Here is a 57,303-nt window from a genome sequence, read left to right as displayed (position 1 = left end):
CCACGATGATCGGGTAGAAGAGCTTCGAGACCCAGACGAGCGGCGTCGCGAGCAGCAGCACCGCCCGGTCCGGCAGCGAGAAGGCGAGGTTCTTCGGCACCATCTCGCCGAAGACGACGTGCAGGTAGGAGACGACGATCAGCGCGATCGCGAAGGCCACGCCGCCGATCACCGCCTCGCTCCAGCCGGTGAGGCCGAGCGGCCCCTCCAGCAGGTGGTGGATCGCCGGTTCGGACACGTTCAGGATCAGCAGCGAGCAGATCGTGATGCCGAGCTGGCAGGTCGCGAGCATGAGCGTCGCATGCTCCATGGCGTAGAGCGCCGTCTTCGCGGTGGCGGAGCCGCGTTCGGCGAGCGGCTCGATCTGCGAGCGGCGTGCGGAGATGACGGCGAACTCGGCGCCGACGAAGAACGCGTTGAAGGCGAGCAGCACCACGAGCCACGCGATTCCGGCCCAGTCGTTCATCGGGACTCACCTCCCTCGCGGGCAGTGCCCGGATCGGTCTCTGCTCCCGCCGGCAGCGGGCGCGGCGTGAACCTGACGCGGTCGACGCGCCGTCCGTCCATCCGCTGCACCTCGAGCGTGCCGTCTTCCACCTCGACGCGGTCTCCCACGACGGGGATCCGCTCGAGGGTGGACATGAGGAACCCGCCGACGGTGTCGTAGACGTCGCCCTCGGGCACGCGGATGCCGGTGCGGTCGAGCACCTCGTCGGGGCGGAGGTCCCCGGGGAAGACGACGGCGTCCGCGAGGCGGACGACGCCCGCGCGCGACCGGTCGTGCTCGTCGAGCACCTCGCCGACGATCTCCTCGACGAGGTCCTCGAGGGTGACGACGCCGGCCGTGCCGCCGTACTCGTCGACGACGACGGCCATCTGATAGCCCTTGGCGCGCAGCTCGGCCATCACGGCATCCAGGTGGACTGCCTCGGGGACCCGCAGGGGCTCCTCGGCGATCGCCGCGGCCGGCACCTCGGCGCGGCGATCGCGCGGGACGCTGACGGCCTGCTTGAGGTGCGCGATGCCGATGATGTCGTCCATCGAGTCGTCGTACACGGGGAAGCGGCTGTGGCCGGTGCGCCGAGCGAGCTGGATGACGTCCTCGACGCTGTCGCCCGCGGCGACCGCGTGGATCGACGGGCGCGGGGTCATCACGTCGGCGGTCGTCAGCCGAGCGAAGGTGAGGGTGCGGTCGAGGAGCGACGCGGTGTCCTGCTCGAGAACGCCCGCGCTCGCGGAGCGGCGGACGAGACTCGAGAGCTCCTCCGCGGTCCGGGCTCCGGAGAGCTCCTCCTTGGGCTCGATGCCCATGCCGCGCAGGATGCCGTTGGCGCTGCCGTTGAGGACGACGATCGCCGGGCGGAACACGGTCGTGAACGCGACCTGGAACGGCATGACGAGCTTCGCGGTCTGACGCGGGATCGCGAGGGCGAAGTTCTTCGGGACGAGCTCGCCGAGGATCATCGAGAACGTCGTCGCGATCGCGATCGCGACGACGGTCGAGACGGCGCGGGCCGCGGCATCCGGCACCCCCCACGCATGGAAGAGCGGACTCAGCAGATTCGTGAGCGCGGGCTCCATCGTGTAACCGGTGAGGAGGGTCGTCAGAGTGATGCCCAGCTGCGCGCTGGAGAGATGCGTGGAGGTGATCCGGAGGGCGCTGATCGTCAGCGACAGCCGCGACTCGCCGGCGTTCTGACGGGCCTCGAGATCGGCGCGGTCGAGGTTGACGAGCGCGAACTCGCTCGCGACGAACAATCCCGTCCCGATGGTGAGCAGGAGCCCCACGCCCAACATGACGTAATCCATCACGCGTCACCCCCGATCGTGCTCGGGGAGGGTCGGTGGGGCGATCGTCTGCAACTAGGAGGGTCGTCCATTATGGCGACGAGTTTACGGCACGCCGCACGTGCGCCGCGCGGGGGGAGCAGGGCCGCGGGGCGTTCGGAAAGCAGGCCGAACCGACCCGCACGGGGCCCCACGCCCGCCGAAGACTCGATCCGCCCTGCTTTCGCGATGCAGACCGGCCGGGACCGGACCGGACCGGGGCCGGCCCGGGCGCTCACCAGCTGACGGGGAGCGCTTTGCCCTCTTCGTAGCCGGCGGCGGACTGGAGGCCCACCGTCGCGCGGTCGTGGAACTGCGCGACCGAGGATGCCCCGGCGTACGTGAACGAGGACCGCACGCCCGCCGTGATCATGTCGACGAGGTCCTCGACGGAGGGCCGCAGCGGATCGAGGTAGATCTTCGAGGACGAGATGCCCTCCGCGAAGAGCTCCTTGCGGGCGCGCTCGTAGGGGTCGAGCCGGCCGAACCGGCCGTGCACGGCCTTGGTCGAGGCCATGCCCCACGACTCCTTGTACACGCGGCCGGCCTCATCGACCTGCAGCTGTCCGGGCGCCTCGATCGTGCCCGCGAACCACGAGCCGATCATGACGGACGCCGCGCCGGCGGCGAGCGCGAGCGCCACGTCGCGCGGGTAGCGCACCCCGCCGTCGGCCCAGACGTGCGCGCCGAGCTCGGCCGCGGCCTGCGCCGTCTCCAGCACGGCCGAGAACTGCGGGCGCCCGACGGCGGTCATCATCCGCGTCGTGCACATGGCGCCCGGCCCGACGCCGACTTTGAGGATCGATGCGCCTGCGGCGACGAGATCGCGCGCGCCCTCCCCCGTCACGATGTTGCCCGCGGCGATCGGGATGCCGAGGCCCAGGCCCGACACCGTGTGCAGCGCGCGGAGCATCCCCTCCTGGTGCCCGTGGGCGGTGTCGACGACGAGCACGTCCACCCCGGCGGCGGCGAGCGCGCGCGCCTTCGCCGCGACGTCGCCGTTGATGCCGACGGCGGCGGCGACGATGAGGCGCCCGTCCGCATCGACCGCCGGGCGGTAGATCGTCGAGCGCAGCGCGGTGCGCTGGGAGAGCGTGCCCACGAGGTAGCCGTGGTGCAGGACGCAGACGGTCTCGGCATCCGTCGCCACGATCAGGTCGAACGCGTGCCGCGCGTCGTCGACGTCGTCGGCATCGATCGACGGCGTGCGGCCGCGGGCGAGGTCGCCCAGGCGCGCATCTGGCAGAGCCGTGCCGAGGCGGGTCGCCGGGACGACGCCCAGGATGTCGTCGACGTGCACGCGCTCGCCGATCTCGGCGACGACGACGATCCCGTGCCCGGGCGTCGGCGGGACGAGGGCGGCGGCCTCGGCGACGGTCGCCGACGCCGGAAGGACGAGCGGCGTGTCCCACGGCACCGGCTGCTCCTTGACCCAGCGGATCGCGGCGTCGATGTCCTGCAGCGGCATGTCCTGCGGCAGGACGCCGAGGCCGCCGCGCCGCGCGAGGGCGGCTGCCAGGCGCGGGCCGGTGACGGAGTTCATGTTCGAGGCGACGAGCGGGATCGTCGCGGTCGAGCCGTCTCCGGGCGAGAGGTCCACATCCAGACGGCTCGTCACGTCCGAGCGACGCGGCACGAGGAAGACGTCCGAGTAGGTGAGATCGACGGTGGGCTGCGCGCCGGAGAAGTGCATGAGTACCACGGTACCGACTCCGGAGCATGGGATACCCTTGATGGATGTGTGCGTGAGGCTCATCCGCAGCCCGCACGAACTGATCTTCATCGACGAAAGCAGGCGCTAACCGTGTCCAGTCAAGTGACCGGCGTGGGAACTTCGAACGACGGCGATTTCGGTGCGAACGAGTGGCTCGTCGCCGAGATGTACGACCAATTCGTGAAGGATCGGGGCTCCGTCGACCAGTCGTGGTGGCCGGTCCTCGAGGCCTACGAGAAGACGCAGAAGGATGCCGCGGCCCCCGCAGCTCCCGCCGATGCCGTCGCCGCGCCCGCGGCTGCCGCCCCCGCCGCGCCGGAGACCCCGGCGGCTGCGACCTCGACGACGTCCGCCCCGGCCGGGTCCCCCGCGGCATCCGCCGAGCCCCGCCCGGTCACCGCGCCGGTGCCGGTCGTCGGCGGGCAGCCGATCGCCCGCACGACCACGCGGCCCGCGGCACCCCAGCCCGTTCCCGCGGAGGCCCCCAAGGCGAACCCCGGTGCCGTCGCCCAGGCCCGCGAGGACGTCGTCACGCCGCTGCGCGGCATGCCGAAGACCCTCGCGGCGAACATGGACGAGTCGCTCACGGTGCCGACCGCGACGAGCGTGCGCACCGTCCCGGCGAAGCTCATGATCGACAACCGCATCGTGGTCAACAACCACATGTCGCGCACGCGCGGCGGCAAGATCAGCTTCACCCACCTCATCGGCTGGGCGCTGATCCAGGCGCTCAAGGCCTTCCCGAGCCAGAACGTGTCCTACGCCGAGGTCGACGGCAAGCCGTCCGTCGTGGCGCCCGCGCACGTGAACCTCGGCATCGCGATCGACCTCCCGAAGCCCGACGGCACGCGCGCCCTCATGGTCCCCTCGATCAAGCAGGCCGAGTCCCTCACCTTCACGGAGTACCTCGCCTCCTACGAGGACCTCGTCAAGCGCGCCCGTGCGAACAAGCTCACGGCTGCGGATTTCCAGGGCACGACCGTGTCCCTCACGAACCCCGGCGGCATCGGCACCGTGCACTCGGTGCCGCGCCTCATGAAGGGCCAGGGCTGCATCGTCGGCGCCGGCGCGCTCGAATACCCCGCCGAGTTCCAGGGGTCGAGCGAGAAGACCCTCGTCGAGCTCGGCATCGGCAAGACGATCACCCTGACGAGCACCTACGACCACCGCGTCATCCAGGGTGCCGGCTCGGGCGAGTTCCTCAAGATCGTGCACGAGCTGCTCATCGGCCAGCGCGGCTTCTACGAGGGCATCTTCGCGGCGCTGCGCATCCCGTACGCCCCGATCCACTGGGCGGGCGACATCAACGTCGACCTCGCCGAGCGCGTCGACAAGCAGGCGCGCGTGCAGGAGCTCATCAACTCCTACCGCGTCCGCGGGCACCTCATGGCCGACATCGACCCGCTCGAGTACGTGCAGCGCACGCACCCGGACCTCGAGATCGAGAGCCACGGCCTCACCTTCTGGGATCTCGACCGCGAGTTCGTCACGGGCGGCTTCGGCGGCCGGCGCCTGATGAAGCTGCGCGACATCCTCGGCGTCCTGCGCGACTCGTACTGCCGCACCATCGGCGTAGAGTACATGCACATCCAGGACCCGGCCCAGCGCAAGTGGTTCCAGGAGAAGGTCGAGGTCAAGTACCAGAAGCCGAGCCACGACGAGCAGCTGCGCATCCTCGACAAGCTGAACCAGGCCGAGGCGTTCGAGACCTTCCTGCAGACCAAGTACGTCGGCCAGAAGCGCTTCTCCCTCGAGGGCGGCGAATCCCTGATCCCGCTCCTCGACGAGATCCTGCAGGGCGCTGCGGGCGCCTCCCTGGACGGCGCCGCGATCGGAATGGCGCACCGGGGTCGGCTGAACGTCCTCACGAACATCGCCGGCAAGACCTACAGCCAGATCTTCCGCGAGTTCGAAGGGTCCGTCGCGATCGGATCCAAGTCCGGCTCGGGCGACGTGAAGTACCACCTCGGCACCGAGGGCACCTTCGTGTCGGATGCCGGGGAGGACATCCCCGTCTACCTCGCCGCCAACCCCTCCCACCTGGAGACCGTCGACGGCGTGCTCGAGGGCATCGTGCGCGCCAAGCAGGACCGCCAGCCGATCGGCTCGTTCTCCTGGCTGCCGATCCTCGTCCACGGCGACGCCGCGTTCGCCGGCCAGGGCGTCGTGGTCGAGACGCTGCAGATGTCGCAGCTGCGCGGCTACCGCACCGGCGGGACCGTGCACGTCGTCGTCAACAACCAGGTCGGGTTCACGACCCTCCCCCAGGACGGGCGCACCTCGATCTACGCGACCGACGTCGCCAAGACGATCCAGGCGCCGATCCTGCATGTGAACGGCGATGACCCGGAGGCCGTCGTGCGCGTCGCCGAGCTGGCGGTGGCCTACCGTCAGCAGTTCCGTCGCGACGTCGTGATCGACCTCGTCTGCTACCGCCGCCGCGGTCACAACGAGGGCGACGACCCCTCGATGACGCAGCCCCTCATGACGAACCTCATCGAGGCGAAGCGCTCGGTGCGGCGTCTGTACACCGAGTCCCTCGTCGGGCGCGGCGACATCACCGAGGAGGAGTACGAGAAGGCCAAGCAGGACTTCCAGAACCGCCTCGAGATCGCCTTCGCCGAGACCCACGAGGCCGAGACGGGGACCACCAGCGTCGTTCCCGTCTCGACGGGAACGGTCGCGCCGGCGGTCGGCGAGCCGGAGACCACCGGAGTGGGCACCGAGGTCGTCGCGCAGATCGGCGACGCCTTCGTCAACAAGCCCGAGGGCTTCACGGTGCACGCGAAGCTCCAGCAGCTGCTGGAGAAGCGCCTCGACATGAGCCGCAACGGCAGCGTCGACTGGGCGTTCGGCGAGCTGCTGGCCTTCGGGTCGCTTCTCATGGAGGGCACGAATGTGCGTCTCGCCGGGCAGGACGCGCGTCGCGGCACCTTCGTGCAGCGCCACGCCGTCTTCCACGACCGGGCGAACGGCCAGGAGTGGCTGCCGCTGGCGAACCTCGGTGAGAACCAGGGCCGCTTCTACGTCTACGACTCGCTCCTGAGCGAGTACGCCGCGATGGCGTTCGAGTACGGGTACTCGGTCGAGCGTCCGGACACCCTCACCCTGTGGGAGGCCCAGTTCGGCGACTTCGCCAACGGCGCGCAGTCGGTGATCGACGAGTACATCTCGGCGGCCGACCAGAAGTGGGGCCAGCAGTCCTCCGTCGTGCTGCTCCTGCCGCACGGCTACGAGGGCCAGGGTCCCGATCACTCCTCCGCGCGCATCGAGCGCTACCTGCAGATGTGCGCGCAGGACAACATGATCGTCGCGCGCCCGTCGACCCCGGCCTCGCACTTCCACCTGCTGCGCCGCCAGGCCTACGCGCGCCCGCGGCGCCCGCTGATCGTCTTCACCCCGAAGGCGATGCTGCGACTGCGCGGAGCCACGAGCCCCGTCGCGGACTTCGCGAACGGGCGCTTCGAGCCCGTGCTCGACGACGATCGCGCGATCGACAAGAGCGCCGTCAAGCGGGTGCTGCTGCACTCGGGCAAGATCCACTGGGATCTCGTCAGCGAGCTCGAGAAGAAGCCGAACCCGGAGGTCGCCCTCGTGCGGCTGGAGCAGCTGTACCCGGCGCCGATCGACGAGCTCAACCGCGTGATCGACAGCTACCCGAACGCGCAGCTGGTGTGGGTGCAGGACGAGCCCGAGAACCAGGGCGCCTGGCCGTTCATCGCGCTCGAAGTGGTCAAGCACCTGCACGGACGCACGATCCGTCGTGTCTCGCGCGCGGCGGCGGCCTCGACGGCGACCGGTTCGCCGAAGGTTCACGCCCGCGAGCAGGCCGCGATCCTGGAGAAGGCGCTCACGCTCTGATCCCCCGCCCGCTCACGCGCCGAGCGGGCGGACTCCGGCGCGTGCGAACGCGGCGGAGGCGGCGGTGACGGATGCCTCGGCATCCGCCGCCACGAGGCCGAGCCGGGTGCGGCGGTCGAGGAGATCGGCGACGCTGAGCGCGCCCTCCACCCGCACGCCCCACTCGAGTTCCGCCGCGGTGACGCTCCGCGCCGCGGTAAGGCCGTCGCCGAGGGATGCCACGTAGGGTGCTTCGGCGCCGTACCGACGCACGAGGCGCAGTGGCGCGGCGATCTCGCCCCGCCGTTCCCGCGGCCAGGCCCCGACGAGGGGCAGGTCGGCGGTCGGGGATTGCCGCGCAGTCGGCAGACCGCGGCGTCGGACGGCGGCGTCCACGGCATCCTGCGCCATGCGCCGATAGGTGGTCAGCTTGCCGCCCACGACGCTGAGGAGGCCTTCGTCGTCCTCGATCACGGCGTGGCGACGGGAGAGATCGGCGGTCTCCCCCGCCGGGTCGTCGGCCGCGCGCAGCAGTGGGCGCAGACCCGAGAAGGCGCCGCGCACGTCGTCTCGGGTGAGCGGATCGGCGAGGACGGTGTTGATCGTGTCGAGCAGGAAGTCGATCTCGCTCTCGTCCGGGCGGGGCACGTCGTCCAGGCCCTCCGCCGCGACGTCGGTGAGCCCGATGTACGTGCGCCCGTGGAGGGCGGGCACGGTGAAGACGAATCGGCTCCGCGACCCGGGCACGAGCGCCGTCAGCGACACGTCCGCGCCGCGCAGGCGCGCCGTGTCCACGACGAGGTGGGTGCCGCGGCTCGGTTCGAGGGCCACGGCATCCGTCACGGTCGCCGCCCACACCCCCGTCGCGTTCACGACGGCGCGCGCGCCGACGCGCACCTCCTGCCCGGTGACGCGGTCTCGCAGCAGCGCGCCGTCGCCGGAGACCGAGGTCGCGGACACACGCGTCAGGATGCGTGCGCCGAACCCGGCCGCGGTCCGAGCGACGGCCACGACGAGGCGGGCATCGTCGACGAGCTGCCCGTCCCACCCGCGGATGCCGCCGCGGAGGTCCTCACCGCGGACGCCCGGTGCGAGCGCACGCGTCGCCGCCGCCCCCAGGAGCGCGGGCGCGGGGAGCAGCGCGGTGGGGGTGCCGACGGCGCGGCGGAGCGCGTCGCCGAGCGCATACCCGGTGCCGATCAACGCCCCCCGCGCACGCGCGTCGGCGCCGTGCAGAGGAAGGATCTGCGCGAGCGGACGGGTGAGGTGCGGCGCGATCCGGGTGAGGAGCAGGTGCCGCTCCGCGGCGCTCTCGTGCGCGATCCCGATCTGGCCGGAGGCGAGGTAGCGGAGCCCGCCGTGCACGAGCTTGGACGACCAGCGGCTCGTTCCCGCGGCGAGGTCGTCGCGCTCGACCAGGACGGTCCGCAGCCCCCGCGCGGCGGCGTCGAGGGCGACGCCCGCGCCCGTGATCCCGCCGCCGATCACGAGGAGGTCGATCTCGGCGCCGCCGGCGACCTCGTCGAGCTCGCGCGCGCGGCGCCGGGCGTTCAGCGCGGTCGGCCCGGGCGTGCGCCCCCGCACCGACGTCACGGGCTTCCCGCATCCGAGCGCTGCAGCATTCCCCGCACCGCACCGGACAGCTCACGGCGCCACCCGTCCTCGTCGAGCCACTCCGCGACGAGCGGCGCGGACTGCACGGCGGACTGGAGGACCAGCAGGAGCATCGCCGCCCGCTGATCGGCGTCGCCTTCCCGCACGGTCCCCGCCGTCTGCCCGCGGCGCACGTGCGCGGCGAGAGCGGCGTGCACGTGGCGCTGGCTGGTCCCGAGCCGGCCGAGGATGTACCGGGCGAACAGTTCGGGGTCGGTCTCGCGGAGGCGGTCGACGATCTCGAGCCGACGCACCCGGTCCGCCGCATCGACGAGCACCGCGACGAGCCCGTCGAGGGAGGATGCGGGCCCAGGATCGGCCGCGTCCGCCGGGATCTGCGCGATCACCTCTCGCGTGACGAGACTCGCGAACACGGACTGCGCATCCGGCCAGTAGCGGTAGATCGTCTGGCGGGACACGCCGCTGCGGCGTGCGATGTCGGCGATGCTCGTGCGGCGGATGCCGTGCGCCAGGGTCTCCGCGAGGGCCGCGTCCAGGATCGCGTCGGCCGTGCCGGTCTGTCCCGCCCGGGCGGTGGCGGGCTCGGTGCGAGGCGCGGCGGCTTCCATGTGACAAAAGTACACAATCTGTCATACTGTCGCCATGCCTGGATCGCCGTCGACGCCGGATGCCTCCGCCGCCCGCTCTCCTGCCGAGCGGCTCTCCCTCCCCGAGCAGCCGACCCCGCGTCCCGGCATGGCCTGGGACCTGTGGGGGGACGGCTCACAGGGCGCGCACCTGCCGCGCGGTGCGCGCACCATCGCGAAGACCCTCCTGAAGGGCACCCCGCACCCGGTCCCCCGCCGCGACCCCCGCAGCGTCGCCGTGTCCCCGTCGCGGCTGAGCGCCGGCGACCTCGCCGCGCTGTCCGCGGTCGGCGACGTCGACCTCGACGTCGCCGACGACATCCGCCGCCTGCACCTCGGCGGAAAGAGCACACCCGACCTCCTCCGCCGCCGACTCGAGGACCGCGCCACCGCACCCGATGCGATCCTCTTCCCCGGGGGCCACGACGCAGTCCTCGCCATCCTGCGCACGTGTGCGGAGCGTGGCATCGCGGTCGTCCCGTTCGGCGGCGGGACGAGTGTCGTCGGCGGCGTGGAGCCGGAGGCCGGGGGCTTCGGCCGCGTCGTCGCCGTCGACCTCTCGCGCACCGCCGCACTGCTCGACCTCGACGAGGTCTCGCTGCTCGCGACCTTCGGGGCCGGAACGACGGGCCCCCAGGCCGAGGAGCTCCTCGGCCGTCGCGGCCTCACCCTGGGCCACTTCCCGCAGAGCTTCGAATACGCCTCGCTCGGCGGATTCGCCGCCACCCGGTCGAGCGGCCAGGCTTCGCGCGGATACGGCCGGTTCGACGATCTCGTGCACGCCCTCCGCGTCGCGACGCCCGCGGGTGAACTCGCGCTCGGAGTCGCCCCCGCGAGCGCCGCGGGTCCGGACCTCCGCGCGCTGATCCTCGGGTCGGAGGGCGCCTTCGGCATCATCACCGAGGTGACCGTGCGCGTCCGGCCGATCCCCGCGCACACGGCGTACGGCGCGTGGACGTTCCCCGACTTCGCCGCGGGCGAGGGCGCCCTCCGCGAGCTCACGCAGGCCGGCATCCGCCCCACCGTGCTCCGGCTGAGCGACGAGGCCGAGACGAAGGTCAACGCGGCTCTCGGCGGACACCTGCTGCGCCTGGGCGGCGCCCTCGCGGTCGCGACCTTCGAGGCGGACGGCGCGGGCGAGGCGGAGCGCGTGCGGGAGGAGACCGCCGCCGTCTTCGCCCGCCACGGGGCGCGCTCCCGCGGAGAGGACCCCGCCCGATCGTGGGAGCGCGGGCGGTTCGCCTCCCCCGCGCTGCGCGACAGCCTCCTCGACATCGGAGTCCTCGCCGAGACGCTCGAGACCGCGGCGACCTGGTCGCGGCTCGCGGCCCTGAAGAGCGCCGTCACGGAGGCGCTGACCACGACGCTCGCCGCTCACGGCACGGCCCCGGTGATCATGTGCCACATCTCGCACGTCTACCCCTCCGGCGCCTCCCTGTACTTCACCGTCGTCGCGGCGCTCACCGAGGATCCGCTGGCGCAGTGGGCGGATGCCAAGGCGGCCGCCTCACGCGCGATCACGGCCGCCGGCGGCACCGTGACCCACCACCACGCGGTCGGACGCGATCACCGCGACGCCCTCGAGCCGGAGATCGGCGGTCTCGGCGTGGAGGTGCTGCGCGCCGTGGCGCGCACCCTCGATCCACAGGGCATCATGAACCCGGGCGTCCTGCTGCCGCCCTCCGCCCCGGCATCCTGACCGCACCCCTCCCTCGAAAGGCGACATGGACGTCGCACTGCTGCTCAATCCCGCCGCCCGCGCGGGCGCGCACACCGGTGCGGCGACCCGGGCCGCCGAGAGGCTACGCGCGGCAGGCCACCGCGTCGCCATCATCTCGGGGGGAAGCGCCGCGGAGTCGTCGGCGCTTCTGCGCGCCGCCCTCGAGGTCGGCACCGACGCGGTCGTCGTCGCGGGAGGGGACGGGACGGTCTCCCTCGCCCTGCAGGAGCTGGCCGGCACCGGCGTCCCCCTCGGCATCGTGCCGTGCGGGACGGGCAACGACATGGCCGCCGCGCTGGGAGTGGCCGATCTCGACGCCGACGCCGCGGCCGACGCCGTGATCGCCGGCCGGGTGCGCACGATCGACCTCGCCCGGATCATCCGGCCCGACGGGACGAGCGTGCGGTACGGCACGGTGCTCGCGAGCGGATTCGACTCGAAGGTCAACGACCGCGCCAACCGGATGCGGTGGCCGCGGGGCCGGTCTCGCTACACCCTCGCCATCCTCGCCGAGTTCGTCACACTCGCCGGCGCTCCGTTCGTCCTCGAGCTCGACCTCGCCGATGGCTCGACGCGAACGGTCGAGGGCGACCTGGTCATGGCCACCGTGGGCAACGGCCGGACCTACGGCGGCGGCATCCCGATCTGTCCGGATGCCGCGCTCGATGACGGACTGCTCGACGTGACCATCGTGCGACCGGCGGGCAGGCTGCGCCTGCTGCGGCTGCTCCCCCGGGTCTACCGGGGGACGCACACCGGTCTGCCGGAGGTCTCGACCTTCCGCGCGCACCGGGTGCGTCTCGCGTCGCCGGGGGTCACGGCGTACGCCGACGGCGACCCGGTCGGCGCCCTCCCCCTCCAGGTCGAGGTCGAGCCGCGGGCGCTCCGGGTCTTCGCCGCATAACGACGTGCGCGAGCGTCCAGAACACGCGGTGTGCGACCCCCGCGGGTCGGCGTGTCGTGGACGCTCGGCCCGCGGAGCGCGAGACCGATCAGTGGTGGGCGGCCTGCTCCGTGCGCAGACGGGCCAGCACCTGGTCGCGCAGCTGCTCAGGAGCGGACTCCTTGCACGCGCGCGCCACCACCGCGGTCAGGGTCGTCGCGACGAGAGCCTCCTCGCGGCACGCATCGCAGTTCTCGAGGTGTTCACGGATGTCGGAGTGCTCCGTCTTGCACATCTCGTTCCGCAGGTACTCCTCGAGGTCCTTCCTCGCCTTGTCGCAGCCGCAGTCGCTCATTTCCTACTCCTCGTGGGGGTCGCGGCGGGCACCTCGATGCCGCGCTCGCGCGCATAGTCGGCCAACAGGTCGCGCAGCATGCGCCTGCCACGATGCAGGCGGCTCATGACCGTGCCGATGGGGGTTTTCATGATGTCCGCGATCTCCTGATACGCGAAGCCCTCGACGTCGGCGAGGTACACCGCGAGGCGGAAGTCCTCGGGGATCGACTGCAGAGCGTCCTTCACGACGGATGCCGGCATGTGGTCGATGGCCTCGGCCTCCGCCGACCGCGAGCTCGACGCCGTCGTCGATTCGGCGCCGCCGAGCTGCCAGTCCTCGAGATCGTCGATCGTGCCCTGATAGGGCTCGCGCTGCTTCTTCCGGTACGTGTTGATGTACGTGTTGGTGAGGATGCGGTACAGCCACGCCTTCAGGTTCGTGCCCTGCGTGAAGGAGGACCACGAGGCGAACGCCTTGACGAAGGTCTCCTGCACCAGGTCCGCGGCATCGGCCGGATTGCGCGTCATCCGCATGGCCGCCGCGTACAGCTGATCCATGAAGGGCAGCGCCTGATCCTCGAACTGGGCGCGCGGATCCTCATCCGTCGGGGTGTCGTGCGTCTGCGGGGTCTGCGGTGTGGTGGCCGCCTGCTCTTCCATCGCGGCCCAGTCTACGTCCGGCACCTCGTCGCGGACGGGGTCCTGTACGGGTGAGAGCAGCGCTGTCAACGGGGGTCCTCGGGTTCGGTGGTGTCGGAGGGGTTCGTTAGGGTAGAACGCGATGACCGTGACCGGGTATTCCCCCTCTCCCTCGGCCTCTTCCGGGCCTTCCTCCTCACCGTGGGCAGCTCCCCTCGGCGACAGCCCCGTGCTGGCCACCGTCGAGATGCCGGGCTCCAAGTCGCTGACGAACCGCAAACTCGTCCTCGCCGCCCTGGCCGACTCCCCGTCGACGCTCTCCGCGCCGTTGCATTCGGACGACTCCGACCGCATGATCGACGCCCTCCGCGGGCTGGGCACGGAGATCGAGGAGCTGCCCGGAACGGGCCGCTTCGGAACGGATCTGCGCATCACCCCGCCCGCCACGTTCCGCGGCGACGTCACGATCGACTGCGGTCAGGCCGGGACGGTCATGCGCTTCATCGCCCCGCTGGCGGGTCTTGCCGAGGGCGACGTGACCATCACAGCGCACGCGAGCGCGCTGCACCGACCCATGGGCGAGATGATCAAGGCGCTGCGGACGATCGGCGCCGACATCGACGACGGCGGCAACTGGTCGCTCCCCTTCACGGTGCGCGGCCGCGGGCACATCCGAGGCGGCGAGGTCACGATCGACGCCAGCAGCTCGAGCCAGTTCGTCTCCGGGCTGCTGCTCGCCGCCCCCCGCTTCGACGTGGGCCTGCACCTCATCCACTCCGGCGAACGCCTGCCCTCCATCCCGCACATCGACATGACCGTCGAGACGCTGGCACGCCGCGGCATCCAGGTCGAGCACCCCACCCCGAACGAGTGGGTCGTCCCGGCGGGCGTGCCGCGCGGGCGGGATGCCGCGATCGAGCCCGACCTCTCCAATGCGGCGCCGTTCCTGGGCGCCGCCCTCCTGACCGGCGGGTCCATCACGATCCCCGCCTGGCCCGCGACCTCGACCCAGCCCGGCGCCCTGCTCCCCGAGATCCTGTCGCTCCTGGGCGCCCGCACGAGCCGCCGCGGCGGCGCGCTCACCGTGGCCGGCACGGGCCGGATCGCCGGAGTCGACCTCGACCTGTCGGCCGCGAGCGAGCTCACCCCCACGCTGTTCGCCCTCGCCGCCTTCGCGGATGCCCCGACCACCCTGCATGGGATCGGCCACATCCGCGGTCACGAGACCAACCGCATCGACGCGCTCATCGGAAATCTCCGTGCCCTCGGCGGACAGGCCGATGAGCTGGCCGACGGCATCCGGATCACCCCCGCTCCCCTGCACGGTGGCCTCTGGCGCGCACACCACGATCACCGCATCGCGACCGCCGGCGCGCTCGTCGGTCTGCGGGTCCCGGGCGTCGAGATCGACGACATCGGGACGACGGCCAAGACGATGCCCGAGTTCCCGCAGCTGTGGCGCGAGATGCTCGAAGAGAACGGGTCCTCCGCCGCGTGAGCGGCGCCGGGATGCGGGCGCGGTGCCGGGATGACGCGGGCGTGACATGAGCTGGCTGGACGACACCGACGACGACGAACCGGAGTTCGACGAAGCCGACATCCGCATGCGGCCGAACCCGAAGGCCAACCGCCCCCGCACCAAGCGCCGCCCGGCGCACGCCGATGCCCGGATCGCGCGCGTCCTCGGCGTCGACCGCGGCCGGTACACCGTCCTGATCGATGAGGACGGCCCCGAGGAGCACACCGCTCTCGCGACACGCGCCCGGGAGCTGCGCAAGAAGCCGATCGTCACGGGCGACCGCGCCCGCGTCGTGGGCGACGCCTCCGGCGACGACGGCACGCTCGCGCGGATCGTCGGGATCGAGGACCGCACCTCCCTCCTGCGCCGGAGCGCCGACGACACCGACCAGGTCGAGCGGATCATCGTCGCCAACGCCGATCAGATGCTCATCGTCGTGGCGGCGGCCGACCCCGAGCCCCGCCCGCGCCTCGTCGACCGCTACCTCATCGCGGCACTGGACGCCGGCATCCGGCCCCTGCTCGTGGTCACCAAGACAGATCTCGCCGACCCCGCATCCTTCCTCCGGCATTTCGAGGGCGTCGACGATCTCGAGGTGTTCACGAGCGGTCACGGGCACATGCCGGTCGAGGAGATCGGCCGCCATCTCGTGGGCCACTCGACGGTGTTCGTCGGCCACTCCGGCGTGGGCAAGTCCACGCTCGTCAATGCGCTCGTCCCCACCGCGCTGCGCGCCACCGGCCACGTCAACGAGGTCACCGGCCGAGGCCGCCACACGTCGAGCTCGACGGTCTCGCTCCGCTATGTCGGCGAGACCGGCCGCGGCTGGGTGATCGACACACCCGGCGTCCGCTCCTTCGGGCTCGGCCACGTCGATCCCGCCAACATCCTCCGGGCGTTCAGCGACCTCGCCGAGGTCGCCGAGGAGTGCCCCCGCGGGTGCACCCACCTCCCCGATGCGCCGGACTGCGCGATGATCGAGGCGGTCGCCGAGGGCAGGCTCGGAGATCGCGGAGCGGCACGACTCGATTCCCTGCAGCGCCTCCTGCAGACCTTCGCCGCCTGAGAGTCGGCCGGTCGGGCATCACGCGCCCCGAGCCGCCGCCGACGTGACCGGGCGTCCCGTGGTCCGTAGGCTGGTTGCCATGACGCAGCTGCAGCCAGGAACCCCCGCACCCGATTTCACCTTGGTCGATCAGGACGGCGCCGACGTCGCGCTCCACGGCCTGCGCGGCCGAAAGGTCATCCTGTTCTTCTACCCGGCCGCGATGACGCCGGGCTGCACGACCGAGGCCTGCGACTTCCGAGACAGCCTGGCCCCGCTCGAGGCTGCGGGCTACACCGTTCTCGGCATCTCGCGCGACGAGCCCGCGAAGAACGCCGAGTTCCGCGCGCGCGACGGGCTGACCTATCCGCTGCTCAGCGACCCCGATCGCGCCGTCCACGAGGCGTACGGCGCGTGGGGCGAGAAGATGAACTACGGCAAGAAGGTCGAAGGAGTCATCCGCTCGACCTTCGTCATCGACGAAGACGGCACCCTCATCCACGCGCTCTACAACGTCAAGGCCACCGGTCACGTCGCGCGCCTCCGCGCGCAGCTCGGTCTCTGAGACGGACGATCCCCGGCTCCGCGCGGGGCGTGCCGTGCGATCAGCCGCGCGCGGCGCCCGCGCGGCGCACCGCCAGGAAGAGCAGCACGAGTCCGATCACCGCGGGCACGGCGAGGGCCACCGCGAAGCCGACTGCCGGATCCGGTCCCGTGATCGCGCCCACGGCGACGGCCAGGGTGAGAAGCTGCGTGACGATCCCTCCCGAGCGACCCCATGATCTGCCGCGCACCGTCGCGACGGCGAAGGCGCCGACCGCGATGGCGAAGACGACGGTGAGGACGATGAGCGCCACCGAACTCGTGGGATCGACCGTGTCCCCGCCGAGGAGCGCGACGACCTCCCAGCCGGCGACCGCCGCGAGCGCGGCCGCCTCCACGGCGAGCAGGACGGCCGCGCTGCGGTCGATGGGACTGGGGCGCACGGGGTCTCCTCGTCGGCGCGGAAAGCGGAGCCGAAGGAGCGTTCTGCAGCGGATGCTCAGCGATCCCCCGTGGGAATCATCAGTTCACCCTTGATTCATCCGTATGTGCATGGGACGATAGATCACGCAGTGTGCTCCCACAGCGACGTGGGGCGAGCGTTTTTGCTCGCACACCCACCAGGGTATCGGACACCCGAGTCCTGCCCGCACCCGCACGTATTTCCCGCATCAAGGAGCACCCCACTATGGATTGGCGCGACAAGTCCGCCTGCCTCACCGTCGACCCCGAACTGTTCTTCCCCGTGGGGAACACCGGTCCGGCCGTCGAGCAGATCGAGCGGGCCAAGGCCGTGTGCGCCCGGTGCACGGTCACCGAGATCTGCCTGCAGTACGCCCTCGAGACCGGCCAGGACTCGGGCGTGTGGGGCGGCCTCTCGGAGGACGAGCGCCGCGCCCTCAAGCGTCGCGCGGCCCGCGCCCGCCGCGCGTCCTGATCCCGATCAGGCCCGCTCGAGGTAACGCATCGGGATCTCGATCGTGACCTCGGTGCCCGACCCGACGAGCGTGTGCCAGTCGATCGAGCCGCTCAGCTCGCCCTGGATCAGCGTGCGCACGATCTGCGTGCCCAGACCACGTCCGACCTGACCTTCGGGCAGGCCGACCCCGGTGTCGCGCACCTTGACATCGAGGGTGTCCGGCGTCCGTTCGGCGATGATCTCCACCTCGCCCTCCCGGTCGGCGAGGCCGTGCTCGACCGCATTGGTGACGAGTTCGGTGAGCGCCAGAGCCAGCGGTGTCGCGTAGGCGCTCGGCAGCGTGCCGAACGTGCCGGTCTTGAGGGTACGCGCGCGGGTGTTCGGCGAGGCGGCCACCTCGACGACGAGCTTGAGCACACGGTCGAAGACATCGTCGAAGTCGACGTTCTGCGCGAGACCCTCCGAGAGCGTGTCGTGGACGACCGCGATCGCGGACACGCGACGCATCGCGTGGGTCAGGGCATCCCTCGCCTCGTCGGAGTGGGTGCGGCGCGCCTGGATGCGCAGGAGCGACGCCACGGTCTGCAGGTTGTTCTTCACGCGATGGTGGATCTCGCGGATCGTCGCATCCTTCGTGATGAGCTCCTGCTCCTGATGACGGATCTCCGTCACGTCGCGGCAGAGGACGATCGCGCCGATGCGGTGACCGCGGTCCTTCAGGGGGATCGTCCGCAGCGAGACGGTCACTCCGCGCCCTTCGATGTCGGCGCGCCACGGCGCACGGCCGGCCATGACGATGGGGAGGGACTCGTCGAAATCGCGTCCCTTGGGCAGGATGCCGGACGCGACCTCCAGGAGCGACTCCCCCTCCAGCTCATCGTCGAATCCGAGCCGGTTGAAGGCGGAGAGCGCGTTGGGGCTCGCGAAGGTCGTGATGCCGTCGACGTCCATCCGGATGAGCCCGTCGGACGCGCGCGGCGCCCCCCGACGCGGTGAGGTGGGGGCGGACAGGTCGGGGAAGTCGGCGTTGGCGATCATCCCGAAGAGGTCGTCGGCGCAGTCGTTGAAGGTGATCTGCTGGCGTGACGGTGTGCGGGCCTCACCGAGGTTCGTATGCCGCGTGAGGACCCCGATGATGGACGGCGACGCGTCGCCTCTGCCGCGCGCACGCACGATCGGCACCGCGCGCACCCGGGTCGGGGTCTCCTCGAACCAGTCCGGCGAGGCGGAATCGACGATCTCGACCCGCGTGAACGCGTCGCGGACCTGCGTGCGCCACTGCGGACGGACGAGGTCGCCGACGATATCGCGGTAGAAGAGCGTGGCCGCTCCCGACGGGCGCGTGTGCGCGACCGCGATGAACGAGTCGTCCGCCGTGGGCACCCAGATCACGATGTCGGCGAACGCCAGATCGGCGAGCAGCTGTCCGTCACCGGCGAGGCGATGGAGCCACTCCACGTCGGCTTCCGACGAACGGCCCTGGGCGTACACGAGATCGCTGAGCGTCGACACGGCACCCAGCCTATGCGGCCCCGCTCATGCCGTGCGCGGGTCGCGCCGGGCGCGCCTGGGGAGGAGCGTCGACGGCTCCGCCGAGCGCCGCGACCGGCGGACCAGGTCCGCCGGCGCCGGGGGTTCGATCGCCTCGCCCACGAAGCGCCGCACCGCGCCGGCGAGACCGGACCGACCCGCGACGTGCGCGACGGGACGCGCGGCCAGAGTCGCGGCATCGGCCGCCTTGGGATCCCAGGGCACGAACCAGATGTCCCGTGCCGAGGTGTACCGCTCGAGGGTGCGCCGTACCTGCCCCCGTGCGTCGATCCCCAGGGTCGCCGTCCGCGTCTTGTTCACGACGATCCGGACGGGCGTCGCCCCCACGACCGCGCGCAGCTCCGCGTGTGCGCGGACGAAGCGGGCGACACCGACGGGGTCTGCGCAGGCGACGGCGACCACGAGGTCCGCGGCGGCGAGGGCCGCGAGCGTCGCGGCGTTGCGACGAGGACCGTCGAGATCGCTGACGATCTCCTCATCCCGCTCCAGCGGAGCCGCGACATCGACGACGACATCGTCCACCCAGTCCCGGCACCGCTCCAGCGCGGCGCTCACCCGGTCGTGCGAGAGCTCGGGCCAGCGGGAGGGGCGGTTGATGCCCGTGAGCACGTCCACCTCGCCGAGCGGTGTCGCGATCCGGGAGAGCTCCGCCGTCGTGAGGGCGTCCCGTCCCGCCTGTCGACACGCGGCCGCGAACCCCGGCCCCTCGTCGGCAAGGCCTGTCGCCATGGCGATCGAGGGCGCGTGCGCATCGGCATCCACGAGACCGACGCGCCGACCGTCCCGCGACAGCTCGCAGGCCAGTTCGATCGCGAGCCGCGTCCGACCCGGGGCGCCGGCGGGGCCCCACACCGCGATGACCCGCCCCCGCTGTCGGGCCGCGGCCGGGAGCGTGGCGGGAGCCCCGGAGAGCAGCTCGCGCGCCGTGGCATCCGGGGCATGGGCGCCGACGCCGAACACCCCCGCGGCGCGGCGGGCGGCCGGACCGGCGCAGAGCGCGGCGATCCGCACCCCGAACCGGTCGCACATCGCGACCAGATCCGCCGTCAGCGCGTCGCGATCGCCATCGACCACCAACACGTCCGCTCGCGCGAGAGCTCCCAGGACCTCCGCCGCGTCTCGGCCGGACATCGCGTCCACGGCGGCCTGCGCCGGCGCCTCCGCCGAGACGACCGCCACGACGAGAGCGCCCTCCTCCCGCAGGAGGTCGGCGAGCTCCGAGCCGCGCGCGCCGTCGACGGCGACGACGGCGACGGGCGTCCGATCGGCTCCCACCGTGGCGGGCTGGTGCGCGCTCACCGCCCGGCCGCCCCGGTCGGGACGATCGAGATGCTCGCGCCGCCGGAGATCGCCGCGAGGGTGTCGGAGACATCCGCCCGCTCGATCACGAGTTCCACCGCGGAGCCCGCCGAGCCCATCACCGACTCGTCGTCCGACACCGAGACGACGGTGGCGGAGGGGACGAGGATGCGCGGCGCATCGAAGGTCCCGCGCTCGAGCTGCGGCGCCGCCCAGACCTCGACGCTCGACCCCGGACCGACGGCCGCGGGGATCTCCGTCGCGCTGTGGACCACGACGTGGGTCGTGCGCAGACGCTCCGCGTCGCCGACGGCATCCTGCGGGACGAGCTCCCCCGCGGAGATCGTCCGTGTGGCGACCGATCCGGGTTCGAGCGTCGCGGGGGACGCGTACGACTCCTCCAGCTGCCCGAGGGCCACCTCGACCACCCGGAGGTCGGACGAGCTCACGACATCTCCCGGCACGATCGTCCGCGCGGCGGCGAAGACCGGCACCGTCTGACGCGCCGCTGCGACGACCAGCCACACCCCCGCCACGCTGACGAGCACCAGGACGACCCCGAGCAGGAACCGGATGTCGGCCCAGAACGCCCGGGGGCGGGGACGCACGGCGGAGTGTTCGCTCATGACCCCATCGTGACCGCCCGACGCCGCGCGCGCCGGGGTTATCCACAGGCGGTCGGCGTGCACGGAATCGCGATCGACGCGGACCATAATTGCCTCATGCCCGAATCCCTCACACCCGAACCGGGGAGCACCGGCGACCGTCTTCTCACGCCCGCGGAAGTCGCGGAGATGCTCCAGCTCTCCGTCGACGAGGTGGTCGCGCTCGTCCTCGACGCGCGGCTGCGCGGCATGAAGGTCGGCTCTCCCGGTCGCTGGCGGATCGAATCCGCGAGCGTCGAGGGCTACCTGGACGACCAGGCCGAGGAGGCGCGTCGGATGGCGCTGTGGCGCGAATCGAACGCCGCGAGCTTCCCCGAGCTGTGGGGCCGAGGCGCCGGCGGCGGTCGCCCCGGGCCGTGAGCCGGCCGCGTCTCAGGCGAGGTCGGACGCGTCGGCGAGGCGGACGAGGATGAGGGCGCCGAAGGGGATCACGCGGTAGCCCGTGACGTTGCCCTGCCGCCGTGGCGCTCCCGGCTCGTGGAGGGCGAGATCCAGGTGATCGGCGCCGGCACGGTCGATCGTGCCGGACAGGGTCCGTCCGCCTGCAAGGTGCACGGTGACGGCGGACCGACGGCGGACGAGGTCGCGCAGGACGAACCCCAGGCCCATGCGCTGTCCGAGCGCCGACCCCGGATCGGCGTCGCGGACGCTGGAGAGGACGGCATCCGCCTCAGCCCCGATGCCCGCGAGAGCCGCCAGCGGGACGACGGATGCCTGACGCGACGGCCCGTCCGCCCCGCGCGCGCGTCGAGTCCCGCCCGTCCCGTTCGTCATCGCGGCCCCTGCGATGCCGCTTCTCGCATCGGAGAGCACCGCGCACCAGTCCGCGCCCACCCGGGCGACGTGGCCGACCAGCACGGTCCCGTCCACGAGATGCGCAGAGACCTCGTGGGGCGTGCGGCTCACTGCGACGAGCCGCTCGCGCAACGTCACCCGGGACAGGCGCAGGCGCTCGGCCTCCGTGTCCAGCGCGGCGCGCTCGGCCTCCCATTCGGAGTCGAGCTGGTCTTCCAGGTCCTCGAAGAAGCGATCCCACTGCACGGCGTGAGGCTATGACGGGAGCGAGCCCGTCGCGCGGACTATCCACAGGTGAGGACATTCTCATCCCACGCCCCGGGCGTGCGTGCTGTACTCGGTCCCGTCGGCGTCCCGCCGGCTCCGGCCCGGCCCGAACGAAGGAGGTCGCCATGGCTCCCCCACCCCCCGCCGCGGCGCGCCGCGGAACGCGCGCATCGTCGGCTCTGGAGGTCGCCGAGTACTTCGCGCCGCAGCGGACCCCCACCCTCGACCTCCCCGATCCCGAGCCGCTCCTGGCCAACCTGACGATCGGAGTGCTGGAGGTCCTCGCCGGAGTGCGGGAGGTCGACCAGCTCGCACGCTGGCTGGGCGAGGACGCCTACCGCGCCCTCCTCGCCCGCGCGAACCTCTCCGCCCGGGCACGCAGCGCGCGAGGGATGACGCCGGCCCGCCCGGCGTACCGCATCGTGTCGACCCGCAGCTCGTCCCCGGCGGACGGGATCGTCGAAGGGGTCGTGATCACCGCCGGCCCGATGCGCACGCGCGCGGTCGCGATCCGGCTCGAGGGCTGGGACGGTCGCTGGCGGGCCACCTCGCTCGCAGCTCTCTGATCGGAGCTTCGACCGCGGCGGCGGTCGCCGTCACTGACGGTAGGACGCCAGGAAGTTGCCGAGCCGCTCGATCGCCTCGCTGAGCACACGCGCTTCGGGGAGCGTGACGATCCGCAGGTGGTCGGGGGTCGGCCAGTTGAATCCGGTCCCCTGGACGAGCAGCACGTGCTCGGCCACGAGGAAGTCGTAGACGAGTTTGGCGTCGTCGTGGATGTCGTGGACCTCGGGGTCCAGACGGGGGAACGCGTAGAGGGCGCCCGCGGGCTTGTGGCACGAGACGCCGGGGATCGCCTCGAGCCCGCGCCACGCGGCATCCCGCTGCTCGTGCAGCCGACCGGAGGGACCGATCAGCGCGTCGATCGACTGCACTCCCGACAGCGCTGCCTGCACGGCGTGCTGGGCGGGGACATTCGGGCACAGCCGGGTCGAGGCCAGCAGCTGGATGCCCTGGAGGAAGCCCGCCGCGTGGGCCTTCGGGCCGGTGATCACCATCCAGCCGGAGCGGTAGCCCGCGACGCGGTAGGTCTTGGAGAGCCCGTTGAACGTGAGGCACAGGAGGTCGGGGGCGAGCGTCGCGAGCGGGATGTGCACCGCGTCGTCGAAGAGGATGCGGTCGTAGATCTCGTCCGAGAGGAGCAGCAGCTCGTGCTCGCGGGCGATCTCGACGATCCCCTGGAGCACTTCGCGCGAGTAGACGGCGCCCGTCGGATTGTTGGGGTTGATGACGACGATCGCCTTCGTGCGGTCGGTGATCTTCGCTCGGATGTCGTCCAGCTGCGGCTCCCACCCGCCCGTGTCGTCGCAGAGATAGTGGACGGGAGTGCCACCGGCCAGGCTCGTCATCGCCGTCCAGAGCGGGTAGTCCGGAGCCGGGATGAGGACCTCGTCGCCGGTGTCGAGCAGCGCCTGCATCGTCATCGTGATGAGCTCGGACACCCCGTTGCCGAGGTAGACGTCATCCGGGTCCACGTGCGGGAAGCCCGGCGTCTGCTCGTACCGGGACACCACGGCGCGGCGGGCGGACATGATCCCGCGGCTGTCGCTGTACCCGTGCGCGTGCGGCACGGCCTCGATCATGTCGCGGACGATCTGGTAGGGCGCCTCGAACCCGAAGATGGCGGGGTTGCCCGTGTTGAGCTTCAGGATGCGATGGCCGTCGGCCTCCAGCCGGTCGGCCTCGACCAGGGCGGCCCCACGGATCTCGTAGAGGACGTCCTTGAGCTTGGTCGACTGGTCGAGGATGCGCGGAGTCATCCGATCAGGATATCTCCGCGCCCTCCGAGCCAATCCCCACCAGGTGGCCCGGCCCCGGCGGGGGTGCGGGCTACTTCTTCTTGCCGGCGGCGCGGCGGTCGGCGCGGTTCTGCGGCGAGGATGCCTCGCCGTCCGTCCGCTGGCCGAACGCGCCTCGCGCCGGTGGGGCGGTGGGAGCGGAACCGGATGCCGCGGGCGCGCCCGCCCCGGCATCCGCCGCCTGGCGCAGCTTGTTCGTCGCCGCCTGCTGCACCTGGCCGCGGTCGTTGCGCACTTCGACGTCGCCGCCCTCGCCGGGCGCCGTGTACTGGAGCTTCTGCGTCTCCACCGGGGGCGCCTGCAGGCCCTTCGCGTCGACCTGACCGGCGACCTGGCCGTCGCCCTGCTGGCGCACCTCGACGTCGAGGTTGTAGAGGAAGCCGACCGACTCCTCCTTGATCTGCCCCATCATCGCCTGGAACATCTGGTAGCCCTCGCGCTGGTACTCGATCAGCGGATCACGCTGAGCCATGGCGCGCAGGCCGATGCCGTCCTTGAGGTAGTCCATCTCGTAGAGGTGGTCGCGCCAGCGACGGTCGAGCACCTGCAGCACGACGCGACGCTCGAGCTCGCGCATGGCCGGCGCCCCGAGCTTCTCCTCGCGCGCGGCATAGGCGATCTTCGCATCGGAGAGGATCTCGCGCTTGAGCACCGCGGGGGTGACACGCCCCTTGCTCCCGCTCTCTGCGACGACCTCGTCGATCGTGACGCTCACGGGGTAGAGGGTCTTCAGCTCGGTCCAGAGCGCATCGAAGTCCCAGCTCTCGGTGTGGCCGGAGCCGGTGTGGTCGTCGATGACAGCGCCGATGGCGTCCTCGATGAAGTGGTCGACCCGGCTGGAGAGGTCGTCGCCCTCGAGCATGTGCCGACGGTCGGCGTAGATCGCCTCGCGCTGGCGGTTCAGGACGTCGTCGTACTTGAGGACGTTCTTGCGGATCTCGGCGTTGCGCGACTCGACCTGGCTCTGCGCGCTCTTGATCGCACGCGAGACCATGGTCGACTCGATGGCGACGTCGTCGGGGAAGTTCGTCCGCGCCAGGATCGCCTCGGCGGCCCCGGACTGGAACAGTCGCATGAGGTCGTCGGTCAGCGACAGATAGAAGCGGCTCTCGCCGGGGTCGCCCTGACGGCCGGACCGGCCACGGAGCTGGTTGTCGATGCGACGCGACTCGTGCCGCTCGGTGCCGAGCACGTAGAGACCGCCCGCCTCCACGACCTTGGTCGCCTCCTGGGCGACGACGTCGCGCATGGCGGCGTAGGTCTCGGTCCAGGCGGCGTCGTACTCGTCCGGGGTCTCGACGGGGTCGAGCCCCTTCGCCTTGACCTCCTGCACCGCGAGGAACTCGGCATTGCCGCCGAGCATGATGTCCGTGCCTCGACCGGCCATGTTGGTGGCGACCGTGACGGCGCCCAGACGCCCCGCGCGCGCGACGATCTCCGCCTCGCGCGCGTGGTTCTTCGCATTGAGCACCTCGTGCTTGATGCCCTTCTTGGCGAGCAGGCGGGACAGGTACTCGCTCTTCTCGACCGAGACCGTGCCCACGAGGACGGGCTGGCCCTCCTCATGGCGACGGGCGATGTCCTCGACCACCTGGGCGAACTTCGCCTGCTCGTTCTTGTAGACGAGGTCGGACTGGTCCTTGCGGATCATCGGCTTGTTCGTCGGGATCGGCACGACGCCGAGCTTGTAGGTCGACATGAACTCCGCCGCCTCGGTCTCGGCGGTACCGGTCATGCCGGCGAGCTTGTCGTACAGGCGGAAGTAGTTCTGCAGCGTGACGGTGGCGAGGGTCTGGTTCTCCGCCTTGACCGGGACCGCCTCCTTGGCCTCGATGGCCTGGTGGATGCCTTCGTTGTAGCGGCGGCCGACGAGGATGCGACCGGTGTGCTCGTCGACGATCATGACCTCGTCGTTCATCACGACGTAGTCGGTGTCGCGCTTGAAGAGCGCGAGCGCCTTAATCGAGTTGTTGAGGAACGAGATGAGCGGGGTGTTCGCCGACTCGTACAGGTTGTCGATGCCGAGGTAGTCCTCGACCTTCTCGATGCCGGGCTCGAGGACGCCGATCGTGCGCTTCTTCTCGTCGACCTCGTAATCGACGCCCGCCTCGAGGGTCTTGGCGATCTTCGCGAACTCGACGAACCACCGGTTCGCCTCGCCGGAGGAGGGACCGGAGATGATCAGCGGCGTGCGGGCCTCGTCGATGAGGATGGAGTCAACCTCGTCGACGATGGCGAAGTAGTGGCCCCGCTGGACGAGATCCTGCTTCTGCCAGGCCATGTTGTCGCGGAGGTAGTCGAAGCCGAACTCGTTGTTCGTGCCGTAGGTGATGTCGGCGCTGTACTGCTCGCGGCGCACCTCGGGGGTCTGGCCGGCGATGATGGTGCCCGTCGTCATCCCGAGGGCGCGGTAGACGCGGCCCATGAGCTCGGACTGGTACGACGCGAGGAAGTCGTTGACCGTGATGACGTGGACGCCCTGCGCGGCGATCGCGTTGAGGTAGACGGCGAAGGTCGCCGTCAGGGTCTTGCCCTCACCGGTCTTCATCTCGGCGATGTTCCCGAGGTGCAGGGCGGCGCCGCCCATGATCTGCACGTCGTACGGACGCTGGCCGAGGGTGCGCTTGGCTGCCTCGCGGACGGCGGCGAACGCCTCCGGCATGAGCTTGTCGAGCGACTCCCCCGCCTCGTGGCGTGCGCGCAGTTCGGCGGTCTCGCCGCGCAGCTCCTCATCGGTGAGCTGCGCGTAGTCCTCTTCGAGCGCATTCACCGCCTTCACGACCTGCTGGAGCCTGCGGAGGATGCGTCCCTCGCCGGCACGGAGCAGTTTCTCGAGAGGGTTGGCCACGGAGGATCTCCATCTGTCGGATGCAGGCGACGCCACGGCCGCCCGGCGCCGCGCGCGGGAGGCACAGCACAACCGCCCATGTTACCTGCCTGTGACCTCGTATCGTCTGTGACCTTGAATCGCCTGTGCACCCGTCCGCGCGCCCGCCGCCTCCGCTCGGGCGCCGCATAGGATCGACGCATGGCCGGTTTCTGGGGCGTACGGAAGAAGGAACGCGAGCAGCTCGCCGCACAGGATGCGGAGCTCGGACGCCGCGCCGATGCCGCCCTGGTCTCCGCCGACGAGCGGCTGCGCACGACGACCGACGAGCTCGCCTTCGCCGAGATCGAGCTCGGCGCTGACGCGACGCGCGAGCTGCGGGACGCTCTCACCGCGGTCCGCACGCACCTGCGCGAGGCGTTCCAGCTCAACCAGCTCAACCACGACGAGATCCCCGACACTCCGGAGGAGGCCCGCACCCGCAACGCGCGCATCATCCAGCTGTGCGACTGGGCGCAGGACCTCCTCGACGACCGGCTGCAGGCCCTCGCCGGGCCCGTCGAGCGGGCGCGCCGAGCACCCGAGATCATCGAGGGCATCCGCGCGCAGGTGGACCGCGATCGCGAGCGGATCCCGCGCATCGAGTCCGCGGTCGCCCGCCTGTCCGAGCGTTACGCCCGGGACGCCATGAACAAGGTCGCGGGCAATCCCCGCGAGGCGGCCCAGCTGCTCGACTTCGCCGTGCACGGCGCGGAGATCTCCACGGCCCGGCGCGAGAGCGGCCAGCGCGAGCAGGCGAACCTGGCGCTCGAGACGGCGATCGAGGCCGGCCGCCGTGCGACGATGCTCCTCGACGCCGTGGACGCCTTCGAGGTCGAGGCGCTGCGCGCGGAGTCGACGCGCGATGCCATCGTCGACGATTCCCGCGAGGACATCGCCGCCGCGCGCGACCTGCGCACGGTTCCCGCCGTCGCCGAGGCGATGACCGTCCTCGAAGAGGCAGTGAACTCCCTCACCCCCGCCGGCGCCAAGCCCGACCCGTTCACAGAGCTCACCCGGCTGCGCGCCGCCAACGGGGCGCTGGATGCCGCCGTGGCGAAGGCGCGCGAACGGGCGGCGCGGCCCGTGCCGCCCGAGGCGCACGTGCGCCATGCGATCGACGACGCAGACCGCCAGCTCGGGGTCGCGCGCAGCGTCATCTCCGGCCATCGCGGCTGGATAGGCGCCGACGCCCGCACGCGGCTCGCCGAGGCGGAGCGCCTGCGGGTGGACCTCGGCGCCCTCGCCGCGACACCGATCCCCGAGGACGACCGCGAGCAGGCCCTCGCCGACGCGCGGCGCTGCGGCCAGCTGGCCGCCGAGGCGTTGCAGCTCGCGCAGCGCGACATCGACTCGTCCCGTCCGAACGACGGCGGCTGGGGCGGGCCCGGGCAGGGCGGCGGCGGACGCCGCGGCGGCGGAGGCGACCTCGCCAGCGGCATCCTCGGAGGGCTCGTCATCGGCTCGATCCTCGACGGCATCTTCGACTGAGATCGCGAACCGCGCCGACCCCGAATCGGAGATCGGGAACGGAATCGGATGCCTCGGCGCGCCCTATCCGACCCCGTTCGCTTCTTCCGATTCCGCTGGCGAGCGCAGCCCACGATCATCCTCGGGGATGACGTCTCGAGCCGGGGGCATCCCCTAGGTTCGACTCAGACGCCCCACCCCCGAGGAGAACCGATGCTCGTCTGGCGCCGCTGGATCTTCCCCCTGCTGCTTCTCATCGTGTGCGCCGCCGTCGCGGCCGCGCTCGTGAAGCTCGCCTTCTTCCCCGACCGAACGGATGCCGCGACGCTCGTCCCGGGTGGTGGCGTGACCACGCCGGTCGTGGCGGTGGAACGCGGGAGCATCACCTCCGCGCTCACCGTGGACGGCACGATCGCGCGTGACGACGCGATCACCGTACGCGCCCAGGTCGAGGGCACGATCACCGAGGTCGCCGTGGGCGCCGGGCAGAGCGTCGCCGCTGGACAGATCCTCTTCACGGTGAAGCAGGTGGAGACGAACCGACGGATCGACGTCACCGCGCCCGAGGCGGGGGATCTCACCTCGTTCGAACTCGTCGCGGGCCAGTCCGTCTCCCTCGGCGCGGAGGTCGCGAAGCTCACGCCTGCGCGCTTCCACGTCGTCGGGAAGGTCGATCCCGTGCAGCTCTACCGCCTGGTCGGGGCTCCCACCGAAGCGCAGGTGACGATCCAGGGCGGGCCTGCACCCTTCACCTGCACGGGCCTGCGCGTGCAGGTCGCCGAGGACGGCACGACGAGCATGATCTGCGCCGTCCCGGGCGATCAGCAGGTGTTCGCGGGGCTCAAGGCCAGCCTCGCCGTCCAGGTCGGCACCGCCACCGACGTCCTCGTCGTGCCGACGACCGCCGTCACGGGGGGCGCGGGGACGGGCACGGTCTGGGTCGACGCGGACGGTGCGACCGAAGAGCGCAGCGTGCAGCTCGGACTCACCGACGGGACCTCCGTCGAGATCACCGGGGGCCTCGAGGAAGGTGAGACCGTGCGCCAGTTCGTGCCCGGCACGACCGAGGGCACCGAACCGGTCTGCTACGAGGACGGCGCGGGCGGAACCTACTGCGAATCGCCCGGGATGAGCTGGTGAGCCTCGTCGAGCTGCACGGCGTCACGAAGCACGTCCGCCTCCCCGACGACACGCGCCTGGACATCCTGCGCGGTGTCGACCTCGAGGTCGGCAGCGGCGACCACGTCGCGATCGTCGGGCGCAGCGGATCGGGCAAATCCACGCTCCTGAACATCCTCGGGATGCTGGACCTCCCCTCCAGCGGCTCGGTCGCCTTCCGGGGGCACCCGATCGTGCAGGAGTCCGGGCGGCGCATGCGCCGCGGTACCCTCGACCGCCTGCGCGGGCGGGAGGTGGGCTTCGTCTTCCAGCAGTTCAACCTCCTGCCCGGGCGCTCGGCGACCGACAACGTCGCGATGCCGCTCGGCTACGCCACCGGGCGCCAGTTCTGGCGGCGCCGACGCCTCGCCGAGGAGATGCTCGACCGGGTCGGACTGAGCCACCGCCTCGAGTCGCCGCCCGAGCAGCTCTCCGGCGGCGAGCAGCAGCGCGTCGCGATCGCCCGGGCGCTCGTTCGGCGCCCCGCGCTGATCCTCGCCGATGAGCCGACCGGCGCGCTCGATGTCGATACGGGTGAGGCGGTGATGAGCCTCCTCGACGAGGTCGCGTCGGAGACGGAGGCCGCGCTCGTCACGATCACCCACGACCTCCATGTCGCCGCGCGGGCGCGTCGCCATTATCGGCTGGAGGCGGGCGTGCTCACCGAGGTGGACCTCGACGCGGCATCCCGCGCGACCGCGCTGGGCGCCGTCACCGCTGCCGCGCACGCACGGGCGGAGGCGCCGGAGTGAGCGGCTTCGTCGGCGCGCTCAGCGAGGCGTGGGCGGAGCTGCGTCACCATAAGCTGCGGGTGCTGCTGAGCCTCATCGGCATCGCGGTCTCGGTCGCCGCGATCGCCGCCGTCCTCGCTCTGGGCGACTACATGCGTCAGAGCCAGGTCGAGCAGTCGGACCGGTACGGCGGTCGTGAGGCGACGATCGCGGTGTCCGCGGTCCGGACGGACGGCGCCCCCTTGGACTGGTCGGCGATGGATGCCGCGGTGACGGCCGCCGCGGCGCGGTTCGACCTCGCGCACGTGACCCGACGAGCGGACCTCACCTCGACGGCGGACATCCAGACCGCCGACTACGTGCGGCCGGTCATGGTGCGCCTCGGCGACCCGGACTACGCCCTCATTCACCGGACGGCGCTGTTCGCCGGGCGCTGGTTCGAGCCCGGCGACGCTGCGTGGCTCGCTCCGCCGATCGTGCTGTCCCAGCCGCTGTGGCAGGCGCTCGGCGCCCCCTCCCTCGGGGGTCATCCCACGGTCGAGCTCCTCGGCCCGCTCGCGGGGACGTACCGGATCGTCGGGGTCACACCGGCGCAGTGGCAGGGCGACACCGAGAAGGCGATCACGCTCCTCCCCGACACCTATCTCGACCGCACCGAGGGCCTCGCCCCCGGTGACTCGCTGAACTGGGAGCTGTGGGTCGGACCCGACCGGGTGGATGCCATCGGTCCAGAGCTCGCCGCGCAGCTGCGCGCGGCCGCCGGCGCCGACGTCCAGGTGAGCGTCGCACGCTCCGACTGGGCGACCCGCCCGGAGACACAGCAGAGCGCACAGATCTTCGAGCTCACCACGGGGCTGATCGCGGGACTCGTGCTCCTGCTCGGCGGTCTCGGCCTCGTGAACATCCAGCTCGTCGCGATGCGCCAGCGCATCCGCGAGATCGGGGTGCGGCGCAGTTTCGGCGCGACGAGTGCGCGGATCTTCACCACGGTCCTGTTCGAGAACGTCGTCGCCACAGCGGTCGCCGGCATCGCCGGCATCGCTCTGGCGATCATCGTGCTGCGGATCCTCTTCTCTCTCGATGTGCTGCCGACCCTGCAGGATGTCCCCCCGTTCCCGTTGCGGGCAGCGCTGATCGCCCTCGCGGCGGCCGTCGGCATCGGGGCGGTCGCGGGGTTCCTGCCCGCCCTCGCCGCTGTCCGCGCGAAGGTGATCGACGCTCTGCGCATCTGAGGCCTCCGCGCCGAGCCCGATTCCGTTCAGCTCCTCCGACGTCGCCGGCGGCACGGGCGGCCGCGGACGACATGGCCCCGCGACGAGGGGCCGGATGCCTCGGCATCCGGCCCCTCTGCGTTGACGCTCGCGCGGCCGCAGGTCAGGAGGCGAGCTCCTCCTGCGCGGGCGGCGCGCTCGCGGTCAGTGAGATGACGCCGTAATCCCAGCCCTTACGGCGGTAGACGACGCTCGGGTGGTCGGAGCGCGCGTCGATGAAGAGGAAGAAGTCGTGACCGACGAGCTCCATCCGGTCGACGGCCTCTTCGACCGTCATCCATTCGGCGTCGAAGTTCTTGGTGCGGATGACGACCGGGGTGTACTCGTCTTCGGCCTCCCCTTCGCCGATGACGGGCACCTCGCCGGTCGCGACCGCGCGCAGGATGTCGACCGAGGCCGGCTGCAGGTCGATCCCCGAGAGCGAGCCGCTGCCCTTGTCGAGCTTCGCTCCCCGCGGGTGGTTGCGGGCGTCGACGCGCTTGTCCTTCGCGCGCCGGAGCTGCTCGGCGAGCTTGTCGACCGCGAGATCGAGGGCGACGAACTTGTCGCCGTCGGTTGCCTCCGCGCGGACGATCGGCCCCTTGCCCGTCACAGTGAGCTCGACGGTCTCGTCCTCGCGACTGCCGTTGTGGTACGCGCGATGGGTGACCTTGACATCGAGACGCTGCGCACGGGGCGCGATGTTCTCGATGCGGACGGACTTCTCTTCGGCAACGGTGCGGAACCTGTCCGACACGCTCACACCCACGCCGACGATGCTGGTTTCCATCCTTGACCTCCTTGTTCCGGTTCTCCCGGTCAAGGGAGAACCTGGGTTCGCCTTGGTCCCTCCCACGCTATCGGGGTGCCGGGGAGATGTCACCTCCGAGTTCCCGTGACAATGCCCGCTCCGGCATCCTCCGGCGTCGGGGCGTGGATGCCACCGCCGCTGCGCCGACGACGACGGCTCCGGCCGCGGTGAGCGCCCGCGCGGCCTCGCGGAGGGTCGCGCCGGTGGTGACGACGTCGTCGAGCAGGATCACCCGCACGCCCTCCGCACCGCGGGAACCGCGGACGCGCATGCTGCCGGCGACGTTGCGCGCCCGGTCATCCCGGCCGAGGCGGCGCTGGTCACCCGCGGCCGTGCTGACGACGAGCAGGCGCCGCACCGGGAGCCCGGCGCGACGCGCGATCAGCTCCACCACCCGGAATCCCCGTCGTCGCATCGCGGCCGGCGATGTGGGGACGGGGACGAGGACCACCGGCCCTGCCGTGGCCGCGGCGAGCGATGCCGCGACGGCGCACTCCAGCGCGGGGGCGAGGGCGCGGAGGAGGCCGGTGCGCCCCTCCTCCTTGGCCGCGCGGACGACGCGCGCGGCCACCCCCTCGAAGACGAGTCCGGCGTGCACCGGCACCTCCCCCGCGACCCGCGCGATCGGCGTGGGGATCAGCGCGGGCCGGCACTGGTCGCACAGGGCGGTGTCGGGCGCGTCGCATCCCGCGCACCAGACGGGGAAGACGACCGAGAGCGCCTCCGCCCCCGCCCGCCGTACGGCGCCGCTCCACCCTCCCGGGTGTGCGCGGCCGCGCACTGCGTGGACGGCCGCGGGCCCTGTGCTGCTCTCGTTCACGCCCCCATCGTGAACGAGAGCTGCGCTCCGCGGGCGCGCCCGACTGCATCTGAGGACAGCGCCGCCGGAGAAGCCCGTGTGAGCGCGGCGACGATCAGCCGGGCGACCCCTGCTGCACCGCGAGGACGACGATTCCGGATGCGAACTGCTGCCAGTTCGAGCCGCGCGGCGCGTAGAGCTCCCCCGCGCCGTCGCGGACGCGCACGCCCCCGGACTGCGTGCCGCCGGCGATCGCCGTCACCCCCGGCACGACGCGCTGGGAGGACGAGAAGCCGCCGACCTCCTGCGTCACCAGATAGGGGTCGCCCTGCACCGTGGTCGCGAAGGCGAGCGAGGTGGAACCGGTCCACGTGAGCGCGGTCACGCCGGCGCCGAGCACGGCGAGGACCCGCTTCTCGCCGAGACCGGTCGGAGCTCCCGAGCGGTCGCGGACGATCCCGGACACCCAGAGCGCGAAGCGATCGCCGTCGCGGACGACGGCCGCAAGACGGGTGCCGTCTCGCGAGACGCGCTGCGCAAGGACCTGCGATGCGCCCGCCCAGCCGCCCGCGATGGCGATCTGCGCGCCGTCCGGGCCGTACGCGTACACTCCGCCGGGCGTGGACTGCGGGACGGACCACACGTAGCCGGAGGCATCGACGGACGGCGGAAGGAGGCCCGGCCGCTCGTCGACGCGGTCCGCCCCTTCGGCATCGACCCGCAGGACGGCACCGGAGGAGTCCCGGACGGCGGCCAGCGAGCGGTCGGCGTCGACCTCGATGTCGGTCGCCGACACCTGGAGGAGGGCCTGCGAGAGCCCGGGGATCTCCTCCACCGTCCCCCCGGAGAGGAACCCGAAGTCGTCCGCCGTGCGGACCAGCGGGTTCGTGTCCACGCGCGTCTGGCGTACCGTCAGCGCCTCGGCGGGAAGGACCTGCTCGTTCACGAGCATGTCCACCTGGTCGATCCGCGCCTGGGCGAGGGATGCCTCGAGCTGCGTCTGCATTCGGTCGAGCACCGTGCGGTCGAGACTGCGGGCACCGTCCTGCAGCGACACGGCCGCCACGCCCAGCTTCTGCGGCACGGACAGGGTCGCCAGCCGCGCGACGTCGGTGAACGCTGTGGCGACAGCGCCCAGGAGCCACGGGCTCGGCCCCCCGTTGACGAGTTCGGCGGCGATCCGGGTCGCCGCGTACTGACGCGGGAACCAGCGCTCGTCGGGGACGAGGTAGGTCCACGTCGGGTCGAAGAACTGCAGCGAGTACGACCCGAAGACCGTCTTGAAGCGGTTCTGGTCGAGGATGATGCCCTGAGGCGCCTGGGTGATCCGCCACTGCCCGTCCGCCTGCTGGGCGAGGGCGAACGACATGTCGAGCTGGGAGGAGTCGCCCGTCGCCGACATCTCTCCGGTGCTGTCGACGAACGCGGTGGGCGTGACCGTCAGCACGAACTGGTCCGGCGTGATCTCGGCCAGGCGGCGCTCGCCCGGGTCGTAGACCGTGACCACCGCGCGGGGATCCCATTCCTCGGAGAACGCCGGGGCGAGGTAGAGATGCGCGATCGCCCAGTTGTCCCGCGGACCGGAGCCCGCCGCGATGAAGCCCTCCACGATCTGCTGCGGCGTGGCATCCTTCGCCGGGGCGTCCGGCAGGAAGACGAGGTCGCCGCCCGCCTCGTCCTCGGCGATGGGCTGTCCGGCGTTGACCGGGCCGGAGGTCGGAAGGCCCGCGCACGCGCTCAGCACGAGCGCCAGGACGAGCGCCACCGCCGCGGCGGCCGCGCGCGCCCCGCGCCCGGCCGTGCGCCCCTCCGGCATGTCGCGGCACGCCGTGCTGCGTCGGTCCGTCATCGTCACGATCTCCCTCCCCCCGCACTCGGCGGTACGGTGATCGGCTGCGTCAGCCCGAGGTCCTCCAGGGGTGCGCCGTCGTCCCCCGGATCGAGCGGGATCGGGGATGCCGCGCCGAGCGGCTGCCCTCGCCGCGGGAGGGTCAGCACGAAGTTCGTGCCGCGGCCCGGCTCGGACCACACCCCGAGCGTGCCGCCGTGCAGACGCGCGTCGCCGAGGGCGATCGACAGGCCGAGCCCCGTGCCGCCGATCGTCCGCTTCCGCGACGGGTCGGCACGCCAGAAGCGATCGAACACCCGCGCGCTGTCGCCGGCGCTCATGCCGAGCCCGAAGTCGCGGACGCTCAGTGCGACGGCGTTCTGATCGCTGTCCACCGAGACGACGATGGGGCGCCCCTCGCCATGCTCGATCGCGTTGCCGAGCAGGTTCCGCACGATCCGGCGCACGCGTCGCGGGTCCATGTCGACCGGGGAATATCCCCCGGGCGCGACGAGACGCACATCGGTGCCGTGCTGATCGGCGAGCTGCTGCATCGAGCCGATGACATCCTCCGCGAGGTGCGCGAGGCTCGTCGGCTCGTTCTCCAGCTGCACCGACCCGGCGTCGTAGCGACTGATCTCCAGCAGGTCGGTGAGAAGCACCTCGAACCGCTCGACCTGCGCGTGCAGGAGCTCGGCGGCGCGCGCCGTCGTGGGATCGAATCCCTCGCGCTGATCGTTGATCATGTCGCTCGCCAGGCGGATCGTGGTCAGCGGCGTCCGCAGCTCGTGGGAGACGTCGGAGACGAACCGCTGCTGGACGAGCGAGAGCTCCGCGAGCTCCTTGATCTGCGCCTCGATCGAGTCGGCCATGGCGTTGAACGAGCGGCCGAGGGTCGCGAACTCGTCGTCGCCGCGCACGGGGAGCCGCACGCCGAGGTCACCCGCCGCGAGGGTGGCGCTCGTCTCGGCGGCCTGCGCGATCGGCACGGTGATCGTCCGGAGCACGAACCACGAGATCGCCCCGATGATGAGGATCAGCGCGGCGCCCACGAGCCACAGCGTGATCTGGACGAACCGGAGCGTCTGCGCCTCCGAGGCCAGATCGAAGGCGAAGTAGAACTCGTACGCACCCGCCTCGGGGAGCACCAGCTGCTGCCCGACCAGCACACCCGGCGTGTCGCCGTCGCCCGTCGGGAGCGCGATGGACTGCCACCAGCGCTGGTCGGCGTCGCGCTGGACCATGCTGCGCATGCCCGCCGTGATCATGTCCGCTTCCAGGCCGCCCTGGTTGAAATCCTGCGGGGCGATCGCCGACGGGTCGTTCGCGACGCGGTAGGCGGCGATCATGTCGGTCCCCGACTGACGGGTGAGCGAGGTGATCGTCGCCGACATGAGGGCCTCGAGGGCGGCCGAGTCCCCGTCCACCTGCGCGGCACCCAACGTGTCCTGCGCCGTCGTCGTCGCCCGGCCCACGGCCGCCTGCACCTGACTCACCCGCGATTCGAAGAGATCGTTCTGGATGGCGAGGGCCATCGTGACGAACCCGCCGATGATCGCGAACGCCGTCAGGCCCAGGGTGAGAACGAGCGTCCGGAAGCGGAGGGAGCTGCGCCACAGCCCCGTCACCCGGCTCGGCCAGGTACGCCAGTCGCGCCAACCCGCGAAGACGGGCAGGGCCCGGGCGCGCGCGGCCACGGGACGAGCCTCAGACGACCGCGCCGGCGCGGTAGCCCACACCGCGGACGGTCATGACGATCTTGGGGTTGTCCGGGTCGATCTCGACCTTCGCGCGCAACCGCTGCACGTGGACGTTGACGAGCCGCGTGTCGGCCTTGTAGTGGTAGCCCCACACCTGCTCGAGGAGCATCTCGCGGGAGAACACCTGCTGAGGTTTGGATGCCAGCGCCACGAGCAGCTCGAACTCGAGGGGCGTCAACGCGATCGCGCCGTCGCCGCGACGCACCTCGTGCGCGGCGACGTCCACGACGACATCGCCCACCCGCAGGGTCTCGCTGTCGGTCGAGGTCCCCGGCCGCAGGCGCGTGCGGATCCGCGCGACGAGCTCCTTCGGATTGAACGGCTTCATGATGTAGTCGTCGGCGCCCGACTCGAGGCCCCTCACCACATCGGCGGTGTCGGTGCGGGCGGTGAGCATGATGATGGGGACGCCCGACTCCGCGCGGATGCGGGTGCAGATCTCGATCCCGTCCATTCCCGGGAGCATGAGGTCGAGGAGCACGAGGTCGGGCCGCTCCGCGCGCCACGCATCGACGGCGACGGCGCCGTCGGCGCAGAACACCGGCTCGAAGCCCTCGGTGCGCAGAACGATGCCGATCATCTCCGCGAGTGCGGTGTCATCGTCGACGACCAGGATGCGAGAAGTCATAGGGGCGGATCAGTCCTTCGGGTCGGCCGTGTGCCGGCGGCGCGGCGGGACGCGCAGAAATACAGTATCGGACGCACCTGAGGGCGTGCCCTGGATCGCTCGCCGGAAATGTACGGACACAAACGGGCGTCGCTCACGCACGAGCCGCCCGGCGGGGTGCACAATCGCGACCACAGGAAGTTCTCGCGAAAGGAAAAGTCAGTGAGCACCGACGACCCCCGTCCCGACCGCCCCATCGATCCGACCGAACTCGCCCACACCCCCACAGCTCCGCACCTGACCGATGCGCCCGCCACCTCGACGAAGCTGGTCGCCGAAGGCGCGGGAACCTTCCTGCTCGTCTTCGGCGGCGTCGGCACCGCGCTGTTCGCCGCCAACAACGGCCTCGCCGAGAACGGGTTCCCCGTCGGTGTCGGCTATGTCGGTGTCGCCCTCGCGTTCGGTCTCACCGTCGTCGCGGGAGCCTACGCCTGGGGGCCGATCTCGGGAGGGCATTTCAACCCCGCGATCACCCTCGGCCTCGCCGCGGCCGGACGATTCCCGTGGCGGGATTCGCTCGGCTACATCATCGCTCAGCTCGTCGGCGGCGTCGCCGCGACGAGCGTCATCGTCCTCGTCGGCCTCTCCGGACCGGACGGCTGGCTCGCGAAGGCGCAGGACGGCGGCTTCGCCAGCAACGGATTCGGCGATCGCTCACCGGGCGGTTTCGGACTGGGCGCCGCGATCACGGTCGAGATCGTCCTGACCGCGGTCTTCGTCCTCGTCATCCTCGGCGTCACGCACGCGACGCGCGGCAACCCGGCGCTCGCGGGCCTCGCGATCGGCCTCACCCTGACGCTCATCCACCTCATCTCGATCCCGGTCGACAACACGTCGGTGAACCCGGCACGTTCGCTCGCCGCCGCGATCTATGGCGGGCCGGGGGCGCTCGGTCAGCTGTGGGCGTTCCTGCTGTTCCCGATCGTCGGCGCTCTGATCGCCGGCTTCGCACACCGGGCACTGTTCGAACGCTCCACCGCCTGAGGTCGCGCGCGACCTTTCATGACACCGCCGTTCGGCGACCGGGATTCCTCCCGGTCGCCGAACGTCTTCTCAGCGGTGCAGGTCGAACCGGTCGAGCTCGGTGAGCTTGCCCCACGCGGCGACGAAGTCGCGGACGAACTTCTCCGCGGCGTCATCCGAGGCGTAGACCTCGGCGAGCGCGCGCAGCTCGGAGTTCGAGCCGAACAGAAGGTCGACACGCGTCCCCACGCCGACCTTCTCGCCGGAGCCGTCCTTCACGCCCGCGAAGGCGTGCGAGCCCGGGTCGAGAGGCGTCCACGTGGTGCCGAGGTCCAGCAGGTTCACGAAGTAGTCGTTCGTGAGGATGCCGGGCCGGTCGGTGAACACCCCGTAGGACGAGCCGTCCCAGTTCGCGCCGAGGACGCGCAGCCCGCCGACGAGGACGGTCATCTCCGGCGCGGTGAGCGTCAGGAGGTTCGCCTTGTCGATGAGGTGATACTCCGCGGGCATCGGGGCCAGCGGTCCCTGGTAATTGCGGAAGCCGTCGGCCGCAGGCTCGAGGAAGCCGAACGACAGCTCGTCGGTCTGCTCCTGCGAGGCATCCGTGCGACCGGCGTGGAACGGCACCTCGACCTCGACGCCGGCATCCGCTGCGGCTTTCTCGACGGCCGCGTTGCCCGCGATGACGATGAGGTCGGCGAGCGAGACGGGCGAGCCCGCCGCGGCGAGATCCGCCTGGATGCCGCCGAGGACGCCCAGCACGCGGTGCAGCTGCGCCGGGTTGTTGACCTCCCAGTCCTTCTGCGGAGCGAGGCGGATGCGGGCGCCGTTGACGCCGCCGCGCTTGTCGCTGCCCCGGAAGGTGGACGCCGCGGCCCACGTCGTCCCGACGAGCTCGGCGACCGTGAGGCCCGAGTCGAGGACGCGCTTCTTGGCCTCGGCGACGCCGGCCGCATCGATCAGATCGCCGGAGGGTGCCGGAACCGGGTCCTGCCACAGGAGCACCTCCTCGGGCACCTCGGAGCCGAGGTAGCGGGCGACGGGTCCCATGTCGCGGTGGGTCAGCTTGAACCACGCACGGGCGAAGGCGTCCGCGAAAGCCTCGGGGTCGTCCTTGAACTTCCGCGAGATCTTGTCGTAGGCGGGGTCGACCCGCAGCGCGAGGTCGCTCGTGAGCATGCGCGGCTCGCGGCGACCGTTCGAGTGAGCGAGCGGCACCATGTCCGCGCCGGCGCCGTTCTTCGGGCGCCACTGGTGCGCTCCCGCGGGGCTCGAGAACAGCTCCCACTCGTACGCGTAGAGGATGTGGAAGAACTCGTTGTCCCACCGGGTCGGGTGGTAGGTCCACGTGACCTCGAGGCCGGAGGTGATCTGGTCGTCGCCCTTGCCCGTGCCGTTGTTGTTCTTCCAGCCGAGCCCCTGCATCTCCAGGCCCGCGGCCTCGGGGTTGTCCTCGAGGTTCGAGTCGGGAGCCGCGCCGTGCGTCTTGCCGAAGGTGTGACCGCCGGCGATGAGGGCGACGGTCTCCTCGTCGTCCATCGCCATGCGACCGAAGGTCTCGCGGATGTCGCGCGCCGACAGCAGCGGGTCGGGGTTGGCGTTCGGGCCCTCGGGGTTGACGTAGATGAGCCCCATCTGCACCGCTGCGAGAGGCTTCTCCAGGTCGCGCTCGCCGGAGTAGCGCTCGTCGCCGAGCCACGTGGTCTCCGGGCCCCAGTACACGTCGTCGTCGGGCTCCCAGACATCCGCCCGTCCACCGGCGTAGCCGAAGGTCTCGAATCCCATCGACTCCAGTGCGACGTTGCCCGCGAGGATCATGAGGTCGGCCCACGAGATCGACTGACCGTACTTCTTCTTGATCGGCCACAGCAGACGGCGGGCCTTGTCGAGACCGACGTTGTCGGGCCAGCTGTTCAGCGGGGCGAAGCGCTGCATGCCCGCGCCGCCGCCGCCGCGGCCGTCGGTCACGCGGTAGGTCCCCGCGGAGTGCCAGGCCATGCGGATCATGAGCGGGCCGTAGTTGCCGAAGTCCGCCGGCCACCACTCCTGGCTCGTGGTGAGCGCCTCGGCGATGTCCTTCTTGACCGCGGCGAGGTCCAGCGCCTCGAAGGCGGCGGCGTAGTCGAAGCCGGGGAGGGGGTTTCGCGCCTCAGGGTTCTTCGCGAGGATCTTCAGGTTCAGCTGGTTCGGCCACCAGACGCGGTTGGCCGAGCCGGAGGTGGGGTGCGGCTGCGCGTGGATGACGGGGCAGGTCGCCGCCTCCTCGGCGTAGGCCTCCTCCGTGTCGGTGACGGTGACGGACTGATCGATGTCGGTCACGTCCTCGCCGATGCCGGCGGCGGACGGGTCGTTCTCGGTCATGTGGTTCCTTCCTCGGGGATGCGGGTCTCGGGTGTGACGGACTCGGGGGTGATGGTCTCGGAGGTGATGTCTGCGGCGGCCTGCGCCGCGGCGGCGCACGCGGGGCAGATACCCCAGTAGGTGACCTCGGCGACGGCGAGGGTGTAGCCGTGCTGCTCGGACGGCAGGAGGCAGGGCGCGTGCCCCACGGCGCATTCGACGTCCTCGACGGCGCCGCACGAGGTGCAGATCAGGTGGTGATGGTTGTCGCCCGTGCGCAGCTCGAACCGCATCGGCTGTCCGGCCGGCTCGATCCGCCGCGCGATCCCCGCGTCGGCGAAATCGCCCAGCGCGTTGTACACCGATTGGATGCTGAGGCGCGGCATCCCCTCGGCGGCCGCGGCGAGCACATCGTCGGCGCTGGCGTGCGGGCGGCTCTGCAGGGCCGCGAACACGGCGCTGCGCGACTCGGTGACGCGGAGCCCGGCGGCGCGCATCGTCTCTGCCGCGGAGGCGGAGGAAGATGGCGCGGGCGTGGACACGACATCCAGCTTACCGCGCTGTTTTGATCAGTTCAAAACAAGTCGCGGGGCGCGTCCGATCAGCGTCAGACGCGCAGGGTCTCGTGCCGGACGACCATCCAGCCCTTGGGAACGGAGAGGCGGTCGGTGTGCGCGCGGCACAGATCGTGCGCGTGCGGATCGCCGGACGCACCGAGCGGGCCGAGGGCCGCCATCTGGTCGCCGTAATCGTAGGTGAGGGTCGTCACCGCTTCGCGGGCACAGCCCACCTTCGAGCACAGTCTCGTACGCATCCCCACCACGGTACGCGCGACGTCGCCGGGCGCCCCGGACGCCGCGCCGCCGCGTTCCGAAAGCAGGCTCGATCCGCCCGCACGCGGGTCCCCGGACCCTGCCGCATCGATCGCCCCTGCTTTCGGCACCGGCCTAGACTGAGGGGATGATCCGGCGGCGCCCCCAGAGCACACCCCGTCGGCGTCCTTCGCGACACGGTCGACACGGTCGCGAGGACCGCAGCCCTGTCGTCCGCCCGCCGCTTCTCCCCCTCGAGACGCGGGAGGAGCGCTTCGACTTCGCCGTGGGATCGGCCGCGGAGTTCCTGCGCGGCGCCTGGCCGGAGCTGCGCGATGTGCGCTTCGAGGTGGGGTCGATGCCTCCGGCATCCGACGACGACGGCATCCCCCGGTGGAGCATCCACCAGGACGAGAAGCGCATCGTGCTGTACCGGCTGCCGATCGAGCGGCTCGCGCATCTGCATCGCGAGGACGACCTGCACCGCCGCATCGCGATCGAGGGCACCGTCTTCCGCGCCGCGGCCGAGTACCTCGACCGCGACCCGTGGGACCTCGGCCCCGACCGGTACCGCGACTACTGAATCGCGACCGCGCATCGGCCGCCGCATGTGCGCGGCGCAGTGTGGCCCGCGTCAGCGCGGGTAGACCTCGATGGCCGCGGCGGCGGCATCCCCGGCCGGTACCGGATATCCCGCGAGCGCGCCCGCTCCGGCGAAGACGACCGACGCAGAGACTCCGGCCTCGCCCGGCACGATCCGGTACGCGCCGCCGCCCTCGACGGGAAGGCGGGCCACGGCGCCTGCGGCCAGGGTGACCTCCCGCGCCGCACCGCCCGACAGGCTTTCGACCGTCACGGTCTGCGGTGCCGCGCCGCCGACGAGCGAGAGCTGGGCCGAGGGCCCCTCGGCGACCGCGACGAGCGTCGGGGCGCGGAGGATCTCCGCGGGGGTGAACCACCCGAAATCGCTGCCGGCACCGAAACCGGTGGTCGACCACACGCCGCCGGTCACCGGTGTCGTCGCGGACACCGAGACCGAGTACGTGCCGACGGCGAGCCCGCCGAGGTCGAAGGTGAGGGGCACACCAGCACTCAACGGCAGCGTCTGCGAGGACACGACCGCGCCGTCGGGCCCGCCCACGGTGACCGTGGCCTCACCCGCGGCCCCGGGGGCGAGCAGGTGCAGGATGGTGGGGGTGTTGCTCGCACCCGGGTCCGACGCGGCGACGGCGACGGCGACGCCCGGGATGACGAGGTCGGTGGAGGGCGCTCCGAGCGCCGCGATCTGATCGACCCCGCCGGGGTTCAGCACGCGCGTGATCGTCGTCTGCAGGGAGGCGCGCACGGGTGCCTGGGCCGATGTCACCCGCACGACCGGGCCCTCTTCGCCGCGCGCGAGGGAGGCGAGCGGGATGATGCGCTGCGTCCCGGCCGGCACCACGATGTCCTTGCCGGCCGCCGGGGCCTGCTCGCCCGACGCGCCGTAGACGGCGAGGGTGACGAGGGCAGCGACCTCCCCCGGGTTGGCGAGGATGACGACATCCCCCGCCCCGGTGGCGGCCGAGCCGCCCACGAGCCACGACTCCATCATGGGCCGCGTGCACGCCTCCGCGGCGAATCCGCTGAGGTCGGATGCCGCGGCCCGCGCCGCTCCCGCCGCAGCGAGGTCTGTGGGATCCACCCCGGAGGGCGGGGCCGCGAGGAGGGCGGGGCCGGTTCCGCCGGCGACGTCGGCGGGGACGAGGAGGCTCTGGACGGGGTCGACGTCACCGCCTGCGGCGGCGGTGATCCTCTGCGCCGTGTCATCGGTCAGAAGCGATGCCTGCGTGGCATCGCGTCCGGCGGCGATGAGCGGGCCGCTGCAGACCGCGACCGACGGCGCCGCCGGGGGCTGAGCCGCGATGCGGATCGGTTCCTGCAGGTGGCCGGGCAGGTCGATGAGGGTCGCGCCGACGGCGGCGACCACGACGACCGCCGCGAGCACGGCGCCGCCCGCGAGCTGAGCCGTGCGCTTCGGGGAGAGCCGCGTCATCGGGAGCCCGCTTCCTCGTCGGCGTCTGTGTCGTCGGCGGCCACACCCTCGGCGGCCGCGCCCGCATCGCGCGGTTCTGCGTCGCCGGCGGCAGCGGGCTGCTCGGCGGACGTCGGCTGCTCGGCGGGCGTGCCCGCCCCGACCCATCGGGCCGGGCGACGCCGCGGGAGTCCCACGACGCGGGCCCGGCGGCGCGACTCCTCCAGAGAACGTCGTGTGGGGAGGGCGAGCAGGAGCGCCGCGAGGATCACGCCGGCCTGCAGGAGCGCGATGCGCCACGCGCTGGACGCGTCGACGGCGGGGCGGGGCACCACGCCGTCGATGATGCGCCAGAGCGTGCCCTTCGCCGTCTCCCCGACGACCTCGAGATCCGATCTCTGATCGAGGGCGGTGCCGGCGACGAGCCGGACGGCGCGCGCCGCATCCGAATCGGCACCCGGGGCGAGGACGACGAAGGCGACACCGTGCGCCGCGAGGTCGGAGATGACGGGGCCCTCCGGATCCGACACCAGCTGCGCGGCGATGACGGATGCGCGCTCATCGCCCTCGTCCGCGCCGGTCCGCGCGGACCGGAGGGTGCTCTGGCCGCCGAGCGAGGCGGTCTCGCCCCACACGACGTCGGCGATGACCGCGCCGTCCTCCGTCGGGGTGAGGACGAAGGTCGCGGTCGACGTTCCACCTCGGCCCTCCGCCTCGACGTAGGCGGGCAGGGTGCTCGTCGTACCCTCCGTGATCGTCGCGTCTCCGCGGAGCGTGGCCGTGAGGGCGGGAACGGCGCTGACGGCGAGCGCCGCCATCGCCAGGACGGCCAGCGACCCGCGGATCCGTGCTCCCGCGACCTGCGCTCCGGGAAGGGCATCGAGGGCGAGGGCCGCCGCGCCGAGCGTCGCGATCCAGAAGAGACTGAGGGCGGCGCCGGGGAAGAGCGTGATGACCTGCGGACCGTCGGACGCGACGGCGACGCCGATCGCCGTGAGCGCCGTGACCAGGCCGAGGAGGCCGGTGAGGCCGAGGACCGCGGCGGGGATCGTCCGCCCGAGCACGAGCCCGGCGACGGCGAGGAGGAGGACGGGGGCGACCAGCAGCGGCGTCCACGCGGCGATCGCGGCGGGGAGGATGCTTCCCCACCCGTCGCTCGCGGGGAATCCGAGCGCGAGGAGCATGCGCCGCGCGCCGTCCGCGCCGGCGGGGTCGGCGAGAGGCACGCCGGGGTCGGCCAGGAGCGACCACGGCTCCCCGGCGCTGAGCCGCGCCCACACGAGGGGCGCGAAGACGACGATGCTCGGGACGACCAGCCAGATCACGCGGGTGAGGCCGCGCCCGCGGAGGACGGTCGCGACGAGGAGGACGCCCACGATCCAGACCCCGGCGAAAGCCGGAGCGAGGGAGGGTGCGCACGCGAGGACTGCCGCCGCCAGGATGGATGCGACGCCCGCCGCGCTCCAGGAACGGTGGGCGACGGAGGCCGCCCACACCAGCCACGGCAGCAGCAGATGGGCGATCACGACGGTGGGGCGTCCGGCGGTGAGGGCTCCGAGCAGGCTCGGCGCGAGCGCCCAGCCGACCGCGACGACGGCGCGGACGATCGCGCGCTCGCTGAAGCGGGTGGCGGCGAACCAGCCGCCGAGGGCAGCGAGCGGGAGCGCGAGCACCCACAGCACGACCATCGCGCGTGCGGGCGCCACGGGCGCGAGCGTCCCCAGCAGCGCGATGACGGCGCCGAACGGATCCGCGGGCCCCACCGTCTGCCAGCCGAGGGGTCGGGCGCCGGAGGCGGCATCGGCCCAGAGCCCTGCGACGGTGGCGCGCAGCGGCGCGAGCGCGCCACCGCTGAGGACCGGCCATGCGAGCAGGGAGACGAACGAGACGACCGACGCGACGAGGGCGGCGAGGACGATCCACGCGCCTCCGCCGCTGAAGAAGTGCAGCTCGGTGCGCCCGGTGCCCGCCGGAAGGTCGTCGTCGAGGCGATGACGCAGCTGCGCGGCGGTGACCCGCAGCGGAGCGATCTGCGCCCAGGACGCGGCCCGACCGCGGCGGATTCCGCGCCGCGTGCGCGCCACCGCGGCGGGCCGGACCATCGCAGTGACGGCCGCTCCCCACTCCGGGAGGATGCTTCCGGGGCGCTTGCCGAGCAGCGCGGCGAGGGAGCGCACGATCGCGAGTGGCAGGAGCGTGAGCCAGTGCAAGGGCACGGCGGCGGTGGGCGCGTACGCGAGCCGGCGGTGCAGCTGCGCCGTGCGGGCGGCATACGCCGCGCGCATCGGGCCCACCGGTCTCGCGGAGACGGCGACGACGGCGCGCGGGGCGAGCACGATGCGTCCGCCGTGCAGGCGGGCGCGCACGCCCAGGTCGAGGCCCTCGTCGGCACCGGCGAGAGCGCGGTCCGCTCCGCCGAGGGCCGTCCACGCATCGCTGCGCACGAGGATGCCGCGGATGTCGGACCCGAGCACGTCCTCCGCCCCGTCGTACTGGCCCTGATCGTGCTCGCCGTCGGCAAGGCCGACCGTGCGGCCGAGGGCGGTCATCGAGACGCCGAGGGAGACGATCCGATCGTGCTCGTCGGAGCGCACGAGCTTCGGAGCCGCGAACGCCACCGACGGGGCGGCCTCGAGCGCCCCGGCCAGGCGGGCGAGCGCGTGGCGGCCGGGAACCGTGTCATGGGTGAGGACCCAGACGGCGTCGCCGTCGAGTCGGTGCGAGCCGAGGGCCAGCGCGTCGGCGAGGCTCGTGCCGCGGTCCGCGCCGATGACCGCCTCGGCGTGCGAGGCCCGCGCGGCATCCTGCACGGCGGCATCGCTGTCGCAGAGGATGATCGTCAGCGCGTCGACAGGGCGCGATTGAGCGCGGAGCGCGGTGAGCGTCCGTTGCAGGCGGATGTCTGCGGCCTCGCGCCCATCGGGACGCACGACCAGCAGGGCATGGACTCGGGCGGGCATGACCTGGTCAGCCTAAGTCGGGCGACGTCAGCCAGCCCGCCGCCACGCCCACGATGAGCAACCCGGGGCCGACCAGTCGTCAGGCGCGGCGCTTGACCTTCCGACGCTCGCGCTCGCTGAGCCCACCCCAGATGCCGAAGCGCTCATCGTTCTTCAGCGCGTACTCGAGGCATTGGTCGCGCACATCGCACGAGGTGCAGATGCGCTTGGCATCGCGCGTGGAGCCGCCCTTCTCCGGGAAGAAGGCCTCCGGATCGGTCTGGGCGCAGAGCGCATCCGCCTGCCAGCCGAGCGCGGTGTCCGCGTCGGCTTCCGCCGGCCGACGGACACCGGGGACACCCAGGTTCACCGGATCGACGAACCAGTTCTCGGGAACCCCGGAACGGTAACCCGTCATATCGTTCTCCCCACTGATTCCCGTCACGCCGGACCGCGTGTTGAATAATTACACCGCTGTCATTCGCCGGGGTCAAGTCGCAGATCGTAAACCCTCAAGCCGTGATCGAACCTTCATGCCGCGATCACCGGCGTGTCGCCGCGAATCCGGAGGCCTCGCGGGCGCCCGGGAACGGGTCCGACCGGGAGCCCGGAGGGTCAGACGCGGCCCGGCTGCGCGAGGAAGGCCTCGCCTCGGCCCGCGATGTCGACACCCCGCGCGCCGCCGCCCACGTACACCGCCGCACCCGGCACCAAGTCCACCGCGGGCGCGTCCTGGCCGCGCTCCGTCACCCGCAGCGCTCCGCGCGTCGCCAGGATGATCGCCGGTCCGCGGAGATCCGCCGAGGCGGTGCGCCCCTCGATCTCCACCCGTGTCAGAGCGAAGTCCGGCACGCCGACGTCGTAGAGGACCCCCTGATCGCCGGTCTGCACCAGTTCGACGAGCGGCGCCGGGCCCGGCGTGGCATCCAGCACCCGCAGCAGCTCGGGGACGTCGACGTGCTTCGGCGTGAGCCCTCCGCGGAGCACGTTGTCGCTCGCGGCCATCAGCTCGACACCGAGGCCCGACTGGTACGCATGCAGAACGCCCGCCGGCGCGAAGAGCGCCTGACCGCGCCGGAGGACGACGAGATTCATGAGGAGCGCGACGTAGAGTCCCCGGTCGCCGGGGAAGTCGGATGCCGCAGCCAGCAGCACGTCGATCGTGTCCGCATCCGCGTCATCCGTGGCCGAGGCCTGCGCGGCGGCGAGCGCGTCGGCGAGCGCGGCCACATCGGCGGGCGACGCTTCGGACAGGGCCCAGGCGAGCGCCGCGCGCAGCCCGCGCTCCTCCTCCGTGTCGGAGAGGAGCTCGTCGAGCCGGGCGAGGGCGCCACCGGCCGCGGCATTCGCGGCGCCACCCGCACCCGCCAGACGCGCGATCAGGCGCCGGGTCCCGGCGACGGGTCGCAGGCCCACGAGGGCGCGGAACTCGTCGCTCAACGCGACGATGATCTCCGGCTTGTGGTTGTCATCGCGGTAGAGGCGATCGTCCGCATCGCGCGGGATGCCCGCGGCCTCCTCGCGCGCGAAGCCCGCCTCCGCCTCGGCCTTGGTGGGGTGCGCCTGGATCGAGAGCGACGACCCCGCGGCCAGGAGCTTCAGCAGGAAGGGCAGCGGCGGCTCCCCGGCCTCGGCGAGCGCGACATCCAGGGTCTGCGCGCCGTCGCCGACGCGGGAGGGGCTCCCCGGGTGGGCCCCGTACCAGATCTCCGCCTCGGGCTCGCCGGTCGGCTCACGCCCTTCGAGGGCCGGGATGAGGGTCGGCGACCCCCACGAATACGCGCGCGGAACGTTCGAGATCGGCAACAGCATGCCCTCAGCCTAGGGCGGCCGCCACGGTAGCCTGATCTGACCATGGCCGTGCACACGAACCACCCCGTCGCGGCGCCTCCGCACGCTCCTGCACGCGAGACGACGGGGCATCTGCTGCTGCGCGGCTGGTGCATCTTCGTGATCGCGGCGGCCCTCGCCGGGACGGCGTGGCTCGTGGCGTTCGGCACCCCCGCCGCGGCGATCGTCGCCATCGCGTCGGGCCTCGTCTCGGGCATCCTGTGGGCGGTGCTCCGCCCCGGGGTGCAGTGGCGGCGGCTCCCCTGGTATGCCCTGCTCTACGTCGTCTGGGCGGTCGCCTCGCTCATCTGGACGGCCTACCCCGAAGCCACGGCCCTGACGCTCCTGCTTCTTCTGACCACGACCGTGCAGGCGATGTTCGTCGGATCGGTCCTCACCTGGCGCGAGCTCGTCCGGGCGATCGCGTCGGCGCTGAAGTGGATCCTCATGCTGTCGATCCTCTTCGAGCTCTGGGTCTCGCTCCTCTGGGGCGGTCCGATCCTGCCCGGATTCCAGCGTCCCGACCCGGGCGTGACGTACGACCCGATCGTGTACTGGTCGAGAGACAACCTCTTCGACGGCGGCCGCATCCAGGGGATCTTCGGCAACGCGAATCCGCTCGCCTATGTGGCCCTGCTCGGCATGATCGTCTTCGCCGTGCGCTTCGCCGCGCGCGCGCCGCGTCGCCTGCTCCTCGGGGCGTGGTTCCTGCTCGCCGGCTTCCTCTTCGTCCGGGCGGGGTCCGCGACGGCGACCCTCGCGGCGGCGGCCGTGGTCGTCGTCCTCGTCACGGTGCTGCTCATGCGCCGCACCCGCCGCGCCGGGGAGCGCACGCGGTACTACCTCGCGTACGCGGTCGTCGCGCTCGGCGGCCTCACGGCACTGTGGCTCTTCCGGGATGCGTTGTTCTCGGCGCTCGGCCGCTCCTCCGACCTCACCGGCCGTGAGGGCATCTGGACGCTCGTGTGGGAGGAGGCCATCCAGCATCCGATCATCGGATGGGGCTTCTCGACCCCGTGGGTGCCGAGCGACCCTCACTTCGAGGGCTGGATCGTCGACCACGGCCAGACCGTGATGCAGGCCCACAACATGTGGCTCGACGTGTTCTTCCAGCTCGGGGGCATCGGGCTGATCCTCATCGCCGCCGCGATGCTCGCGTTCGTCTGGCGATCGTGGTTCTTCGCCGTCGACCGCCCCCGCTGGGATCTCGTCGCCGACCGGCCCTACTCGCCGATCACCCTGGTCCCGACGCTCGTCGGCGCCGTCCTCCTCGTGCAGGGGCTCGCCGAATCCGGGCCGCTGCTCGGGTGGGGATGGTTCTTCGTCATCCTCCTGGCCTTCAAGATCAAGCAGGCGCCGCTCATCGGGCGCGGCCCGTCGGAGCAGCGTCTGGTCGGCGAGCAGGGCGAGACGACACGGCCCCTCCGATGACGACGGATGCCGGCGGTGCCGGGCCCCGCGGGGGCGCCCGCGCCGCGGCGGATCTGCTCGGGTCCGCGGATTTCGCGCGCGCCTACACCCTCACGGTCTTCGCGGCCCTCGTCGGCGCCCACCTGGTCGTCTCCGTGGCCGGCGCGGTGACGCTGCGCACGGTCATCGCCGGTCTCTGCGTGATCGGACTCGGCGTCCTCCTCGTGCGGCGCGCCGAGATCTCCTTCCTCCGGCTCGTGCCGATCACCCTCGTGCTGCTGGTGGTGTGGGCGTTCGCGAGCATCTTCTGGAGCACCGACCCCCTCTCGAGCTTCGCGCGGTGGACGGCGATGCTCGCCGTCGCCTTCCTCGCGGTCGCGATCGGGCACATCCGCGACACCCTCCAGACCGTGCGGGCCCTGGGCGATGTGCTGCGCGTCGCACTGTCGGTCTCCCTCGCCCTCGAGGTGCTGAGCGGCGTGATCATCGACACTCCCCTGCGATTCCTCGGCATCCAGGGCAACATCGCCCATTTCGGTCCGATCCAGGGGATCTTCGGCACGCGCAACATGCTCGGGTTCATCGCCGTCGTCGCGATCATCACCTTCGCCGTCGAGATGCGCGCGCACTCCGTCCGCCCCGGGCTCTCGGTGTTCTCGATCTCGCTGGCGAGCGCCCTGGCACTGCTGTCGGCCTCGCCCACCGTCCTCGTCCTGATCGTCGCCGTCGGGGTCGCGACGGGGGCGCTGACCCTCGTCCGCCGGGCGCGGCCGGAGCGGCGTCGACGCGTGCAGGGGATCCTCGCGGCGGCATTCGGCGTGGCCGGCATCACGCTGTACGCGCAGCGGACCCGTGTGATCGATCTGCTCGGCGCGACCGACGACCTCTCCATGCGCGCCAACCTCTGGGCGCTCGCGCGGTTCTTCGCGGGGCGCCAGCCGGTGCAGGGGTGGGGATGGTTCGGATCGTGGGATGTCGCCGAGCAGCCCTTCCTGACGATCAATCAGCTCCTCCGTCAGCGTCACTCCACGGCCCTCAGCGCATACGTCGACATCCAGCTGCAGCTCGGCTGGATCGGACTGCTGCTGCTGTGCACCCTCGGAGGGGCGGCGATCGTGCGTTCGTGGCTCGATGCGAGCCAGCGCCGGAGCATCGTCTACGCCTGGACGCCGCTGATGCTCGTCGCGCTCGCGGTGACGAGTGCCTTCGAGTCGGTGGCGCTGTTCAGCGTCGGCTGGCTGCTGCTCGTCCTCTGCGCCGTGCGTGCGGGGCAGTCCCGCGGGTGGCGGGAGAGGTTGGGGGCGAGCGTGCCGACGGGCACCGTTCCGGGGATGCCGCCGGGGTAGAATCGGCTGGTCATGACGCTTCCCACCTCTCCGCGCCCGGCCGCGGGCGACGCGGCCTCCGGGGCGTCGTTCGACCCCGCGAGCGCGACCATCGCCGTCGTCACGTTCAACCGCTCGACCCTCCTCACCCGCCTGCTGGACTCGATCAGCGCGATGGATCCGAAGCCGGGCCATCTCGTCATCGTCGACAACGCGTCGACGGATGACACGACCGACGTCGTCGAGTCCTACCGCGATTCGATCGGCACCGAGATCGTCTACCGGCGACTGGACACGAACACAGGTGGGTCCGGCGGGTTCAGCGAGGGCATGCGGATCGCGTACGAGCTCGGCTCGACATGGATCTGGGTGATGGACGACGACGTCGAGGTCCTCCCCGACGGCCTCGCCCGTATGGGCGCGTGGGCACCGCGGTTCAAATCCATCCAGGGTCGCCGCTACGACTTCGACGGCAGCGAGTTCTACTGGCAGTACCGGATCTCCGAGCCCCTCGGGATCCCGATCCCCTTCGCCCCCAGCGGCTTCGACGCGTCGGGGTACAAGGAGATGAACTCGGGCTGCTTCGAGGGCATGTTCATCAACCGTGAGATCGTCGAGCAGATCGGCCTGCCCGACCCGCGGTTCTTCATCTACTGGGACGACCAGACCTACGGCTGGCTGGCTTCGCGTGTGACGACCTCGGTGATCGTCGACGAGTTCGTCCTCCGGCGCACACGCGAGATCAAGCAGTGGGACATGGGCATCCGCCACATGAACGCGTCCTCCGACGCCTACCGCTACTACATCATGCGCAACCGCGCGATCATCAAGCGGTACTACCGGGCGCTGGACGTCTACAACCCGCTGCTGTTCGGACTGGGCACGACGCTGACATTCGGCAAGGAGATCATCCGGCTCCTCTTCGTCGAGCGGAAGGTCTCCGGCACGTCGAACCTCTTCCGGGGTCTTCGCGATGGACGCAAGATCGCGAAGGATGCCGACTGGAAGCCGATGCCGCCGCTGGTGGCGTCCCCCCAGGCCTGATCTCTCCCGAATCGGTCCCCGAGCATGTCGAGTGGTCGCCCGCTCAGCCGGGGTGATCGGCGCCATACGCCTCGAGGATCTCGTCGATCCCGGCATCCCGCTTCAGGGTGCCCTTGTCGAGGTAGAGACCCCGGGTGCAGAACCGGCGCAGGTCCTTCTCGTTGTGACTGACGAAGAAGAGCGTGCGCCCTTCGGCGAGGAGCTCGTCGATGCGGCGGTAGCACTTCTCCCGGAAGGCCTTGTCGCCGACGGCGAGCACCTCGTCGACGAGGAGGATGGGTTCGTCGAGCTGCGAGACCACCGCGAACGCGAGGCGCACCTTCATCCCGTTCGAGAGGTGCTTGTAGGGCATGTCGACGAAGTCGGCGATCTCGGCGAAGCCGATGATGTCATCGAAGCGCCGCCCGACCTCCGCCTTCGACATCCCGTGCAGGCCGGCGGTGAGCCGGACGTTCTCCCGGACCGTCAGGTCGCCGACGAAGCCGCCCGTGATCTCGATGAGGGGCGCGACTCCCCCGTGCACCTCGACGGAGCCCTCATCGGGCAGCAGCACTCCGGCGACCAGCTTGAGGAGCGTCGACTTGCCCTGGCCGTTCCGCCCGACGACGCCGATCGCCTCACCGCGACGGACCTCGAACGACACGTCGCGCAGCGCCCAGAACTCGCCCGGGCGCGTCCGACGCGTCGCTCCGCCGAAGAGGTCCTTGAGGCTCCGCCGCCCACGGCGGCTGCGCCGGAAGCGCACGCCGAGGTGCTCGACCCGGATCGCGATGTCGCCCCCCATCACAGCTCCTTCAGCACGGCGGGCTCGAGGCGGCGGAAGACGAGGATGCCGACAGCGAGGAAGCCGAGCGACATCGCCGCCGCGACCCCGACCGCGGCGGCATCCCACTCCTGCGGGAACAGGCCCACACGATAGAGCGTGAAGATCCCCGCGAGGGGATTGAAGACCGCGAGGTCTCGGAAGATGCCCGGGAGGTCGGAGATGCCGTAGATGATCGGCGACGCGTAGAACAACGCCCGCAGGATGAGGCGCGTCGTGCGCTCCAGGTCTCCCCACAGCGCGCACAGCGGGGCGATCACGAGGCCGAGACCCACCAGGAGGATCGCCTGGAGCACGACCCCCACGGGGAAGAGGAGGATCATCGGGTTCAGCTCCACCCGCGGCGACGCGACGATGGCGAAGACGGCGAGCACCGGGATCGAGAAGGAGAACTCGACCCCCTTGCTGAGCACGATGCGGTTGACCCAGATGGAGCGCGGGATCGCCGTCGAGCGGACGAGCTTGGCATCCCGCTTGAAGGCTTTGGTCAGGTCGCCGACGGCGGAATTGAACCACACCCACGGGAGGAGACCCGTCAGCAGGAAGACGATGTAGGGCTCACCCCCGATGCCGTTCCGCTGGAAGACCAGCGTGAAGACGAACCAGTAGATGATGCTCATCACGAGCGGATCCAGAACGGACCACAGATACCCGAGCGCGCTCGTGGCGTACCGCACCCGCAGGTCGCGCGCTGAGAGCAGCCACAGGGAATGGAGGTAGCGCCGGGGCGAGCCTGGAGCGCCGACGACGGCGGAAGTCACGGGGTCGAGTCTATGCACGCGGTCACGGGCTCAATGGGAGCGCGGCCTCGATCATGGGCGCGAGCAGCCGCGCGTACTCGAGGTTCAGGTGGTCGGCGTCGTAGTAGACCGGGATGCCGCCGACGACGCCGTAGCAGAGGCTGTCGTCGCACAGATACGGGGTCGGGTCGAAGAGCGCCACGCGCGGATCTCCGACGGCGCTCACCGCGGCCACGAGCGGATCGGCGGGCTGCGCCTCCGACCGTGGACGCGCGCACGCGGCGGGATCTCCGGTGTTCAGGGCCACGCAGTCGGGACTGCGCACCTCCCCGTTGTAGGGGGGATCTGCGATCACGAGGATGCGGCTGCCCGCTTCGGTCCACGGCGCCCAGGTGCGCTGCAGGCCGGCGACGTACTGGGTCGTCGCGTCGGTCCCCGACCCGTCATCGACCAGCTCGTGCCGCGCGGCCATCGAGGTGACGACCAGATCCGGCACGTCGGCCGTGATCGCCTGCGCGAGATCGTGATTCCATCGGCGGCACGTGTCGATCGCCGCGGTGGTCCCCGGTGACCGGAACCCGACATAGGCGACATCGGCGACGGGGCACCCTCCGATGAAGCTGATGGTGACGCGCCAGCCGTGCTCTCTGGCGAGGTCGAAGAGCGGGCCCTGCCACTGCTGGGCGTGGGAGTCGCCGACCAGCCACACGTCGGGCGCGCCCGCGTCACCGCCCGAGAAGTCGCACCGGTGCGTCGTCGAGGTGTCGCCGTATCTCAGGATGTCGAGGAATTCACCGCATTCCGGGGGCGTGTAGAAGTACTCGTTCTTCGGACCCATCTCCACGGAACCGGCGGGACCGAACGGATCCGGACAGTCGTTCTGGGCGACAAGGGCATTCGGCCCGGCGCAGGAACCCTGGGGAGGACTCGCCGACGGCGCGTCGGCGGCGGACCTGACCGCGCTCCCGACGAGGAGGAGCCCGACGAGGACCGCGATGACGGCCCAGCCCGCAGCCATGCCGGTGACGGCACGTCGCACGGAGCCGCTCCAGATCGGCCAGGTCTGGGCCGGCTTCTCCACCCACCGCCGGGTCGCCCAGGCGAGGACCAGCGCGACGGCGAGGATCGCGATGCGGATCGGGCCCGACAGCTCCCTCCCGAGCACGAAGGGGGCGACGACGATGAGAGGCCAGTGCCACAGGTAGAGGGAGTAGGACACATCCCCCACCCACTGGACCGGCCGCCACTCGAAGACCGGCGAGAACCGGGTCCGCGTACCCAGCGAACCGGCCGCGATGACCGCCGCTGTTCCGATGGCGGGCAGGAGCGCGGCGCTTCCGGGGAAGGGCGTGGCGGGGCCGAAGGCGAACACCGGGTAGACGATGAGGCCGAGCCCCGCGGCGATGAGCGCGTAGCGGAGCCCCTGCGGAGCACGCAGCCGAGAAACGCCCAGAGCGACGAGCCCTCCCAGGGCGAACTCCCAGGCGCGCGTGAACGTCGCGAAATAGGCCGGTGCGGGGTGTGCGGCGGTGTAGACGATGCTCGACACCAGCGACGCACACGCGACGGCGGCGAGCGTCACCAGGATCACGGTGCGCTGCCGTTCGGGACGTCCGAGGCGGCTCGCCGCCCAGACGGCGCCGAGCATCACGATCGGCCACACCAGGTAGAACTGCTCCTCCACCGACAGCGACCAGAAGTGCTGAGCGGCGCTGGCCGCGTCGTTGAGGGCCGAATAGTTGACCGACATCGCCGCGAGCGTCCAGTTCTCGACGTAGGTCGCGCTGGCGATGATCTCGATCGCGTTGCGACTCCACCGCGCGTAGGGCAGGAACGCGGCGACCAGCCCGGCGGTGACGGCGAGCACCAGCAGCGCCGCGGGGAGCAGCCGCCGGATACGACGTGCATAGAAGCGACCCAGCCGGATGCCTCCGGTGCGCGCGACCTCGCCGAAGAGGTGCGCCGTGATCAGGAACCCGGAGATCACGAAGAACACGTCGACCCCGACGTACCCACCGCTGAACCGCGTCGGCCACAGGTGGTTCAGCACCACTGCGGTGATCGCTACCGCGCGGAGCGCCTGGATATCGCTCCGGAAGGCTCGACTCCCCGGGGCGTCGGCACTCCCGCCGCGCGCGGCGGTCTGCGCGAGGGAAGACGTCACGGGGGCTAATCCTATCCGCCCGCATCAGGCCTTCGAGCGGAGCCGCTCGCCCGCGGCGGGCTCAGCCGAGCTTGCCGATCGCGGTGAGTCTTGCGGCCAGGACGGGTCCCAGCGTGCGCGCATAGGAGTGCGTGAGGTGGTTGTGGTCGAGGTAGACGATGACGTTGCCGATCACGGGAAGGCACCACGAGTCCGGGCACAGATGGTCCACCAGGTCCACCACGTCGGCGCCGCGCACGAGGGACGCGGGGTTCTCGGCCGCGACGACGGCTTCGCGCGGGCGACGGCATTCCGGTGCGGCGGGCCCCGCGCTCTCCACGCAGAAGAAGATGTTCTGCTCGAAGCGCGGATTGTCTCGGAACAGGACGACCGACGTCCCCGACTCCCGGAGCCGGTCGACGGTCGCTTCCAGGCCTCCCAGGGCACGCTCGTCGGCGGACTCGGGGAGACTCTTGGTCGCCATTCCGAAGACCATCGACGGTCGGAGCTCCTCGATGAACGCGAGAGCTCCGTCGCGCCACTGCGGGCAGTCGTCGACGCCGTCGACGGGGGGCTCCTCGAGAGCGAAGGAGCATCCCCCTTTGAAAAGCGCGACGACGTCCCATCCCTGATCCTCGGCGATGGGGAGGACGGCCCCCGCCCACTGCTGCGCGTGCGAATCTCCGACGATGACCACCAGGTCGCGAACCCAGCCGTCCGAGCGTGTCTCGGCGCAGGTCTCGGCGACCAGAGGGTCCGTCGGCGCGTAGAGATCTCGGCACGGTCCGTCCAGCGCGACCCACTCGTCATCCAGCGAGGTCGCGTCCGGCCAGAGCGGAACATCGTCCGGAACATCGTCCGCCCCGGGAAGGAGCGACATCGCCCCCGGGTAGCTGCCGGCGAAGTCCTGTGCGAGAGCCGCCACACGTGCGCGCTCCGTCCACTGCCAGAGAGTGAGGGGCGCGGCCACCACCGCCACGCAGGCCACGACGGCGACCGCACCGCGCCATGCGCTCCCGTCGAGCCGACGAAGCCGACGCATCGGCTCCTCGACGCCGGCCGCGAGCACCCGGGCCAGGACGAGGGAGATCGCGATGATCGCGCCGCCCGCCAGCCAGCCGACGCTCGTGCGATCCGTGACGACGAGCCAGGTGATGAGGACCGGCCAGTGCACGAGATACAGCGCATAGGCGTCTCGTGCCAGGAGTCGCAGGGGGCGGGAGGACAGGAGAGCGGCAGGACCCCACCGGCTCGGTCCGGAACCGCTGAGGATGACCGCCGCGGTGCTCAGGACGGGCCACAGGGCGAGATACCCGGGGAAGCCCCCCTGGACATCGAGCGCGATGCCGCACGTCACGATACCCGCGAGCCCCATCCAGCCCAGCACCGCGCGCACCGGCGGGGACGCTGCGAAGCGGGGCAGGAGGAGCGCCAGGAGAGAACCGGCGGCGAACTCCCACAGGCGTGTGCGCGTATCGAAGTAGGCGAAGGATTGGCGAGACGAGGTCTCGACGATGGAGAAGACCAGTGACGCGAGGAAGATCGCGCCGAAGGCCGCCACGAGAAGCGACGAGGCCCGCAGGCGCGCGCGTCGGGCGATGACGGCGACGACCAGGAACACCAGCGGCCAGATGATGAAGACCTGTCCCTGGACGGACAAGGACCAGAAGTGCTGGAGCGGGCTCGGAATGCTCTCTTCCCGCGCGTAGTAGTCGACGTTCGTGAAGGCGAGCTCCCAGTTCTGCAGGTACAGCAGGGAGGCCCACGTCTGACGCCAGATCGCCGGCCAGGTGGACGACGGATAGACGAGCAGGCTCGCCGCCAGGATGCCGAGCATCGTCACGGCCGCCGCGGGGAGAAGGCGCCGGAACTTCCTCATCCAGTACCGACCGACGCCGAGGCGACGGCCCGCATCGAGGCGA

Annotated in this window: 48 protein-coding genes (2 of these 48 only partly in view); 18 read left to right on the top strand and 30 right to left on the bottom strand. The window is 71.6% G+C overall.

The features are described from left to right. The 3 genes from J0P97_RS09335 to guaB1 form a co-directional block, all read right to left on the bottom strand. Window positions 1-466: the 5' portion of a hemolysin family protein gene (locus J0P97_RS09335; protein WP_215487510.1), read on the bottom strand. Its footprint begins 590 nt before the window's first position; 466 of the gene's 1,056 nt are visible here — the first part of the coding sequence; it begins with the start codon at window positions 464-466; its stop codon lies off the left edge, out of view. After that, window positions 463-1,809, bottom strand: coding sequence for a hemolysin family protein (locus J0P97_RS09330; RefSeq protein ID WP_215487509.1), 1,347 nt, complete (start codon window positions 1,807-1,809; stop codon window positions 463-465). The genes J0P97_RS09335 and J0P97_RS09330 overlap by 4 nt, the downstream gene beginning before the upstream one ends. Before the next feature lie 253 nt (window positions 1,810-2,062). Further along, window positions 2,063-3,520 (bottom strand): GMP reductase, encoded by a 1,458-nt coding sequence (guaB1, locus tag J0P97_RS09325; RefSeq protein WP_215487508.1) that lies wholly within the window; start codon window positions 3,518-3,520, stop codon window positions 2,063-2,065. 111 nt (window positions 3,521-3,631) lie between these two features. On the opposite strand from guaB1, the gene J0P97_RS09320 reads away from it, so the two are divergent. Continuing rightward, window positions 3,632-7,402: a multifunctional oxoglutarate decarboxylase/oxoglutarate dehydrogenase thiamine pyrophosphate-binding subunit/dihydrolipoyllysine-residue succinyltransferase subunit gene (locus J0P97_RS09320; RefSeq protein WP_215487507.1), complete on the top strand. Its 3,771-nt coding sequence runs from the start codon at window positions 3,632-3,634 to the stop codon at window positions 7,400-7,402. Window positions 7,403-7,414: 12 nt separating this feature from the next. On the opposite strand, the gene J0P97_RS09315 is transcribed toward J0P97_RS09320, so the two are convergent. Beyond that, window positions 7,415-8,974 (bottom strand): glycerol-3-phosphate dehydrogenase/oxidase, encoded by a 1,560-nt coding sequence (locus J0P97_RS09315; RefSeq protein ID WP_215487506.1) that lies wholly within the window; start codon window positions 8,972-8,974, stop codon window positions 7,415-7,417. Beyond that, complete coding sequence (locus J0P97_RS09310) at window positions 8,971-9,603, bottom strand: TetR/AcrR family transcriptional regulator (RefSeq protein WP_215487505.1); 633 nt, start codon at window positions 9,601-9,603, stop codon at window positions 8,971-8,973. Before J0P97_RS09310 ends, J0P97_RS09315 begins: the two co-directional genes overlap by 4 nt. Window positions 9,604-9,637: 34 nt before the next feature. Here J0P97_RS09310 and J0P97_RS09305 point away from each other — a divergent pair, with 34 nt between their 5' ends. After that, entirely contained in the window at window positions 9,638-11,320 is a 1,683-nt protein-coding gene (locus tag J0P97_RS09305; protein WP_246540115.1) for an FAD-binding oxidoreductase, read from the top strand. Window positions 11,321-11,345: 25 nt separating this feature from the next. Further along, window positions 11,346-12,245: a diacylglycerol kinase gene (locus J0P97_RS09300; protein ID WP_215487504.1), complete on the top strand. Its 900-nt coding sequence runs from the start codon at window positions 11,346-11,348 to the stop codon at window positions 12,243-12,245. Window positions 12,246-12,333: 88 nt separating this feature from the next. On the opposite strand, the gene J0P97_RS09295 is transcribed toward J0P97_RS09300, so the two are convergent. Together J0P97_RS09295 and J0P97_RS09290 are read right to left on the bottom strand one after the other, a co-directional pair. Further along, window positions 12,334-12,579: a zf-HC2 domain-containing protein gene (locus J0P97_RS09295; protein WP_215487503.1), complete on the bottom strand. Its 246-nt coding sequence runs from the start codon at window positions 12,577-12,579 to the stop codon at window positions 12,334-12,336. Beyond that, window positions 12,576-13,220: a sigma-70 family RNA polymerase sigma factor gene (locus J0P97_RS09290; protein WP_215487502.1), complete on the bottom strand. Its 645-nt coding sequence runs from the start codon at window positions 13,218-13,220 to the stop codon at window positions 12,576-12,578. Before J0P97_RS09290 ends, J0P97_RS09295 begins: the two co-directional genes overlap by 4 nt. A 121-nt stretch (window positions 13,221-13,341) precedes the next feature. Between J0P97_RS09290 and aroA the strand changes: the two genes are divergently transcribed. From aroA to bcp, 3 genes are all read left to right on the top strand, one after another. Continuing rightward, complete coding sequence (gene aroA / locus J0P97_RS09285; protein ID WP_215487501.1) at window positions 13,342-14,697, top strand: 3-phosphoshikimate 1-carboxyvinyltransferase; 1,356 nt, start codon at window positions 13,342-13,344, stop codon at window positions 14,695-14,697. Between the two features lie 46 nt (window positions 14,698-14,743). After that, window positions 14,744-15,784 (top strand): ribosome small subunit-dependent GTPase A, encoded by a 1,041-nt coding sequence (rsgA, locus tag J0P97_RS09280; protein WP_215487500.1) that lies wholly within the window; start codon window positions 14,744-14,746, stop codon window positions 15,782-15,784. Window positions 15,785-15,863: 79 nt separating this feature from the next. Next, window positions 15,864-16,328: a thioredoxin-dependent thiol peroxidase gene (bcp, locus tag J0P97_RS09275; protein ID WP_215487499.1), complete on the top strand. Its 465-nt coding sequence runs from the start codon at window positions 15,864-15,866 to the stop codon at window positions 16,326-16,328. Window positions 16,329-16,368: 40 nt separating this feature from the next. On the opposite strand, the gene J0P97_RS09270 is transcribed toward bcp, so the two are convergent. Continuing rightward, window positions 16,369-16,749: a histidine kinase gene (locus J0P97_RS09270; protein ID WP_215487498.1), complete on the bottom strand. Its 381-nt coding sequence runs from the start codon at window positions 16,747-16,749 to the stop codon at window positions 16,369-16,371. Window positions 16,750-16,994: 245 nt separating this feature from the next. On the opposite strand from J0P97_RS09270, the gene J0P97_RS09265 reads away from it, so the two are divergent. Further along, a complete protein-coding gene (locus J0P97_RS09265; RefSeq protein WP_215487497.1) occupies window positions 16,995-17,243 on the top strand; it encodes a WhiB family transcriptional regulator in 249 nt (82 codons plus the stop codon). 6 nt (window positions 17,244-17,249) lie between these two features. Here J0P97_RS09265 and J0P97_RS09260 read toward each other — a convergent pair whose 3' ends face one another. Genes J0P97_RS09260 through J0P97_RS09250 form a run of 3 tightly spaced genes read right to left on the bottom strand, consistent with a single transcriptional unit; the run spans window position 17,250 to window position 20,701 of the window. Further along, on the bottom strand, window positions 17,250-18,737 hold the full coding sequence (locus tag J0P97_RS09260; protein ID WP_215487496.1) for a sensor histidine kinase: 1,488 nt from the start codon (window positions 18,735-18,737) through the stop codon (window positions 17,250-17,252). A gap of 24 nt (window positions 18,738-18,761) precedes the next feature. Further along, complete coding sequence (locus J0P97_RS09255) at window positions 18,762-20,075, bottom strand: CpaE/TadZ family protein (RefSeq protein ID WP_308163531.1); 1,314 nt, start codon at window positions 20,073-20,075, stop codon at window positions 18,762-18,764. Next, on the bottom strand, window positions 20,072-20,701 hold the full coding sequence (locus tag J0P97_RS09250) for an SAF domain-containing protein (RefSeq protein WP_215487495.1): 630 nt from the start codon (window positions 20,699-20,701) through the stop codon (window positions 20,072-20,074). The genes J0P97_RS09255 and J0P97_RS09250 overlap by 4 nt, the downstream gene beginning before the upstream one ends. 96 nt (window positions 20,702-20,797) lie before the next feature. Between J0P97_RS09250 and J0P97_RS09245 the strand changes: the two genes are divergently transcribed. Then, on the top strand, window positions 20,798-21,100 hold the full coding sequence (locus J0P97_RS09245; RefSeq protein WP_215487494.1) for a helix-turn-helix domain-containing protein: 303 nt from the start codon (window positions 20,798-20,800) through the stop codon (window positions 21,098-21,100). A gap of 12 nt (window positions 21,101-21,112) precedes the next feature. On the opposite strand, the gene J0P97_RS09240 is transcribed toward J0P97_RS09245, so the two are convergent. Then, window positions 21,113-21,781 carry a hypothetical protein gene (locus J0P97_RS09240; protein ID WP_215487493.1) on the bottom strand — a complete coding sequence of 223 codons (669 nt, stop codon included), beginning with the start codon at window positions 21,779-21,781 and terminating at the stop codon, window positions 21,113-21,115. 146 nt (window positions 21,782-21,927) lie between these two features. On the opposite strand from J0P97_RS09240, the gene J0P97_RS09235 reads away from it, so the two are divergent. Next, on the top strand, window positions 21,928-22,368 hold the full coding sequence (locus tag J0P97_RS09235; protein ID WP_215487492.1) for an Rv3235 family protein: 441 nt from the start codon (window positions 21,928-21,930) through the stop codon (window positions 22,366-22,368). 30 nt (window positions 22,369-22,398) lie between these two features. On the opposite strand, the gene J0P97_RS09230 is transcribed toward J0P97_RS09235, so the two are convergent. Beyond that, the gene (locus J0P97_RS09230; RefSeq protein WP_215487491.1) at window positions 22,399-23,622 is read right to left on the bottom strand and encodes a pyridoxal phosphate-dependent aminotransferase; all 1,224 of its coding nucleotides are present in this window, start codon (window positions 23,620-23,622) and stop codon (window positions 22,399-22,401) included. Window positions 23,623-23,692: 70 nt separating this feature from the next. Further along, complete coding sequence (gene secA, locus J0P97_RS09225; RefSeq protein ID WP_215487490.1) at window positions 23,693-26,509, bottom strand: preprotein translocase subunit SecA; 2,817 nt, start codon at window positions 26,507-26,509, stop codon at window positions 23,693-23,695. A gap of 180 nt (window positions 26,510-26,689) precedes the next feature. Between secA and J0P97_RS09220 the strand changes: the two genes are divergently transcribed. The 4 genes from J0P97_RS09220 (at window position 26,690) to J0P97_RS09205 (ending at window position 31,118) form a co-directional block, all read left to right on the top strand. Continuing rightward, window positions 26,690-28,018, top strand: a complete 1,329-nt coding sequence (locus J0P97_RS09220; RefSeq protein WP_215487489.1) for a coiled-coil domain-containing protein — start codon at window positions 26,690-26,692, stop codon at window positions 28,016-28,018. Between the two features lie 192 nt (window positions 28,019-28,210). After that, complete coding sequence (locus J0P97_RS09215; protein ID WP_215487488.1) at window positions 28,211-29,137, top strand: efflux RND transporter periplasmic adaptor subunit; 927 nt, start codon at window positions 28,211-28,213, stop codon at window positions 29,135-29,137. Continuing rightward, a complete protein-coding gene (locus J0P97_RS09210; RefSeq protein WP_215487487.1) occupies window positions 29,134-29,907 on the top strand; it encodes an ABC transporter ATP-binding protein in 774 nt (257 codons plus the stop codon). Before J0P97_RS09215 ends, J0P97_RS09210 begins: the two co-directional genes overlap by 4 nt. After that, the gene (locus tag J0P97_RS09205) at window positions 29,904-31,118 is read left to right on the top strand and encodes an ABC transporter permease (RefSeq protein WP_215487486.1); all 1,215 of its coding nucleotides are present in this window, start codon (window positions 29,904-29,906) and stop codon (window positions 31,116-31,118) included. Before J0P97_RS09210 ends, J0P97_RS09205 begins: the two co-directional genes overlap by 4 nt. A gap of 142 nt (window positions 31,119-31,260) precedes the next feature. Here J0P97_RS09205 and hpf read toward each other — a convergent pair whose 3' ends face one another. The 5 genes from hpf to mtrA all read right to left on the bottom strand — a co-directional run bounded on the left by hpf (window position 31,261) and on the right by mtrA (window position 36,962). Beyond that, on the bottom strand, window positions 31,261-31,926 hold the full coding sequence (gene hpf, locus J0P97_RS09200) for a ribosome hibernation-promoting factor, HPF/YfiA family (protein ID WP_215487485.1): 666 nt from the start codon (window positions 31,924-31,926) through the stop codon (window positions 31,261-31,263). Window positions 31,927-31,993: 67 nt separating this feature from the next. Beyond that, on the bottom strand, window positions 31,994-32,767 hold the full coding sequence (locus tag J0P97_RS15925) for a ComF family protein (RefSeq protein ID WP_282837050.1): 774 nt from the start codon (window positions 32,765-32,767) through the stop codon (window positions 31,994-31,996). Between the two features lie 94 nt (window positions 32,768-32,861). Then, the gene (locus tag J0P97_RS09190) at window positions 32,862-34,595 is read right to left on the bottom strand and encodes an LpqB family beta-propeller domain-containing protein (protein ID WP_246540166.1); all 1,734 of its coding nucleotides are present in this window, start codon (window positions 34,593-34,595) and stop codon (window positions 32,862-32,864) included. A gap of 2 nt (window positions 34,596-34,597) precedes the next feature. Further along, on the bottom strand, window positions 34,598-36,271 hold the full coding sequence (gene mtrB / locus J0P97_RS09185) for an MtrAB system histidine kinase MtrB (RefSeq protein WP_215487484.1): 1,674 nt from the start codon (window positions 36,269-36,271) through the stop codon (window positions 34,598-34,600). Between the two features lie 10 nt (window positions 36,272-36,281). Next, window positions 36,282-36,962 (bottom strand): MtrAB system response regulator MtrA, encoded by a 681-nt coding sequence (gene mtrA, locus J0P97_RS09180; protein ID WP_215487483.1) that lies wholly within the window; start codon window positions 36,960-36,962, stop codon window positions 36,282-36,284. 201 nt (window positions 36,963-37,163) lie between these two features. Here mtrA and aqpZ point away from each other — a divergent pair, with 201 nt between their 5' ends. Further along, on the top strand, window positions 37,164-37,985 hold the full coding sequence (gene aqpZ / locus J0P97_RS09175; protein ID WP_372449694.1) for an aquaporin Z: 822 nt from the start codon (window positions 37,164-37,166) through the stop codon (window positions 37,983-37,985). Between the two features lie 69 nt (window positions 37,986-38,054). On the opposite strand, the gene katG is transcribed toward aqpZ, so the two are convergent. The 3 genes from katG to J0P97_RS09160 all read right to left on the bottom strand — a co-directional run bounded on the left by katG (window position 38,055) and on the right by J0P97_RS09160 (window position 41,118). Next, window positions 38,055-40,325, bottom strand: a complete 2,271-nt coding sequence (katG, locus tag J0P97_RS09170) for a catalase/peroxidase HPI (protein ID WP_215487481.1) — start codon at window positions 40,323-40,325, stop codon at window positions 38,055-38,057. Next, entirely contained in the window at window positions 40,322-40,801 is a 480-nt protein-coding gene (locus tag J0P97_RS09165) for a Fur family transcriptional regulator (RefSeq protein ID WP_215487553.1), read from the bottom strand. Before J0P97_RS09165 ends, katG begins: the two co-directional genes overlap by 4 nt. 110 nt (window positions 40,802-40,911) lie before the next feature. Then, window positions 40,912-41,118, bottom strand: coding sequence for a DUF3499 family protein (locus tag J0P97_RS09160; protein ID WP_215487480.1), 207 nt, complete (start codon window positions 41,116-41,118; stop codon window positions 40,912-40,914). A 146-nt stretch (window positions 41,119-41,264) separates the two neighbouring features. Between J0P97_RS09160 and J0P97_RS09155 the strand changes: the two genes are divergently transcribed. Further along, entirely contained in the window at window positions 41,265-41,699 is a 435-nt protein-coding gene (locus J0P97_RS09155; RefSeq protein ID WP_215487479.1) for a metallopeptidase family protein, read from the top strand. A gap of 51 nt (window positions 41,700-41,750) precedes the next feature. Here the strand turns inward: J0P97_RS09155 and J0P97_RS09150 are convergent, their stop codons facing one another. The 4 genes from J0P97_RS09150 to manA all read right to left on the bottom strand — a co-directional run bounded on the left by J0P97_RS09150 (window position 41,751) and on the right by manA (window position 47,878). Further along, on the bottom strand, window positions 41,751-43,148 hold the full coding sequence (locus tag J0P97_RS09150) for a DUF5719 family protein (protein ID WP_215487478.1): 1,398 nt from the start codon (window positions 43,146-43,148) through the stop codon (window positions 41,751-41,753). Next, a complete protein-coding gene (locus J0P97_RS09145; RefSeq protein WP_215487477.1) occupies window positions 43,145-46,087 on the bottom strand; it encodes a glycosyltransferase in 2,943 nt (980 codons plus the stop codon). The genes J0P97_RS09150 and J0P97_RS09145 overlap by 4 nt, the downstream gene beginning before the upstream one ends. 79 nt (window positions 46,088-46,166) lie before the next feature. After that, on the bottom strand, window positions 46,167-46,484 hold the full coding sequence (locus J0P97_RS09140) for a WhiB family transcriptional regulator (protein WP_215487476.1): 318 nt from the start codon (window positions 46,482-46,484) through the stop codon (window positions 46,167-46,169). Window positions 46,485-46,681: 197 nt separating this feature from the next. Then, window positions 46,682-47,878 carry a mannose-6-phosphate isomerase, class I gene (gene manA, locus J0P97_RS09135; RefSeq protein ID WP_215487475.1) on the bottom strand — a complete coding sequence of 399 codons (1,197 nt, stop codon included), beginning with the start codon at window positions 47,876-47,878 and terminating at the stop codon, window positions 46,682-46,684. A 42-nt stretch (window positions 47,879-47,920) separates the two neighbouring features. Between manA and J0P97_RS09130 the strand changes: the two genes are divergently transcribed. From J0P97_RS09130 to J0P97_RS09120, 3 genes are read left to right on the top strand one after another with little or no spacing between them, the layout of a single operon-like run. Continuing rightward, window positions 47,921-49,327, top strand: coding sequence for an O-antigen ligase family protein (locus J0P97_RS09130; RefSeq protein ID WP_215487474.1), 1,407 nt, complete (start codon window positions 47,921-47,923; stop codon window positions 49,325-49,327). Continuing rightward, window positions 49,324-50,652 (top strand): O-antigen ligase family protein, encoded by a 1,329-nt coding sequence (locus tag J0P97_RS09125; RefSeq protein ID WP_215487473.1) that lies wholly within the window; start codon window positions 49,324-49,326, stop codon window positions 50,650-50,652. The genes J0P97_RS09130 and J0P97_RS09125 overlap by 4 nt, the downstream gene beginning before the upstream one ends. 12 nt (window positions 50,653-50,664) lie before the next feature. Next, window positions 50,665-51,675, top strand: a complete 1,011-nt coding sequence (locus J0P97_RS09120; RefSeq protein ID WP_215487472.1) for a glycosyltransferase family 2 protein — start codon at window positions 50,665-50,667, stop codon at window positions 51,673-51,675. A gap of 43 nt (window positions 51,676-51,718) precedes the next feature. Here the strand turns inward: J0P97_RS09120 and J0P97_RS09115 are convergent, their stop codons facing one another. The 4 genes from J0P97_RS09115 to J0P97_RS09100 form a co-directional block, all read right to left on the bottom strand. Continuing rightward, complete coding sequence (locus J0P97_RS09115; protein WP_215487471.1) at window positions 51,719-52,459, bottom strand: ABC transporter ATP-binding protein; 741 nt, start codon at window positions 52,457-52,459, stop codon at window positions 51,719-51,721. Next, a complete protein-coding gene (locus J0P97_RS09110; RefSeq protein ID WP_215487470.1) occupies window positions 52,459-53,259 on the bottom strand; it encodes an ABC transporter permease in 801 nt (266 codons plus the stop codon). The genes J0P97_RS09115 and J0P97_RS09110 overlap by 1 nt, the downstream gene beginning before the upstream one ends. Window positions 53,260-53,281: 22 nt before the next feature. Then, on the bottom strand, window positions 53,282-55,402 hold the full coding sequence (locus tag J0P97_RS15920) for an acyltransferase family protein (RefSeq protein WP_215487469.1): 2,121 nt from the start codon (window positions 55,400-55,402) through the stop codon (window positions 53,282-53,284). A 61-nt stretch (window positions 55,403-55,463) separates the two neighbouring features. Next, window positions 55,464-57,303 carry the 3' portion of an acyltransferase family protein gene (locus J0P97_RS09100; RefSeq protein WP_215487468.1) on the bottom strand. Its footprint extends 173 nt past the window's final position, so the window shows 1,840 of its 2,013 coding nt (coding positions 174-2,013); its start codon lies off the right edge, out of view; it ends in the stop codon at window positions 55,464-55,466.

This window comes from Microbacterium flavum (assembly GCF_018717645.1).
GTDB lineage: Bacteria > Actinomycetota > Actinomycetes > Actinomycetales > Microbacteriaceae > Microbacterium > Microbacterium flavum.
This window is presented reverse-complemented; position numbering and strand designations above follow the sequence as displayed.

Excerpts from the sequence above, each read along its gene's own strand:
- J0P97_RS09330 (WP_215487509.1), bottom strand. The coding sequence starts at position 1,809 with ATGGATTACGTCATGTTGGGCGTGGGGCTCCTGCTCACCATCGGGACG.
- guaB1 (WP_215487508.1), bottom strand. The coding sequence starts at position 3,520 with ATGCACTTCTCCGGCGCGCAGCCCACCGTCGATCTCACCTACTCGGAC.
- J0P97_RS09310 (WP_215487505.1), bottom strand. The coding sequence starts at position 9,603 with ATGGAAGCCGCCGCGCCTCGCACCGAGCCCGCCACCGCCCGGGCGGGA.
- J0P97_RS09305 (WP_246540115.1), top strand. The coding sequence starts at position 9,638 with ATGCCTGGATCGCCGTCGACGCCGGATGCCTCCGCCGCCCGCTCTCCT.
- J0P97_RS09300 (WP_215487504.1), top strand. The coding sequence starts at position 11,346 with ATGGACGTCGCACTGCTGCTCAATCCCGCCGCCCGCGCGGGCGCGCAC.
- J0P97_RS09295 (WP_215487503.1), bottom strand. The coding sequence starts at position 12,579 with ATGAGCGACTGCGGCTGCGACAAGGCGAGGAAGGACCTCGAGGAGTAC.
- J0P97_RS09290 (WP_215487502.1), bottom strand. The coding sequence starts at position 13,220 with ATGGAAGAGCAGGCGGCCACCACACCGCAGACCCCGCAGACGCACGAC.
- aroA (WP_215487501.1), top strand. The coding sequence starts at position 13,342 with ATGACCGTGACCGGGTATTCCCCCTCTCCCTCGGCCTCTTCCGGGCCT.
- rsgA (WP_215487500.1), top strand. The coding sequence starts at position 14,744 with ATGAGCTGGCTGGACGACACCGACGACGACGAACCGGAGTTCGACGAA.
- bcp (WP_215487499.1), top strand. The coding sequence starts at position 15,864 with ATGACGCAGCTGCAGCCAGGAACCCCCGCACCCGATTTCACCTTGGTC.
- J0P97_RS09265 (WP_215487497.1), top strand. The coding sequence starts at position 16,995 with ATGGATTGGCGCGACAAGTCCGCCTGCCTCACCGTCGACCCCGAACTG.
- J0P97_RS09250 (WP_215487495.1), bottom strand. The coding sequence starts at position 20,701 with ATGAGCGAACACTCCGCCGTGCGTCCCCGCCCCCGGGCGTTCTGGGCC.
- J0P97_RS09245 (WP_215487494.1), top strand. The coding sequence starts at position 20,798 with ATGCCCGAATCCCTCACACCCGAACCGGGGAGCACCGGCGACCGTCTT.
- J0P97_RS09235 (WP_215487492.1), top strand. The coding sequence starts at position 21,928 with ATGGCTCCCCCACCCCCCGCCGCGGCGCGCCGCGGAACGCGCGCATCG.
- J0P97_RS09230 (WP_215487491.1), bottom strand. The coding sequence starts at position 23,622 with ATGACTCCGCGCATCCTCGACCAGTCGACCAAGCTCAAGGACGTCCTC.
- J0P97_RS09220 (WP_215487489.1), top strand. The coding sequence starts at position 26,690 with ATGGCCGGTTTCTGGGGCGTACGGAAGAAGGAACGCGAGCAGCTCGCC.
- J0P97_RS09215 (WP_215487488.1), top strand. The coding sequence starts at position 28,211 with ATGCTCGTCTGGCGCCGCTGGATCTTCCCCCTGCTGCTTCTCATCGTG.
- hpf (WP_215487485.1), bottom strand. The coding sequence starts at position 31,926 with ATGGAAACCAGCATCGTCGGCGTGGGTGTGAGCGTGTCGGACAGGTTC.
- J0P97_RS09190 (WP_246540166.1), bottom strand. The coding sequence starts at position 34,595 with ATGACGGACCGACGCAGCACGGCGTGCCGCGACATGCCGGAGGGGCGC.
- mtrA (WP_215487483.1), bottom strand. The coding sequence starts at position 36,962 with ATGACTTCTCGCATCCTGGTCGTCGACGATGACACCGCACTCGCGGAG.
- katG (WP_215487481.1), bottom strand. The coding sequence starts at position 40,325 with ATGACCGAGAACGACCCGTCCGCCGCCGGCATCGGCGAGGACGTGACC.
- J0P97_RS09165 (WP_215487553.1), bottom strand. The coding sequence starts at position 40,801 with ATGCGCGCCGCCGGGCTCCGCGTCACCGAGTCGCGCAGCGCCGTGTTC.
- J0P97_RS09160 (WP_215487480.1), bottom strand. The coding sequence starts at position 41,118 with ATGCGTACGAGACTGTGCTCGAAGGTGGGCTGTGCCCGCGAAGCGGTG.
- J0P97_RS09155 (WP_215487479.1), top strand. The coding sequence starts at position 41,265 with ATGATCCGGCGGCGCCCCCAGAGCACACCCCGTCGGCGTCCTTCGCGA.
- J0P97_RS09150 (WP_215487478.1), bottom strand. The coding sequence starts at position 43,148 with ATGACGCGGCTCTCCCCGAAGCGCACGGCTCAGCTCGCGGGCGGCGCC.
- J0P97_RS09145 (WP_215487477.1), bottom strand. The coding sequence starts at position 46,087 with ATGCCCGCCCGAGTCCATGCCCTGCTGGTCGTGCGTCCCGATGGGCGC.
- J0P97_RS09140 (WP_215487476.1), bottom strand. The coding sequence starts at position 46,484 with ATGACGGGTTACCGTTCCGGGGTTCCCGAGAACTGGTTCGTCGATCCG.
- manA (WP_215487475.1), bottom strand. The coding sequence starts at position 47,878 with ATGCTGTTGCCGATCTCGAACGTTCCGCGCGCGTATTCGTGGGGGTCG.
- J0P97_RS09130 (WP_215487474.1), top strand. The coding sequence starts at position 47,921 with ATGGCCGTGCACACGAACCACCCCGTCGCGGCGCCTCCGCACGCTCCT.
- J0P97_RS09125 (WP_215487473.1), top strand. The coding sequence starts at position 49,324 with ATGACGACGGATGCCGGCGGTGCCGGGCCCCGCGGGGGCGCCCGCGCC.
- J0P97_RS09120 (WP_215487472.1), top strand. The coding sequence starts at position 50,665 with ATGACGCTTCCCACCTCTCCGCGCCCGGCCGCGGGCGACGCGGCCTCC.
- J0P97_RS09115 (WP_215487471.1), bottom strand. The coding sequence starts at position 52,459 with ATGGGGGGCGACATCGCGATCCGGGTCGAGCACCTCGGCGTGCGCTTC.